At 47.9% G+C, this 57,671-nt stretch carries 53 protein-coding genes (2 of these 53 cut by a window edge); 51 read left to right on the forward strand and 2 right to left on the reverse strand.

Translation table 11 applies throughout. The features are described from left to right. From glf to LKD46_RS07895, 18 genes are all read left to right on the forward strand, one after another. Positions 1-618, forward strand: the 3' portion of a protein-coding gene (glf, locus tag LKD46_RS07810; protein WP_330577343.1) for a UDP-galactopyranose mutase. The gene continues 498 nt to the left of window position 1, outside the view; 618 of the gene's 1,116 nt are visible here — the last part of the coding sequence; its start codon lies off the left edge, out of view; the stop codon is at positions 616-618. Between the two features lie 132 nt (positions 619-750). Further along, complete coding sequence (gene glmS / locus LKD46_RS07815) at positions 751-2,619, forward strand: glutamine--fructose-6-phosphate transaminase (isomerizing) (RefSeq protein WP_227573992.1); 1,869 nt, start codon at positions 751-753, stop codon at positions 2,617-2,619. 190 nt (positions 2,620-2,809) lie between these two features. Then, on the forward strand, positions 2,810-3,193 hold the full coding sequence (gloA2, locus tag LKD46_RS07820; protein ID WP_227573993.1) for an SMU1112c/YaeR family gloxylase I-like metalloprotein: 384 nt from the start codon (positions 2,810-2,812) through the stop codon (positions 3,191-3,193). A gap of 15 nt (positions 3,194-3,208) precedes the next feature. Continuing rightward, entirely contained in the window at positions 3,209-3,724 is a 516-nt protein-coding gene (locus LKD46_RS07825) for a GNAT family N-acetyltransferase (protein WP_227573994.1), read from the forward strand. Positions 3,725-3,727: 3 nt separating this feature from the next. Then, positions 3,728-4,225: a hypothetical protein gene (locus LKD46_RS07830; RefSeq protein ID WP_227573995.1), complete on the forward strand. Its 498-nt coding sequence runs from the start codon at positions 3,728-3,730 to the stop codon at positions 4,223-4,225. A 177-nt stretch (positions 4,226-4,402) separates the two neighbouring features. After that, positions 4,403-5,992 (forward strand): AAA family ATPase, encoded by a 1,590-nt coding sequence (locus LKD46_RS07835; protein WP_227573996.1) that lies wholly within the window; start codon positions 4,403-4,405, stop codon positions 5,990-5,992. A gap of 217 nt (positions 5,993-6,209) precedes the next feature. Next, complete coding sequence (locus LKD46_RS07840) at positions 6,210-7,550, forward strand: MATE family efflux transporter (RefSeq protein WP_021651731.1); 1,341 nt, start codon at positions 6,210-6,212, stop codon at positions 7,548-7,550. Between the two features lie 19 nt (positions 7,551-7,569). Next, positions 7,570-8,799 (forward strand): cobalt-precorrin-5B (C(1))-methyltransferase CbiD, encoded by a 1,230-nt coding sequence (cbiD, locus tag LKD46_RS07845; RefSeq protein ID WP_227573997.1) that lies wholly within the window; start codon positions 7,570-7,572, stop codon positions 8,797-8,799. A 94-nt stretch (positions 8,800-8,893) separates the two neighbouring features. Beyond that, the gene (cobI, locus tag LKD46_RS07850) at positions 8,894-9,595 is read left to right on the forward strand and encodes a precorrin-2 C(20)-methyltransferase (protein ID WP_092069119.1); all 702 of its coding nucleotides are present in this window, start codon (positions 8,894-8,896) and stop codon (positions 9,593-9,595) included. A gap of 3 nt (positions 9,596-9,598) precedes the next feature. Next, complete coding sequence (cobM, locus tag LKD46_RS07855) at positions 9,599-10,357, forward strand: precorrin-4 C(11)-methyltransferase (protein ID WP_015524810.1); 759 nt, start codon at positions 9,599-9,601, stop codon at positions 10,355-10,357. 3 nt (positions 10,358-10,360) lie between these two features. After that, entirely contained in the window at positions 10,361-11,449 is a 1,089-nt protein-coding gene (locus tag LKD46_RS07860; protein WP_110102254.1) for a cobalt-precorrin 5A hydrolase, read from the forward strand. Then, on the forward strand, positions 11,442-12,173 hold the full coding sequence (cobJ, locus tag LKD46_RS07865) for a precorrin-3B C(17)-methyltransferase (RefSeq protein WP_021650567.1): 732 nt from the start codon (positions 11,442-11,444) through the stop codon (positions 12,171-12,173). Before LKD46_RS07860 ends, cobJ begins: the two co-directional genes overlap by 8 nt. Then, positions 12,166-14,139 carry a precorrin-6A reductase gene (gene cobK / locus LKD46_RS07870; RefSeq protein WP_110102256.1) on the forward strand — a complete coding sequence of 658 codons (1,974 nt, stop codon included), beginning with the start codon at positions 12,166-12,168 and terminating at the stop codon, positions 14,137-14,139. The genes cobJ and cobK overlap by 8 nt, the downstream gene beginning before the upstream one ends. Continuing rightward, positions 14,140-15,543, forward strand: coding sequence for a cobyrinic acid a,c-diamide synthase CobB (locus LKD46_RS07875; protein WP_110102257.1), 1,404 nt, complete (start codon positions 14,140-14,142; stop codon positions 15,541-15,543). It abuts the gene before it with no gap. After that, positions 15,530-16,507, forward strand: a complete 978-nt coding sequence (cbiB, locus tag LKD46_RS07880) for an adenosylcobinamide-phosphate synthase CbiB (protein ID WP_015524814.1) — start codon at positions 15,530-15,532, stop codon at positions 16,505-16,507. The genes LKD46_RS07875 and cbiB overlap by 14 nt, the downstream gene beginning before the upstream one ends. Before the next feature lie 27 nt (positions 16,508-16,534). Further along, positions 16,535-17,587 carry a threonine-phosphate decarboxylase CobD gene (cobD, locus tag LKD46_RS07885; RefSeq protein WP_110102259.1) on the forward strand — a complete coding sequence of 351 codons (1,053 nt, stop codon included), beginning with the start codon at positions 16,535-16,537 and terminating at the stop codon, positions 17,585-17,587. Next, positions 17,572-19,092 carry a cobyric acid synthase gene (locus LKD46_RS07890; protein WP_021650563.1) on the forward strand — a complete coding sequence of 507 codons (1,521 nt, stop codon included), beginning with the start codon at positions 17,572-17,574 and terminating at the stop codon, positions 19,090-19,092. The genes cobD and LKD46_RS07890 overlap by 16 nt, the downstream gene beginning before the upstream one ends. A 2-nt stretch (positions 19,093-19,094) precedes the next feature. Beyond that, positions 19,095-19,736, forward strand: a complete 642-nt coding sequence (locus LKD46_RS07895; RefSeq protein ID WP_015524817.1) for a precorrin-8X methylmutase — start codon at positions 19,095-19,097, stop codon at positions 19,734-19,736. Here LKD46_RS07895 and pdxR read toward each other — a convergent pair. After that, positions 19,733-21,049, reverse strand: coding sequence for a MocR-like pyridoxine biosynthesis transcription factor PdxR (pdxR, locus tag LKD46_RS07900; RefSeq protein ID WP_110102261.1), 1,317 nt, complete (start codon positions 21,047-21,049; stop codon positions 19,733-19,735). The genes LKD46_RS07895 and pdxR overlap by 4 nt on opposite strands. Positions 21,050-21,141: 92 nt before the next feature. Between pdxR and LKD46_RS07905 the strand changes: the two genes are divergently transcribed. Next, positions 21,142-22,008, forward strand: a complete 867-nt coding sequence (locus tag LKD46_RS07905) for a pyridoxamine kinase (protein ID WP_015524819.1) — start codon at positions 21,142-21,144, stop codon at positions 22,006-22,008. Positions 22,009-22,038: 30 nt separating this feature from the next. On the opposite strand, the gene abc-f is transcribed toward LKD46_RS07905, so the two are convergent. Then, positions 22,039-23,955, reverse strand: a complete 1,917-nt coding sequence (gene abc-f / locus LKD46_RS07910) for a ribosomal protection-like ABC-F family protein (protein WP_110102263.1) — start codon at positions 23,953-23,955, stop codon at positions 22,039-22,041. Between the two features lie 214 nt (positions 23,956-24,169). Between abc-f and LKD46_RS07915 the strand changes: the two genes are divergently transcribed. The 32 genes from LKD46_RS07915 to LKD46_RS08070 all read left to right on the forward strand — a co-directional run. Then, on the forward strand, positions 24,170-24,817 hold the full coding sequence (locus LKD46_RS07915; protein WP_021650558.1) for a redox-sensing transcriptional repressor Rex: 648 nt from the start codon (positions 24,170-24,172) through the stop codon (positions 24,815-24,817). Between the two features lie 61 nt (positions 24,818-24,878). Next, positions 24,879-26,396 carry a bifunctional ADP-dependent NAD(P)H-hydrate dehydratase/NAD(P)H-hydrate epimerase gene (locus tag LKD46_RS07920; RefSeq protein ID WP_021650557.1) on the forward strand — a complete coding sequence of 506 codons (1,518 nt, stop codon included), beginning with the start codon at positions 24,879-24,881 and terminating at the stop codon, positions 26,394-26,396. Next, on the forward strand, positions 26,393-27,562 hold the full coding sequence (gene alr / locus LKD46_RS07925; RefSeq protein WP_110102265.1) for an alanine racemase: 1,170 nt from the start codon (positions 26,393-26,395) through the stop codon (positions 27,560-27,562). Before LKD46_RS07920 ends, alr begins: the two co-directional genes overlap by 4 nt. A 156-nt stretch (positions 27,563-27,718) precedes the next feature. After that, positions 27,719-28,066 carry a type II toxin-antitoxin system PemK/MazF family toxin gene (locus LKD46_RS07930; RefSeq protein ID WP_021650556.1) on the forward strand — a complete coding sequence of 116 codons (348 nt, stop codon included), beginning with the start codon at positions 27,719-27,721 and terminating at the stop codon, positions 28,064-28,066. Positions 28,067-28,219: 153 nt separating this feature from the next. Next, positions 28,220-28,963: a YebC/PmpR family DNA-binding transcriptional regulator gene (locus LKD46_RS07935; protein ID WP_110102267.1), complete on the forward strand. Its 744-nt coding sequence runs from the start codon at positions 28,220-28,222 to the stop codon at positions 28,961-28,963. 68 nt (positions 28,964-29,031) lie between these two features. Further along, positions 29,032-29,745: a ClpP family protease gene (locus tag LKD46_RS07940; protein ID WP_022426789.1), complete on the forward strand. Its 714-nt coding sequence runs from the start codon at positions 29,032-29,034 to the stop codon at positions 29,743-29,745. Positions 29,746-29,910: 165 nt separating this feature from the next. Beyond that, positions 29,911-30,798, forward strand: coding sequence for a sulfide/dihydroorotate dehydrogenase-like FAD/NAD-binding protein (locus LKD46_RS07945; protein WP_015524825.1), 888 nt, complete (start codon positions 29,911-29,913; stop codon positions 30,796-30,798). Continuing rightward, positions 30,798-32,192, forward strand: a complete 1,395-nt coding sequence (gene gltA / locus LKD46_RS07950) for an NADPH-dependent glutamate synthase (protein WP_021650554.1) — start codon at positions 30,798-30,800, stop codon at positions 32,190-32,192. Before LKD46_RS07945 ends, gltA begins: the two co-directional genes overlap by 1 nt. 179 nt (positions 32,193-32,371) lie before the next feature. Continuing rightward, positions 32,372-33,247 carry an undecaprenyl-diphosphate phosphatase gene (locus LKD46_RS07955; protein WP_227573998.1) on the forward strand — a complete coding sequence of 292 codons (876 nt, stop codon included), beginning with the start codon at positions 32,372-32,374 and terminating at the stop codon, positions 33,245-33,247. Between the two features lie 23 nt (positions 33,248-33,270). Then, positions 33,271-36,018, forward strand: a complete 2,748-nt coding sequence (locus tag LKD46_RS07960; RefSeq protein ID WP_118513429.1) for an FtsK/SpoIIIE family DNA translocase — start codon at positions 33,271-33,273, stop codon at positions 36,016-36,018. Then, complete coding sequence (rlmH, locus tag LKD46_RS07965; protein ID WP_227573999.1) at positions 36,015-36,494, forward strand: 23S rRNA (pseudouridine(1915)-N(3))-methyltransferase RlmH; 480 nt, start codon at positions 36,015-36,017, stop codon at positions 36,492-36,494. Before LKD46_RS07960 ends, rlmH begins: the two co-directional genes overlap by 4 nt. Before the next feature lie 115 nt (positions 36,495-36,609). After that, complete coding sequence (gene groES / locus LKD46_RS07970) at positions 36,610-36,897, forward strand: co-chaperone GroES (RefSeq protein ID WP_118513433.1); 288 nt, start codon at positions 36,610-36,612, stop codon at positions 36,895-36,897. Then, positions 36,897-38,231, forward strand: coding sequence for an MATE family efflux transporter (locus LKD46_RS07975; RefSeq protein ID WP_227574000.1), 1,335 nt, complete (start codon positions 36,897-36,899; stop codon positions 38,229-38,231). Before groES ends, LKD46_RS07975 begins: the two co-directional genes overlap by 1 nt. Before the next feature lie 222 nt (positions 38,232-38,453). Next, the gene (locus tag LKD46_RS07980) at positions 38,454-40,025 is read left to right on the forward strand and encodes an ABC transporter substrate-binding protein (protein WP_118513437.1); all 1,572 of its coding nucleotides are present in this window, start codon (positions 38,454-38,456) and stop codon (positions 40,023-40,025) included. Positions 40,026-40,124: 99 nt separating this feature from the next. Next, positions 40,125-41,075, forward strand: a complete 951-nt coding sequence (locus tag LKD46_RS07985) for an ABC transporter permease (RefSeq protein ID WP_180214261.1) — start codon at positions 40,125-40,127, stop codon at positions 41,073-41,075. A 13-nt stretch (positions 41,076-41,088) separates the two neighbouring features. Next, on the forward strand, positions 41,089-41,922 hold the full coding sequence (locus tag LKD46_RS07990) for an ABC transporter permease (RefSeq protein ID WP_118513441.1): 834 nt from the start codon (positions 41,089-41,091) through the stop codon (positions 41,920-41,922). 15 nt (positions 41,923-41,937) lie between these two features. Further along, positions 41,938-42,897, forward strand: a complete 960-nt coding sequence (locus tag LKD46_RS07995) for an ABC transporter ATP-binding protein (RefSeq protein WP_118513443.1) — start codon at positions 41,938-41,940, stop codon at positions 42,895-42,897. Next, a complete protein-coding gene (locus LKD46_RS08000) occupies positions 42,894-43,871 on the forward strand; it encodes an ABC transporter ATP-binding protein (protein ID WP_021650544.1) in 978 nt (325 codons plus the stop codon). Before LKD46_RS07995 ends, LKD46_RS08000 begins: the two co-directional genes overlap by 4 nt. A gap of 77 nt (positions 43,872-43,948) precedes the next feature. After that, a complete protein-coding gene (locus LKD46_RS08005; protein WP_173758753.1) occupies positions 43,949-45,169 on the forward strand; it encodes an L-cysteine desulfidase family protein in 1,221 nt (406 codons plus the stop codon). 44 nt (positions 45,170-45,213) lie between these two features. After that, on the forward strand, positions 45,214-46,005 hold the full coding sequence (locus LKD46_RS08010) for an NYN domain-containing protein (protein ID WP_022426781.1): 792 nt from the start codon (positions 45,214-45,216) through the stop codon (positions 46,003-46,005). Beyond that, positions 46,002-46,964 (forward strand): tRNA dihydrouridine synthase, encoded by a 963-nt coding sequence (locus LKD46_RS08015; protein ID WP_227574001.1) that lies wholly within the window; start codon positions 46,002-46,004, stop codon positions 46,962-46,964. Before LKD46_RS08010 ends, LKD46_RS08015 begins: the two co-directional genes overlap by 4 nt. After that, positions 46,961-47,506, forward strand: a complete 546-nt coding sequence (locus LKD46_RS08020) for a DUF2284 domain-containing protein (RefSeq protein WP_015524841.1) — start codon at positions 46,961-46,963, stop codon at positions 47,504-47,506. The genes LKD46_RS08015 and LKD46_RS08020 overlap by 4 nt, the downstream gene beginning before the upstream one ends. Positions 47,507-47,590: 84 nt before the next feature. After that, entirely contained in the window at positions 47,591-47,854 is a 264-nt protein-coding gene (locus LKD46_RS08025; RefSeq protein ID WP_021650540.1) for a YabP/YqfC family sporulation protein, read from the forward strand. Beyond that, complete coding sequence (locus LKD46_RS08030) at positions 47,854-49,059, forward strand: sporulation protein YqfD (RefSeq protein ID WP_227574002.1); 1,206 nt, start codon at positions 47,854-47,856, stop codon at positions 49,057-49,059. The genes LKD46_RS08025 and LKD46_RS08030 overlap by 1 nt, the downstream gene beginning before the upstream one ends. Next, entirely contained in the window at positions 49,052-50,077 is a 1,026-nt protein-coding gene (locus LKD46_RS08035) for a PhoH family protein (protein WP_227574003.1), read from the forward strand. The genes LKD46_RS08030 and LKD46_RS08035 overlap by 8 nt, the downstream gene beginning before the upstream one ends. Further along, positions 50,074-50,568: an rRNA maturation RNase YbeY gene (gene ybeY, locus LKD46_RS08040; protein WP_015524845.1), complete on the forward strand. Its 495-nt coding sequence runs from the start codon at positions 50,074-50,076 to the stop codon at positions 50,566-50,568. The genes LKD46_RS08035 and ybeY overlap by 4 nt, the downstream gene beginning before the upstream one ends. A 63-nt stretch (positions 50,569-50,631) precedes the next feature. Continuing rightward, positions 50,632-51,681, forward strand: a complete 1,050-nt coding sequence (locus LKD46_RS08045) for a DUF3048 domain-containing protein (RefSeq protein ID WP_021650536.1) — start codon at positions 50,632-50,634, stop codon at positions 51,679-51,681. 34 nt (positions 51,682-51,715) lie between these two features. After that, on the forward strand, positions 51,716-52,579 hold the full coding sequence (proB, locus tag LKD46_RS08050; protein WP_044960851.1) for a glutamate 5-kinase: 864 nt from the start codon (positions 51,716-51,718) through the stop codon (positions 52,577-52,579). Positions 52,580-52,595: 16 nt separating this feature from the next. Further along, positions 52,596-52,817: a DUF896 domain-containing protein gene (locus tag LKD46_RS08055; RefSeq protein ID WP_044960849.1), complete on the forward strand. Its 222-nt coding sequence runs from the start codon at positions 52,596-52,598 to the stop codon at positions 52,815-52,817. Then, positions 52,795-53,355, forward strand: coding sequence for a 5-formyltetrahydrofolate cyclo-ligase (locus LKD46_RS08060; protein WP_022426775.1), 561 nt, complete (start codon positions 52,795-52,797; stop codon positions 53,353-53,355). Before LKD46_RS08055 ends, LKD46_RS08060 begins: the two co-directional genes overlap by 23 nt. Positions 53,356-53,398: 43 nt before the next feature. Beyond that, positions 53,399-54,649 (forward strand): glutamate-5-semialdehyde dehydrogenase, encoded by a 1,251-nt coding sequence (locus LKD46_RS08065; protein WP_092072715.1) that lies wholly within the window; start codon positions 53,399-53,401, stop codon positions 54,647-54,649. Positions 54,650-54,761: 112 nt separating this feature from the next. Further along, positions 54,762-57,671 carry the 5' portion of a hypothetical protein gene (locus LKD46_RS08070; protein ID WP_227574004.1) on the forward strand. Its footprint extends 132 nt past the window's final position, so the window shows 2,910 of its 3,042 coding nt (coding positions 1-2,910); the start codon lies at positions 54,762-54,764; the stop codon falls past the right edge of the window.

The raw sequence follows: 57,671 nt of genomic DNA on the forward strand, positions 1-57,671 counted from the left end.
ATTATCAAGCGCCTTCCAGTGCGCCTGACTTTTGATAATAATTATTTTAATGCACTGTATCAGGGAATTCCGGTAGGCGGCTATACAAAACTGGTAGCAAATCTTCTGGAAGGAATTGAAGTTCGCCTGAATACAGATTATCTGGAGGACAAAAAAGAACTGGATGCCATTGCAGATAAGGTGGTTTATACGGGCCCTATTGATGCGTATTTTGGTTATACACTGGGAACTCTGGAATATCGTTCTGTTCGTTTTGAAATAGAGACTTTGGACAAGCCGAATTTCCAGGGAAATGCAGCTGTGAATTATACAGACCGTGAAACTCCGTGGACCAGGATCATCGAACATAAATGGTTTGAGTTTGGAAAGGATGAGGAGGGTAATGACCTTCCGAAGACTGTGATCAGCCGTGAGTTCAGTTCTGAGTGGAAGCCAGGAGATGAACCTTATTATCCTGTAAATGATGAGAGGAATAGTGCTCTTTATGGAAAATATAAGGAACTGGCAGAAAAGGAAGAGAAGGTGATTTTTGGCGGCCGTCTGGGTGAGTATAAGTATTATGATATGGATCAAGTGATTGCGGCAGCATTGCAGTGCTGTGACCAGGAATTACATTAATTGATATTCCGTAAGTGCCTCAAACAATGATGCAGATATCATAACAGAAAATCTGTTATTTTACCCTGCGCCATGTTTTGAGGCACTTACGTATATTAGACGAGAGATTTAAATAACGGGAGGGATAAACCTATGTGTGGAATCGTTGGTTTTACAGGAAAACGGCCGGCAGCACCGATCCTGCTGGATGGTCTGTCGAAACTGGAATATAGAGGATATGACTCAGCTGGACTGGCTGTCCGTGATGGAGAGGCTTTGGCAGAGGTCGTGAAGGCAAGGGGCCGTCTGACGAATCTGGTCGAGAAAACAGATGCAGGCAAAGCGTTAAAAGGAGCCTGTGGTATTGGACATACACGCTGGGCTACCCATGGTGAGCCCAGCCAGATCAATGCACATCCTCATGTTTCCGGTAACTGCAGTAAATCAGGTTCCGGTGCAGTGGAGTCTGAGGTTGTTGGTGTACATAACGGCATCATTGAGAATTACACAGAATTGAAAGAGAAGTTGCTGAAGCACGGCTACACTTTTTACAGTCAGACAGATACAGAGGTGGTTATTAAGCTAGTTGATTACTATTATAAAAAGTACAACCTTGGTCCTATTGATGCCATTGCGAAGACAATGGTCCGTGTCCGCGGTTCTTATGCTCTTGAGCTGATGTTCCGTGATTATCCGGGCGAGATCTGGGTGGCGCGTAAGGATAGTCCGATGATCATTGGTATTGCAGATGGCGAGACCTATGTGGCTTCCGATGTCCCGGCAATCCTGAAATATACGAGAAATGTATATTATATCGGTAATCTTGAGTTTGCAAAGCTGACACCGGGCGAGGCTCATTTTTATGATCTGAACGGTGACGAGATTGAGAAGCAGACTACAGAAATCAAGTGGGATGCTGAGGCTGCTGAAAAGGGCGGCTTTGAACATTTCATGATGAAAGAAATCCACGAGCAGCCGAAGGCTGTCCAGGATACCCTTAATTCCGTGATCAGGAATGGTGCCATTGATCTGTCCAGCGTGGAGATCAATGAGGACGAGATTAAGAACTTTGAGCAGATTTATATTGTTGCCTGCGGTTCTGCATGGCATGTTGGTATGGCTGCTCAATATGTACTGGAAGATATGGCAGATATCCCGGTACGTGTGGAACTTGCGTCTGAGTTTCGCTATCGCAAAATGCCAGTTAATCAGAAAGCCCTGGTGATCGTTGTCAGCCAGTCTGGTGAAACAGCAGATACACTGGCAGCATTGCGGCTTGCAAAGGAAAAGGGTATCGCCACGATGGCGATCGTCAATGTGGTTGGCAGCAGTATTGCCCGTGAAGCAGATAAGGTGTTCTACACACTTGCTGGTCCGGAGATCTCTGTTGCTACGACCAAGGCATACAGCGCACAGCTTGTGGCTATGTACTGTCTGTCTGTTCAGTTTGCAAAAGTCAGAGGAAAGATCACAGATGAGCAGTATGGTTACTATATCTCTGAGCTGCAGACTATTCCGGAAAAGATGCAGAAGGTCCTGGAAGATAAAGAACGTATCCAGTGGTTTGCTGCAAAGTATGCCAATGCCCATGATGTATTCTTTGTAGGCCGTGGTATTGACTATGCAGTTTGTCTGGAGGGCAGTTTGAAGTTGAAGGAAATCAGCTATATCCATTCTGAAGCATACGCAGCAGGTGAGCTGAAACATGGTACGATCAGTCTGATCGAGCAGGGAACGTTGGTCATTGGTGTATTGACTCAGAGCGGACTGTATGAGAAGACTGTAAGCAATATGTTAGAGTGCAAGAGCCGCGGATCCTACCTGATGGGGCTGACTACATATGGTAAATACGAGATTGAGGATCAGGTGAACTTCACTGTGTATGTACCGAAGGTAGATGAGCACTTTGTGGGCAGTCTGGCAGTGATTCCTCTGCAGCTTCTGGGTTATTATGTTTCTGTTGCTAAGGGTCTGGATGTCGATAAGCCGAGAAATCTTGCAAAGAGTGTTACAGTGGAGTAAAAAATACGTGTACAAGGCTGGTTTATTTGCAGATTTATGATATACTAAAACATGTGTGAAAAACTGAAATAAAAATAATGCCGTGTGTGAAACACATGCTCCTTCAGAGCCAAAGCACACACGGTATATTTTAAATACCGCTATATAGTTTATAACGAAAATAAGACAAACTAAAAAGGAGTACAAAAAAATGAACCTATCAAAAATACACCACATCGCCATCATCGTATCCAACTACGAATCCGCAAAGGATTTCTACGTAAACAAGCTTGGCTTCTCCGTTATCAGAGAAAACTACCGTGCGGAGCGCAGGGACTGGAAGTTGGATCTGCGTGTGGATGAGCACACGGAGCTGGAGATTTTTGCAGAACCAAACCCACCGAAGCGGGTGAGCCGTCCGGAGGCTTGTGGCCTGCGTCATCTTGCTTTCTGCGTGGAGAGTGTGGAGCAGACGGTGAAAGAGCTGGCGGAGGTCGGGATCGAATGTGAGCCGATCCGTGTGGATGATTTTACCGGCAAGAAGATGACGTTTTTTCATGACCCGGACGGACTGCCGCTGGAGCTGCATGAGTAAGAGGAGATGGAGCAAATGATATTTCGTAAGGCAGTAAAAGATGATTTTGACAACATAAAATCTCTGTACTGGGAGCTGATCGATCAGGAGCAGGGTGATCCATCGTTTCCACATTGGAAGAAGGGTATCCATCCTTCTGATGAAATGCTGCGTAACAGTATTGGTAAGGAGGAACTGTATGTGCTGGCAGATGGCAGCGAGATTGCGGCCTGTGCGATAGTTAATGATGAAAAGGTGGATGGCTACGCAGATGTGCCGTGGCAGATCGATTCGGATGAGGTTATAATCGTTCATGTTCTGGCAGTGCATCCGGAGCAGCGTGGTAAGGGTCTGGCCCGGAATTTGATGGAGCACATTGTGGAATCGGAAAGAAAAGCCGGAAAGAAAGCGCTGAGGCTTGATGTGATCGAGAACAATACAGCAGCGGAAGGTCTGTATCAGAAACTGGGTTTTCGGTACATCCAGACAAAGACACTTTTTTATAAGGTGGTTGGTGAGATGACCTTCAAAATGTATGAGCTGGTTTTGTGATCTATGGGTGAGAAAAGAGCGTATAAACCAAGAAGGCCCGGAGGTGGCCGCAGGAAATCTAAGCCGGAGTATGATGCCGGGAAGATCCTTAAGGAACTGATGAATCCGTCTGTTGTGCTTTATGAAGAGGGGATGTCTTTGCAGGCCATTGCAGATGAGCTGGGGCTGAATCCAATCAAGATTCGGAAGCTGCTTATCACGGCCGGTGTGTATGTATCGGATATGGCGGAGAAGGTGCAGGTGACCTTTGATGATTTCAGAAAAACACAGGATCATAAAGCTGCTGTCCTTTCAACTGCAAATGCTCTTGGCCTGTCCAGGTCCTCTGTTACTTCATATCTTCCGTACAAAAAGGGTGTGTATTTTCCAGGTACAGCACCGGCAGATAAGATCAGTGTTGGAGCCGAGCGGCAGCGGAGGTACAGAGCGATGAAGCGGTGGAGGAATGCCACAACAGAAGAAGGATCAGCAGATGTTCGTATAACAGCGAGATCAAAATGAAATAATGGTTGACAGAACCGGGAAAGAGCGTACTGTTCGAGTGGGATTTGCATATGTTGCACAAAGTAAAACAGCCATCAACTTGTTATTTGCTCTATGAAATGATAAAATCAAAATAAAACAGGTGAGTTGTAACCTCGTGCTTGAGGAACAGCTTCAGAAAGGAGTCTGAAAAGCATGGGAAGATTTGTGAACCCGGACAACAGTGCATTTCAGGTTGCTCTTAACTCCAGAATATATGTGGATAAGACTGGCCTGATCGAGTACACAAACAGTGTTCTTGATACAACAAATGCTTATATCTGCAATAGTCGGCCGCGCCGGTTCGGAAAATCTTATGCAGCTAATATGTTGGCTGCGTATTATAGTAAAGGCGCAGATTCTGAGCAGATGTTTTCTGGATTGCAGATAAGCAGGGCGGCCGACTTTAAAAAGCATCTTAACAAGTATGATGTGATCCATATCGATATTCAGTGGTTTCTGGCAAACTGTGATGATGCGGATAATATAGTGAAGCATGTCACGGAGGCGGTTCTGGATGAATTGCGGGAAGTTTATCCGGATGTTCTGCCACTTGAAGTATCTGGCTTGCCGGATGCACTTTCAAGAATCAAAGATAAGGTGGGACAGAAGTTTATCGTCATCATTGATGAATGGGACGTACTGATTCGTGATGAGGCGGCCAATAAAAAAGCACAGGAAGATTATATAAATTTCCTGCGAGGAATGTTCAAAGGAATAGAACCTACAAAGTATATTCAACTGGCGTACCTTACAGGTATTCTTCCCATAAAGAAGGAAAAAACACAGTCAGCTCTGAATAACTTTGATGAGTTTTCTATGCTGAGCCCAGGCAGTCTCGCACCGTATGTCGGTTTTACTGAGAATGAAGTGCAGAAACTGGCAGAAGAATATCATCAGGATTTTGATGAGGTAAAGCGTTGGTATGATGGATATCTGCTGAATGGTCATCAGGTTTATAATCCTCGAGCAGTTGTTGGCGTGATGCTTCGGGGAGAATTCAAGAGCTATTGGTCAGAAACAGCTTCGTATGACGTGATTGTTCCGCTGATCAACATGAATTATGGTGGTTTGAAAACAGCTATTATTGAAATGATCTCTGGTGCAGAGGTTAAAGTAAACACAGCAACCTTTAAGAACGATACGGTAAGCATCAAAAGTAAGGATGATGTGTTAACATACATGATTCACCTGGGTTATTTTGGATATAACCCCAAATTAAAGACTGCCTTTGTGCCGAATGAAGAGATTCGACAAGAACTTACAGCTGCTGTTGAAAGTAAGCAGTGGAATGAGATGCTGGAATTCCAGAAAAATTCGGAACATTTACTTGATGCTACGTTGGACATGGATGGAGTAGAAGTTGCTGCACAGATTGAAAAAATCCACAACGAGTATGCGTCTTCCATTCAATATAACAATGAGAATTCACTGAGCAGTGTTTTGGCAATTGCATATTTAAGTGCAATGCAGTACTATTTTAAACCTGTCCGGGAACTGCCGACAGGCCGTGGATTTGCTGATTTTGTGTTTATCCCAAAGATAGAGTACTGTTCATCTTATCCGGCGTTGATCGTAGAGCTGAAGTGGAATCAAAATGCCCAGACTGCCGTGATGCAGATTAAAGATAAAAAATATCCTTCTTCAATTCTGGATTACACAGGTGAAATCCTGCTTGTTGGGATCAACTATGATAAAACCAGTAAGGAACATCAATGTTTGATCGAAAAATATGAAAAAGAGTGACTTTGGAACATAATTGTATAATAAAAAAACACAAAATAGAAAGACTGCCGCAGGTTTCGCGCCTGCGGCATTTTGCAGTTTGTACAAAAAACACAGAAAATATATTGGAAAAAGAGCGGGAAAAGGGTATAATGTCAGAGAAAGTGTGATTGATAAAATACAGACGTTTTTTTTCTGCTTTGTCAGGTCATAAATAAGTGAGGCGGGGGATGTAACAATGGAACAGCAGCATATGTTTACCAACCGGATGATCCGTAATCTTCTGGTGCCGGTAGTGCTGGAACAGATTTTGAATTCGATAATGGGAACCGCAGATACCATGATGGTCAGCAATGTGGGATCTGCGGCTCTTTCTGCGGTATCGCTGGTGGATTCCATCAATGTGCTTCTGATCCAGGCTTTTTCGGCGCTGGCAGCGGGAGGCGCCATTGTCTGTGCCCAGTATATCGGACAGAGGAATTATGAGAAGGCGAACATGTCTGCCAGGCAGGTGCTTTTTATCATCACAGCAATCTCTGTAGTGGTGTCTGCAGTCTGTCTGATCTTTCAGAAGCCGCTTTTGAGGCTGATCTTCGGTGCGGTGGATGCGGATGTTATGCGTGCATCGGAAACCTATTTCTTTTTCACGGCACTGTCATTCCCCTTTATTGCGGCTTATGATTCTGCGGCTTCGATCTTTCGTGCCCAGGAGAATACCAAGGGGCCTATGGCCATCTCCATGATCTCCAATATCATGAACATTGGCGGAAACGCGGTTCTGATTTGGGTTTTCCACCTTGGTGTTGCAGGAGCGGCGATCTCCACACTGGTTTCCCGTATTTTCTGTGCAGTGGTTGTTCTCTGGCAGCTGCGTAAGGATCGTCAGCCTGTCGTTGTGAAGGATTATCTGAAGATCCGACCGGACTGGAGCATGATCGGACGTATCCTGGGACTTGGGATCCCTTCGGGAATTGAGAACAGTATGTTTCAGCTTGGAAAGCTTGCCATCCAGTCTACGGTTTCCACACTGGGAACAGCAGCCATCGCAGCGCAGGCAATGACCAATATCCTTGAGAATCTGAATGGTATCGCGGCCATCGGAGTAGGTGTGGGCCTGATGACCATCGTAGGCCAGTGTCTTGGTGCCGGCCGCAAGGATGAGGCGGTCTATTACATAAAAAAACTCTGCGTCATTGCAGAGGCAGTTATTATCGTAAGCTGTCTGATCGTGTATATTTTGGTCAGACCGGTGACGATCCTTGGCGGAATGGAGAGTACCAGTGCAGAAATGTGCATCCACATGATCACATGGATCACCATCGTAAAGCCTGTGGTATGGACAATGGCGTTCGTGCCGGGGTATGGTCTTCGTGCAGCCGGTGATGTGAAGTTTTCCATGATCACCTCCTGCTGTACCATGTGGGCATGCAGGTTCTGTCTCTGTGTTTTCCTGATCCGTGTCCTGGGCTTCGGGCCTATGGGTGTCTGGATCGGAATGTTTGCAGACTGGACTGTTCGTGGGATCATTTTTACCTGGCGTTTCCACAGCCGCAAATGGCTGGAGCACAAGGTAATCTGAAAAGGAGGACATCGTATATATGAAGAATGGACTGGAAGACCAGTATGTCATAAAAAACAACAAGCGCCTCCGTTATGGCTACACAACAGGCTCCTGTGCAGCCGGGGCAGCCAGGGGTGCAGTCCGGATGCTGCTTTCGGGAGAGACTCTTTCCGAGGTAGAGCTTGATACCCCAAAGGGAATCACCCTTACATTACAGCTTCACGATATTACCCGGGGCGAAACCTATGTCTCCTGTGCGGTACAGAAGGATGCAGGGGATGATCCGGATACCACCAACGGGATCCTGGTCTATGTAAAAGCGGAGAAGTTTTCTATCTCAGCGGCAGAACAGGCCGGGCAGCAGCGGAAAACAGAGAAATCCCGGCCTCAGATCATCCTGGACGGTGGGATCGGGGTGGGGCGTGTCACCAAGCCGGGACTTTCCCAGAACGTGGGGGAAGCGGCAATCAATCCGGTTCCCAGAGCCATGATCCTGCGGGAAGCCGAAGAGGCGGCCCAGGAATATGACTATGAGGGCGGTCTGAAGCTTACCGTATCCGTCCCTCAGGGGGAGGAGATCGCGAAGAAAACCTTTAATCCCCGTCTTGGCATTCTTGGCGGGATCTCCATACTTGGAACCAGCGGGATCGTAGAGCCCATGAGTGAGAAGGCTCTGATCGAAAGCATCCATGTGGAGATGAAGCAGCATTTCTGCCAGGGAGAAAATTTTATCCTGGTGACACCGGGGAATTACGGCGCGGATTATCTCAGGGAGCATATGTCCATTCCCTTTGAGAACAATATCAAGTGCAGCAACTATGTAGGAGAGACCATTGACATGGCCATTGATATGGGCGTAAAGGGCATTCTTTTTGTGGCTCATATCGGTAAGTTTGTAAAGGTTGCCGCCGGGATCATGAATACCCATTCCCACTGTGCTGACGGAAGGATGGAGGTTCTCTGTGCAAGTGCCATCCGTGCAGGGGGCTCTCTGGAATGTGCCAGAGAGATCCTGGAGGCGGGGACTACCGACGAGGCGCTGGCTGTTCTTGACAGCTATGGTATCCTGAAAGAGACTATGGCTGTGGTCATGGAGAAGATCCAGTTTTATCTGGACCACAGGTCCTATGAGCAGATCCTTTTGGGCGCTGTGGTGTTTTCCAATGTATACGGATTGCTGGGGCAGACTCGGGATTCAGAAGAGCTGATCCATAAGATACAGGAGCAGGCAGTCGGGGTGGATGATATTTCATGCGTGAAACCCTGATCCGGATGGAGATTTTTGATCCGGGGACAAAATTTGATATAAATAACAGACAGGTTTTATCCTGTCTGGAAAATATAGTTAGGAGGAAAGAAATATGGCAGGTAAATTATATGGTGTAGGTGTAGGACCGGGAGATCCGGAGCTTCTTACCTTAAAAGCACTTCGTCTTGTAAAGGAGGCAGAGGTGATCGCACTTCCGGGACAGGTTCCGGAGGATACGGTAGCGTTTAAGATCGTGGAGGGGGCTTATCCGGAGCTTGGAAAGAAGGAGCTTCTTGCAGTTCCTTTTCCAATGTCCAAGGATCCTGAGGTGCTGAAGAGCTATCACGATGCAGGAGCAGAAAAAGTCAAGGCTGTCCTGGACCAGGGGAAAGATGTGGTATTTCTCACACTGGGAGATCCTACCGTGTATTCCACATATCTCTATATCCATCACAGACTTGTGGCTCAGGGCTATGAGACGGAGATCGTCTGTGGCATCACATCCTTCTGTGCAGTTTCCGCCCGTCTGAACACCGGACTTGTGGAGAAGGCAGAGCCTCTTCACGTGATCCCGGCTTCCTATCAGATCGAAGATGCGCTGAAGCTTTCCGGTACCAAGGTCCTTATGAAGGCCGGAAAGAAGATGAAGGATGTGAAGGCCGAGCTTCTTTCCCAGGGGGCAGAGGCCATGATGATCGAAAACTGCGGAATGCCGGATGAAAAGATCTACCGGACCGTGGAGGAGATCCCTGAGGATGCAGGATATTATTCCCTGATCATTATCAAAGAAAACAAAGACAGAAGAGAGGAATAGATTATGGTACATTTTGTAGGAGCAGGTCCGGGAGCACCGGATCTTATCACAGTAAGAGGTAAACAGTATCTGGAAGAGGCAGATGTGATCATCTATGCGGGATCTCTTGTAAATCCCCAGCTTCTGGAGTATTCCAAGGATGTGTGCACCATCCATAACAGTGCAAAGATGACCCTTGAGGAAGTGATCTCTGTTATGGAGAGAGCAGAGGCTGAGGGTAAGATGACCGTTCGTCTCCACACCGGCGATCCATGTATCTACGGTGCGATCCGTGAGCAGATGGATATCCTGGATGAAAAGGGAATCCCCTATGATTCCTGCCCGGGTGTCAGTGCCTTCTGCGGAGCTGCATCTGCACTGAACCTGGAGTATACACTTCCGGATATTTCCCAGAGTGTGATCATCACAAGAATGGAAGGAAGGACACCGGTGCCGGCAAAAGAGAGTATTCAGTCCTTTGCCGCTCATAATGCGACTATGGTTATTTTCCTCAGTACAGGTATGCTGGAGGAGCTGAGCCGCAGACTGGTGGAGGGCGGATACCGTGAGGATACACCGGCTGCCATCGTCTACAAGGCAACCTGGCCCGATGAGAAGAAGTTTATCTGTACAGTGGGTACTCTGGCCCAGACAGCAAAAGAGAACAAGATCACAAAAACAGCGCTTATGCTGGTAGGTGATGCGGTCAATGCTGCAAGCTATGACAGATCCAAGCTGTATGATCCGGGCTTTACCACAGAGTTCCGTGAGGCTACGAAATAAAATATGAACATTTCCATCATTTGCTTCAGTATGACAGGGCTGGAGACAGGGGAAAGGCTTCAGAGGGCTCTGGAAAAAGAGGGTGAGAGTGTCACCCTTGCAAAAAAGAGCCGGTACCTTCCGGATCCGATCTCTGTTTCCACCTCCCAGTGGGCAGGGGAACAGTTCCAGGCAGGAAAAGAGGGCGTGATCTTTGTTGGTGCCTGCGGGATCGCAGTGCGCAGTATCGCACCTTACATTGCCGGAAAAAAGACGGATCCGGCTGTGCTGGTGATTGATGAGTGCGGAAAATTTGTCATTGCTCTTCTTTCCGGACATCTGGGCGGAGCCAATGAGCTGGCTCTTCGCTGTGCCGGATATCTTAAGGCGGTGCCGGTTGTGACAACAGCCACAGATCTTCACAGCCGTTTTGCAGTGGATGTTTTTGCAAAAAAGAATGGCTGTGCTATTTTTCATATGAAGGCTGCAAAGGAGGCTTCTGCGGCCCTTCTTGCGGGAGAGAGCGTTGGCTTTTACAGTGAGTTTCCATGGGACGGGGAGCTGCCGGAGGGTCTGGTGCTTTGCGGGAAGGACGGAAGGCTCTCAGCTGCAGCGGATCCGGAGAAGGGTGAGATAGCCGGTGAGGCACCGGAAACAGGTATTGCGGTGACGATCCACAGAGGCTGCCTGCCCTTTAAAAATACAGTCCATGTGGTGCCGCCCGCTGCAGTTCTGGGAATGGGCTGCCGCAGGGGAAAGGATGCAGCCTCCATCCGGAAGGCGGCAGAGGAATGTCTGAAGGGATCAGATGTTTACAGAGAAGCACTGAGAGCCATTGCCAGTATCGATCTGAAGAAAGAAGAGGTGGGACTTCTTTCTCTGGCAGAAGCCTGGCAGCTTCCGTTTCTGACCTTTACAGAGGAAGAGCTGAAGGCAGTGCAGGGTGAATTTACCCCGTCACAATTTGTAAAAAAGATAACAGGTGTAGAGAATGTCTGTGAGAGAAGCGCGGTTCTGGGTTGCGGACAGGGTACACTGATCAGAAAAAAAACAGGCCGGGACGGTGTGACCACCGCCCTTGCAGCCGGAAATCGGAGGATACGTTTTGAGTAAGATTTATGTTGTAGGAATTGGCCCGGGTGCGTATGACCAGATGACTGGAAGAGCGATCCGTGCATTAAATGAAAGTGATGTGATCATCGGTTACACGGTGTATGTGGATCTTGTAAAGGAGTATTTTGCAGGCAAAGAGTTCATGACCACACCGATGAAAAAAGAGGTAGACCGCTGTGTACTTGCTTTTGACGAGGCAAAAAAAGGAAAAACCGTTTCCATGATCTGCAGTGGTGACGCCGGTGTCTATGGCATGGCAGGTCTGATGTATGAGGTGGGAGAAAACTATCCGGATGTGGAGCTGACCATTATCCCGGGTGTGACAGCAGCCACAGGCGGCGCCGCAGTGCTGGGTGCACCGCTGATCCATGATTTCTGCCTAATCAGCTTAAGTGATCTTCTGACTCCGTGGGAGAAGATCGAGGCAAGGCTTCTGGCAGCAGCACAGGCGGATTTTGTGGTATGCCTTTACAATCCGTCCAGCAGAAAACGTAAGGATTATCTTCAGAAGGCTTGTGATCTGATGATGAAATACAAGTCCCCGGATACTGTCTGCGGCACGGTTGCCCAGATCGCACGTGACGGCGAGACGGCACAGGTTATGACACTGAAGGAGCTCCGTGATACAGAAGTGGATATGTTTACTACCGTATTTGTGGGAAATTCACAGACTAAGAATGTAAACGGCAAGATGGTAACACCAAGGGGATATAAGAATGTATAAAGCCATTGTTTTTGCAGGGACCACCGAGGGCTATGCGCTCTGTGAGTTCCTTGCGGAAAATCATGTTCCGGTTTATGCCTGTGCAGCTACGGAATATGGCGGCTCCCTTCTGAAGGAAAATGAATTTCTCCATGTCAGCGCCGGAAGGCTGAAAACCGAAGATATGGAGGAGCTTTTCCGAAGGGAAGCGCCGGAGATCGTTCTGGACGCCACTCATCCCTATGCAGCAGAGGTGACAAAAAATATCCGGACTGCCTGTGAGAACGGAAGCATTCGCTATCAGCGTGTCCTTCGCCCGGAGGGGGAGAAGAACCGTGAAGCCATTTATGTGGAAAGCACGGAGAAGGCGGCAGAGCTTCTTTCCGGTACAGAGGGGAACATTTTTCTTACCACAGGAAGCAAGGAGCTGTCTAAATTTACAGTGATCCCGGATTACCAGGAGAGGCTTTTTGCCCGGGTGCTGTCCATCCCTTCCGTGATCAGCTCCTGCGCGGAGCTGGGGATCGAGGGAAAGCATCTCATCGGTATGCAGGGGCCATTTTCCACAGAGATCAACGAAGCCATGCTTCGACAGTTTCAGTGCAGCTATCTGGTCACCAAGGATACCGGTCTGGCAGGTGGATTCCCGGAAAAGATGGAGGCCTGTCAGCGCTGCGGCGTCACACCTGTGATCATCGGAAGACCTTTGCAGGAGGAGGGGCTGTCCCTGCCGGAAGCAAGGGTATTTCTGGCAAAGTTGTTCGGCCTTACCCTGTCACAGAGGGTTTCTCTTGTAGGCATCGGCATGGGTGCGGAAAAAACCCTGACTTTGGAAGGAAAGAAGGCCTTTGATGAGGCGGAGCTTCTGATCGGTGCAAAGCGTATGACAGATGCCGTACAGAGGCCGGGGCAGATGGTTCTCCATGAGTACCGCAGTGATAAGATCGTGGAGTATATCAAGACACATCCACAGTACCGTACCGTAGCCATTGCCCTTTCCGGCGATGTGGGCTTCTACAGCGGCGCAAGGAAGCTGATCGATCTTCTGGATGGTGATGTCCAGGTGATCTGCGGGATTTCTTCCGTTGTCTATTTTATGGCGAAGATCGGTCTTTCCTGGGATGATGCCAGGATCGTCAGCGCTCATGGAAGAGACTGCAATCTGATTGCCCTGATCCGGCATAACCCCAAGGTTTTTTCCATTCTGGGAACAGAGGATGGGGTAGCTCGTCTGGCTTCTCGTCTGGTTGCGTATGGAATGGGTGATGTGACCCTTTATGTGGGAGAAAATCTTTCCTACGAAAATGAAAAGATCTTTCATGCCAGTGCGGCAGAGCTTACAGAATACCGGGGAGATGCGTTAAGCGTGGTAACTGCGTGCAATGAAAAGGCACTACCTTTGCCTGCAGTTCACGGGATCTGTGATGAGGAATTTCTCCGTGGGAAGGCGCCTATGACAAAGGAAGAGGTGCGTACGGTTTCTCTGTCCAAGCTTCGTCTTCAGGAGGATTCTGTCTGCTATGATGTGGGAGCGGGCACAGGCTCGGTTTCTGTTGAGATGGCGCTTCGTGCCTGGAAGGGGCAGGTCTATGCCATCGAGAAAAAGGAAGATGCCCTTGCTCTTCTGAAGGAGAACAGGCGGAAATTTGCCACAGACAATCTGGAGATCGTGCCGGGTACTGCACCGGAAGCGATGGTGGAACTGCCTGTTCCGACACATGCCTTTATCGGCGGGTCTTCCGGAAATATGAATGAGATCATCCGGCTTCTTCTGGACAAAAATCCAAAAGTACGGATCGTGATCAACTGCATCACGCTGGAGACGGTGACGGAAGCCATGAATGCCATCCGAGATTTCAGCCTGACGGATGTGGATATCGTACAGCTGTCTGCGGCAAGATCCAAATCTATCGGAAGGTATCATATGATGATGGGTGAGAATCCGATCTATATCATTTCCTGCAGCGGAAGAGGGGAGGAGATTTAGGTGAAGATCCCGAGAATACTTCTTGCGGCAGGTGCCAGCGGAAGCGGAAAAACCCTGATCACCTGCGGGCTGCTTCAGGCGCTGGTGAACCGTGGCCTTAAGGTGGCTTCTTTTAAATGCGGCCCGGATTACATAGATCCTATGTTCCACAGCCGTGTGATCGGTACAAGATCCCGAAACCTGGATACGTTTTTTACAGATGGAGACAGAACCCGGTATCTTCTGGCAAAGAACGCATCGGACTGTGAGATCGCAGTGATGGAGGGAGTCATGGGGTATTATGACGGTGTAGGAGGAATCACCTCCAGAGCCAGCGCCTATGATCTGGCCTCCACCACAGATACACCGGCGATCCTGATCGTAAACAGCCGTGGCATGAGTGTTTCCCTGGCTGCCTATGTAAAGGGCTTTCTGGAATACAAAAAGGACAGTCATATCTGCGGCGTGATCTTTAACCAGATGTCTCCCATGCTGTATCCCAGGATGAAGAAGCTTCTGGAAGAGGAGCTTTCCGTAAAGGTGCTGGGATATGTTCCGAAGGTGGAGGACTGTGTGATCGAAAGCCGTCATCTGGGGCTGGTGCTTCCGGAGGAGATCCCGGAGCTGAAAAGCCGTCTGCAGAAGCTTTCCGAGGTACTGGAGAAAACCCTGGATATCGATGGGATCCTGGAGCTTGCAGGGGAAGCACCGGAGCTTGCGGCACCGGAGACGGAAATGCTGATACAGAAGGATACTGCCTTCGGATACCGTACAGAGGAAAAGGTGCGGATCGGTGTGGCGGATGATGAAGCCTTCTGCTTTTTCTATGCGGATAATTTAAATCTTCTGGAGCAGATGGGAGCGGAGCTAGTACGTTTTTCACCCATTCATGACAGAGAGCTTCCGGAGGATCTGGACGGGCTTCTTTTAAGCGGCGGTTACCCGGAATTAAACGGGGAGGCGCTGGAAGAAAATCAGGAAATGTGCACCCGGATCCGGGAAGTTATCCTGGACGGAATGCCCTGTCTGGCAGAATGTGGCGGATTCATGTATCTTCATCAGGAGATGGAGGATATGGAAGGAAAGCAGCGCAGAGTCTGCGGGGTGATCCCTGGAAGGGCTTACCGCACACCGAAGCTGAACCGGTTCGGCTATATCACCCTTACGGAAAAACAGGATACCGGACTTGGTGAGATCCCGGCTCATGAATTCCATTACTTTGATTCTACAGATTGCGGAGAGGATTTTCATGCGGCAAAGCCGGCATCTAAAAGAGGATGGGATTGTATCCATGACCGGGGCAGGCTGATGGCAGGATTTCCGCATCTTTATTATTACGGAAATCCCAGGGTTCCGGCACGCTTTCTGAAGAACGCACTGGAATATAAGAAAGAACGGAGGCAGAAAAAAGATGCTGAAATATAGTCTTCCTGCACTGGTCATAGGATTTGTGCTGGATCTTCTGATCGGAGATCCCAGATGGCTTTATCATCCGATCTGTGTCATCGGCAATCTGATTGCAGTGCTGGAAAAGGTGATCCGGAAGATTTTTCCGAAAAATCACGGCGGTGAGCTGACAGGAGGCTTTCTGATCGTAGTGCTTGTCTGTCTGTTCAGCGGCGGGGTGCCGCTTCTGGTGCTTTATTATCTTTACCGGTATCTGCCGGTGGCCGGATTTGTGCTGGAGGTTTTCTGGTGCTATCAGCTTCTTGCCACCCGTTCCCTGAAGGATGAGAGTATGAAGGTTTATGACCGGCTGAAAAACGGAACTCTGGACGAGGCACGCTATGCGGTGTCCATGATCGTAGGCCGTGATACCAGAGAGCTTACGGAAACCGGCGTGACAAAGGCTGCCGTGGAAACCGTTGCGGAAAATGCATCCGACGGCGTGATCGCCCCCATGCTATATATGGCTATCGGTGGGGTGCCGCTGATGTTTTTGTACAAGGGTATCAATACCATGGATTCTATGCTTGGATATAAAAATGACAAATATCTTTATTTCGGCCGTATTGCGGCAAAGCTGGATGATGTGGCCAATTATATCCCTGCCAGGATTTCCGGATGGCTGATGGTGGCAGGAACTGTTTTTACAGGAATGGATACAAAAAACGCGGCAAAGATCTACAAACGTGACCGGAGAAACCATGCAAGCCCCAACTCTGCTCAGACAGAGGCTGCCATGGCCGGAGCGCTGGATGTACAGCTTGCGGGAAATGCATATTATTTCGGGAAATTATATGAAAAACCTACGATCGGGGATCCGATTCGCCCGGTGGAGCCGGAGGATATCAAAAGGGCTAACCGACTGATGTACGCGGCATCTATACTGGGTGTGGTTGTATTTGGACTGCTCAGTGCGGGGATCCGGTTCGGGTTATTAAGGTAACAATAAATACAGACAGGAGAATGACCAATGACAAAACACATACATGGAGGAGACGTATATAAACATAAAGACTGCCTGGATTTTTCGGCAAATCTGAATCCTTTGGGAACACCGGAAAGTGTGAAGCAGGCCATTATCCACAGTCTGGATCATATTGCACAGTATCCCCAGGTGGGATGCGGCGTTCTCAGGGAAAGGATCGCAGAATCGGAAGGGGTAAAAGCGGAAGAGGTAATATGCGGTAACGGAGCGGCAGAAGTGATCTTTACGCTTTGTCATGCAGTAAAGCCAAAGCGGGCTCTGATCCCGGCGCCTACTTTTGCGGAATACGGACAGGCTCTGGCCAGCACAGGCTGTGAGCTAGAATATTACATGCTGACGGAAAATGACGGTTTTGTGCTCAGTGAAGCATATCTGGATATCCTCCATAAGGGACTGGATATGGCTTTCTTATGTAACCCCAACAATCCTACCGGCATGCTGATCCCCCACAGGCTTCTGAAAAGGATCCTGGAAAAATGCAGAAAGCTGGATATCCTGCTGGTGGTAGATGAATGTTTCCTCGATTTTGTAAAGGAACCGGAAGAGTATTCTCTGAAGCGTTCTCTTTCCGGGTTCAATAATCTTTTTATCCTGAAGGCATTTACAAAAAGATATGCCATGGCCGGTGTGCGGCTAGGCTATGGCCTCTGTTCTGACAGAAAGCTGATGGAAAGGATGGAGCTCTGCGTTCAGCCATGGAATGTTTCCACCATGGCCCAGGCAGCCGGGCTCCAGGCACTTACAGAGACGGAATATGTAGAGGAGGGAAGACAGCTTGTTTTTCGGGAGGCACAGTGGCTGAAGGATGAGCTGGTCCGCATTGGGTATAAAGTATTTCCGTCGGAAGCAAATTATATTTTCTTTAAAGGACCGGAGGAGCTCTTTGACTTCTGTCTGCGTAAGCGGATCTTGATCCGTGACTGCAGCAATTATCCGGGTCTTACAAAGGGGTATTACCGGATCGCGGTAAAGCGCCATGAAGAAAATGTAAAACTGATCGAAGTACTTGAGGGAGGTATATTATGGCAAAAGCAATAATGGTACAGGGAACCATGTCCAATGCCGGAAAAAGCCTACTGGCTGCGGGACTTTGCAGGATCTTTAAGCAGGATGGATATCGTGTGGCTCCTTTTAAATCACAAAATATGGCACTGAATTCCTTTATCACAGAGGATGGTCTTGAGATGGGACGGGCCCAGGTCATGCAGGCAGAGGCAGCCGGGATCCGGCCGTCTGTCCTGATGAATCCCATCCTTCTGAAGCCTACCAATGATGTAGGCTCCCAGGTGATCGTAAACGGAGAGGTTCTTGGAACCATGAGTGCCAGGGATTATTTCAAATATAAGAAGACCCTGGTTCCGGATGTGATGAAGGCATACAACGCTCTTGCAGCGGAAAACGATATCATTGTCATCGAAGGTGCGGGAAGTCCTGCCGAGATCAATCTCAAGGATGAGGATATTGTAAATATGGGTATGGCAAAGATGGCCAAGGCACCGGTCCTTCTTGTGGGAGATATTGACCGTGGAGGTGTTTTTGCCCAGCTGATCGGTACGGTAGAGCTTCTGGAGGACGATGAGAAGGCTATGGTAAAGGGGCTGATCATCAACAAATTCCGCGGAGATAAGACTATTCTGGACCCTGGTGTTGTCATGCTTGAGGAAAGAAGCGGGATCCCGGTGGTGGGTGTGGCGCCTTATCTGGATATCCAGGTGGAGGATGAGGACAGCCTGACGGAGCGTTTTGACCGGAAGCAGGAAGCCGGTGTCATTGATATCGCAGTGGTCCGTACACCAAGGATCTCCAACTTTACGGATTTTAATCCTTTTGAGAGCATTCCCGGAGTTTCTCTCCGCTATGTAAAACACCCGAGAGATCTTCACTCTCCGGACATGATCATCCTTCCTGGAACCAAGAACACCATGGGTGATCTGATCTGGATGCGGGAAAGCGGAATGGAGGCAGCAGTTCTTAAGGAAGCCTCCAGAGGCAAGCTGATCTTTGGTGTCTGCGGTGGCTATCAGATGCTGGGTGAAACCTTAAGCGACCCTCATGGAGTTGAAAATGGCGGTTCTATGAAAGGAATGGGACTTCTTCCTATGGAAACGGTATTTGCCGAAAAGAAAACCAGGACCAGGGTGCAGGGGCATTTCGGTCAGCTGTCCGGTGTGTTTGCTCCTCTTTCCGGTGCGGAGATCGAGGGCTATGAGATCCATATGGGCGAAAGCATCCTGAAGGACAATGCAGGAACAGCCACGAAGATCACAGACAGCGTCAGCGGTAAGAAAAAAGAAGAGGGTGCTTTTGCGGGAAATGTGTGCGGAACCTATATCCACGGCGTTTTCGATAAGGAAGCATCTGCAGAGGCGATCATCCGCGTGATCGGCGAGAAAAAAGGTATTGATGTGGAAAATATGACAGGCGTGGATTTTGCGGCATTTAAGGAACAGCAGTATGATATCCTGGCTGCAGAGCTGCGGAAGCATCTGGATATGAAAAAAATCTATGAGATACTGGAAAACGGGATTACGGAGGAAGAATAGAAATGAAAGTTGAGCTTGAAAATGTAAAACCCATGGAGATCGAAAAAAGAAGCTTTGAGATCATCACAGAAGAGCTGGGGGATACTCCCCTGATCCCGGGAACAGAGCTGATCGTAAAACGCTGCATCCACACAAGCGCAGATTTTGATTATGCAAAAAATCTCTGCTTCTCGGAGGGGGCAGTGGAGATGGCCATGGACGCCATCCGCAACGGCGCCTGCATCGTCACAGATACCCAGATGGCAAAGGCTGGGATCAACAAGCGTGCACTTGCCCGCTACGGCGGTGAGGCTTACTGCTTCATGTCCGATGAGGATGTGGCAGCCCTTGCAAAAAAGAACGGGACTACCAGAGCCACAGCCAGCATGGACAAGGCAGCAGAGATGGATAAAAAGCTGATCTTTGCCATTGGAAACGCACCTACCGCACTGGTACGTCTTTATGAGCTTATTGAGAACGGAAAGCTTTCTCCTGAGCTGATCATCGGTGTGCCGGTAGGCTTTGTGAATGTTGTGCAGTCCAAGGAGCTGATTATGCACGCAGATGTGCCTTATATTGTGGCAAAAGGACGCAAGGGTGGAAGCAATATTGCTGCGTGCATTGTAAATGCCCTGCTCTACATGATCGATAACCGGAGAGATTAGGAGCCGGTAACATCCTTCAGAAGCTGACAGGCAGGCAGAAAATCCTTGGATGGAATGGAGGAGCAGGAGAGGACCAGGGTGACCTCGGCTCCGTTTTCTCTGAGAACCTCCAGTCCCAGACCACGGTTCCGGGCTCTGTCTGTCAGTTCACTGCCTGTGAGAGAACAGGGAAGAGTAAGGGCAAGGCTGGTTCCTGCGGCTCCTGTTTGGATCTGGCAGTCCTGGCCGAAGGTTTCCCGGACAGCCTGGGAAAGAGCCTTCAGCTTCTGGGAATAAAGGCGGCGGAGCTTTCTTGTCTGGGAAGCCAGATGCCCGTCGCGGATAAACTGGCAGAGTGCAATCTGTTCTGCCTTGGAAGCAGTCTGATTATAAAAGGCTGCTTTTTTTGTATATTTTTCCCGGAGAGAGCGCGGCAGTACCATGAAGCTGACACGGATGGAGGGCAGCAGCAGCCTGGAAAAGGAACCGATATAGACAACGTTTTCACCACCTGCAAGGCCGAAAAGTGAAGGCGTCGGTTTCTGGAAATAAACAAATTCGTTTTCGAAATCATCCTCAATGATCAGATGGTCATTGATCTCCGCATGACGGATCAGCTCCAGGCGTCGTTTTACCGGCATGATCTCGCCCCATTTCGTCATGTGAGCAGGAGAAACATAGATCACATCGCAGCTTTTGTCCCGGTAATGGACATCAAAGCCGTAATCCTGAAAGATGGTGCTGCATGTGGTGAAGGATGGTGTGGGGAACGAAACGGTTTTCCGTTCATGGATCAGAGGGCAGAGGATCTGGAGAAGGGGCTGGAGACCGGCCCCTACTACAATGTCATCCGGGGAGCAGATCACATTTCTGCGTTCCCGGATATAGTCTGCGAGAACCTCCCGGAAATCGCTTTCGCCCTGGGGTTCGCCATAAGAAAGCATACGGTCGCCCTGGCGGAGGGCACTTTTGATGTAACGCTGCCACAGATCAAAACGGAAGCTTTCCCGGTCAACACCGGAAGAAGCAAAATCATAAAGGCAGGGCGTGATATCCTTATCCTGTTTTTCGGGGGTAAGCAGATGCTGCTTGGAAGCAATGCCGGTGACATAATAGCCGCTCTGTGCCCTGGCGATGATATAGCCGTCTGCTGCCAGCAGAAGATAGGCATTTTCGATGGTGGTACGGCTCAGCTTCAGCTCCTGGGCGCATTTGCGGAGGGAGGGCATTTTGCTTCCGGGAAGGAGACGGCCTTCCAGGATCAGTTTCCGGTAATAGTGATAAACCTCCAGATAAAGGTGTTCTTTTTTGTGTTCTGCAGATATATTTAACATAAGTATGATGATTTCCTTCCAAAAATGATTGCGTAAACCTGACAGTTCATTCTATAATATTACAGAAAAAAACTCAAGACTGGAGAATTACCATGAAAAAAATAGCAGTGATCAATGATCTTTCCGGGCTGGGGAAATGTTCACTGACAGCAGCGATCCCGGTGATCTCGGTGATGGGAGTCCAGGCGTGTCCACTTCCCACCGCTGTTTTAAGCAACCAGACCGGTTATGAAAGTTATTTCTGTGAGGATTTCACAGAGCATATGGAACCATATATGGAGCAGTGGAAAAAAAGAGGATTTTTCCCGGATGGGATCTATACAGGATTTCTTTCTGACGATAAGCAGGCAGACAGGATCCTGAAATTTATGGATGCGTTTGCAGGGAAGGATACTCTGATCCTTACAGATCCGGTGATGGGGGATGACGGCGCGGTTTATCCGATCTATACAGAAGAGCTTCGTAGCCGGTTCTGCGAACTGACACGTCGTTCCTATGTGATCACACCGAACCTTACGGAAGCCCTCCTTCTTCTCTACGGAAAAGAAAAAATGGAGGAGATCTGGAAGGAACTGCAAAAGGCATCAGAGGCCCGGCGGATGGAAGAAATCCGGGAGATCGGGTGCGGACTTGCCCGGAAATTTTCACTTCCTGCCGTTGTGATCACCGGAGTGGATCACAGGGAGGAGGGGCAGCCTCTGAAAATGGGGAATCTTGTCCTGGAAAACGGAAACAGCTCCTGGGTATTTGCAGAGAAATCCGGCGGAAGCTATTCCGGGACAGGAGATCTTTTTGCATCCGTGCTCAGTGCAGGGCTGGTAAAAAGATATTCCATGAAAACCTGTGCAGAGCTGGCCGTGGATTTTATCTCGGCATCGATCCGGGATGCGGTGGAGGAAGGAACAGACCGTAACGATGGTGTATGCTTTGAACAGCATCTCGGCATGCTGCTTCCATAAAAACATAAGGGGATAAAAAAGAGCTGACCGTCAGGCCAGCTCTTCCCATTTTTCATAAAGTTCTTCCAGTTCTTCAGCGATGGATGCTTTTTCGCGGCTCAGCTTTGTACATTCCGCTACATTGGTGCAGACATCCGGAAGGACCATGGTTTCGTCGATCTCGCTGTCTCTTGTTTCCAGCTCTTCGATACGGGCTTCGACTTTTTTTAGCTCGGCTTCCCGTTTTCGTTTCTTTGCCTGTTCTTCCTTCATCTGCTGCCAGGAAAGCTTGTTCTCGGAAACCGCTTTTTCTTCTGCAGGTGCCTCCGGAGAAGTGCTTCCCGGTGCATAGGTACTGGTCAGCTCCTCCTTCTTTTCCAGATAGTAATCATAATCACCGATGTAATTTACCACTGCCTGGTTTGTCAGCTCCATGATCCTGGTCGCAGTCTGATTGATAAAGTAACGGTCATGGGATACATAAAGGACTGTACCGGTGTAGCTGACCAGTGCTTCCTCCAGGATCTCCTTGGAGGCAATATCCAGATGGTTGGTAGGCTCGTCAAGGATCAGGAAGTTGGCTTCGGAAAGCATCAGCTTTGCAAGGGAAACACGGCCTCTTTCTCCACCGGAAAGTGCGGAGATCTCCTTGAAAACATCATCTCCGGTAAAGAGAAATGCGGCAAGCATATTTCGGATCTCGGTCTCTGTGAGAGTCGGATAAGTATCGGAGATCTCCTGGAAAATCGTTTTGTCCATATGCAGAACATGATGTTCCTGATCGTAATAACCGATCTGCACCTTGGAACCAAGGGAAAATTTGCCGGCATCTGCCTCAATAAGACCGTTGATGATCTTCAGCATGGTGGTCTTTCCGGTTCCGTTGTTTCCGATCAGTGCCACACGCTCGCCGCGTTTGATATCAAAGGAGATATCGGAGAACAGGGTCTGTCCCGGAAAGGCCTTGGAAAGCGCTTCCACGTGGAGCACATCGTTTCCGCTTAACACCCGTGGTTCCAGCGAGATACGCATCCGGTCCTGGAGCTCAAGAGGTTTTTCAATTCTCTGTACACGGTCCAGCATTTTTTCACGGCTTTCCGCACGTTTGATGGATTTTTCACGGTTAAAGGATTTCAGCTTGGCGATAACGGCTTCCTGATGCTTGATATCCCGCTGCTGATTTAAGTATGCCTTGTACTGTGCGTCACGAAGCTGAGCCTTCTTGAGAGCATAGGCAGAGTAGTTGCCGCTGTATACGCGGGTCTGTCCGGCTTCGATCTCAATGACCTTGGTGACCACCTTATCCAGAAAATAACGGTCATGGGAGACGATAAAAACAGCTCCCGGATAATTCAGAAGATAAGTTTCCAGCCAGGATATGCTTTCCATATCCAGGTGATTGGTTGGCTCATCCAGAAGCAGGATATCCGGCTTGGAAAGAAGCATCTTGCCCAGCGCCACGCGGGTTTTCTGACCGCCGGAAAGAGTTTCAATCTGCTTGTCATAATCTTCCTCCGTGAAGCCGAGACCCTTTAAGACACCGGTCAGCTCACTTTTGTAAGCGTATCCGTTCTCCAGCTCAAACTGATGGGTCAGGCGGGTATAGGTTTCCATCAGACGGTTCAGCTCATCACCGGTCACCGTGTTCATTTCCTGTTCCATATTGCGGATACGGCGTTCCATATCGATGATGTGCTGCTTGGTGGTAAGAAGCTCTTCGTAGATGGTATGATGTCCGTGGATATCCTGGTACTGGGCAAGATAGCCGATATTTTTATCCCGGGCAAGCACCACGGTACCGGAATCAGCAGAAAGCTCCTGCATGATGATACGCAGCAGTGTGGTCTTTCCTGCACCGTTGCAGCCGATCAGAGCAGCCTTTTCACGGTCTTCAATGTGAAAGGATGCATCATTTAAAATTACTTTTTCGCCAAAGGCCTTGCATATATTCTGACATGATAAAATCATAAAAACTGTCCTCCTGTATAAAGAATCACCCCTGTTTATGTCTGAACAGGGAAAAATCCTCCACCTATTATAACGGAAACTGCCGGGATTTCAAAGAAAAAATCAATTATTAGAAAAAATATAAAGAAATTTGTACAGAATAGACAACTTTAATTGACAGGAAAATGTCAATTCGTTATAATTAACCTAGTGTAAGGTAAGGAGGAAAACTATCGTGGAGACAAAACAAATCTCGAAAGCGGTGATTAAGCGTCTGCCACGCTATTACCGCTACTTAGGAGAGCTGATGGAAGATAATGTAGAACGTATTTCTTCCAATGAATTAAGTAAGAAGATGCATACCACAGCTTCTCAGATCCGTCAGGATCTTAATAATTTTGGCGGTTTTGGGCAGCAGGGGTATGGCTATAATGTACACTATCTTTATACAGAGATCGGTAAGATCCTGGGACTGGATACCGTTCATCCGATGATCATCCTGGGTGCCGGTAATCTGGGACAGGCACTTGCCAATTATGTGGATTTTGAGAAGCGCGGGTTCAGGCTGGTTGGTATCTTTGACGTAAATCCTGTGCTTGAGGGCATCGCAGTCCGTGGACTTGAGATCCAAATGCTCAGTGAGCTTCCGTTTTTCCTGAGAGAGAATAACGTGGAGATCGCGATTCTGACACTTCCCAAGAATAAAGCCAAGGAAATGGCGGATATCCTGGTGGAGAACGGGATCAAGGCAATCTGGAATTTTGCACATCTCGATCTTGAGACACCGGATGATGTGATCGTAGAGAACGTTCATCTTTCCGAGAGTCTGATGACACTGTCTTATAATCTCAGTAAATACAGGCAGGAACATGTGGATAAGTAAGAATTGTTAAGCTGCCGGAAACGGCAGCTTTCTCTATGACAGAGGGGAGGCAGAAGACAGAATGAAGAAGCTTGTTACCTGCAAAGAAATGAAGGATCTGGACTCCACAACGATCCGTGAGATCGGAGTTCCCTCCGAGGTTCTGATGGAGCGGGCAGCACTGAAGGTGGTAGAGGAAACAGAAAAGTATCTCCAGAAGGACGAAAGGATCCTGGTAGTCTGCGGAAGCGGAAATAATGGCGGTGACGGTATCGCTGTTGCCAGATTGTTCCATCTGAAGGGGATCCGGGTAGAGTTTTATATGGTCGGAAACAAAGATAAAATGACCAGAGAGACTGCTCTTCAGTATAAGATCGCTTCCGGTTATCGTGTCCCGGAGGTGAATAACCCGCAGTGGAGTGAATATACTACTATAGTAGATGCCGTGTTTGGGGTAGGCCTGACGCGTCCGATCGAGGGGCATTATGCTGATATCATCCATGAGATGAACAGTGCGAGGGCCAAAAAGATCGCAGTTGACATCCCGTCAGGAGTGAACGGAGATACTGGCCTGGAAATGGGAATTGCCTTCAGCGCCGATCTGACTGTCACATTTGCCTACCGGAAAAGAGGTCTTTGCTTTTATCCGGGAAGACTGTATGCAGGAAGGATCGTTACCGCCGATATCGGGATCTATGAGCAAGAAGCTGTGACTGCATCTGCCGCCTGTCTGGAAAATAAAGATCTGAAGCTGTTTCCGGAACGTGATCCCGGCGGAAACAAGGGTACCTTCGGAAAAGTGCTCTTTGTGACCGGAAGTGAGGGAATGTGCGGAGCCGCTTATTTAAGCGCCAGTGCAGCACTTCGTGCCGGTGCGGGAATGGTAAAGATCCAGACTGTGGAAGCCAACAGGATCCCACTGCAGATACTCCTTCCGGAGGCTATGGTCTGCAGCCGCTTTGATCAGGAATCCAATGAACAGCTTCTATCCTGGTGTGATGTGATCGTGATCGGACCGGGACTTGGAACATCAGTGGCCAGCCGTGAGAGAGAACAGTGGTTTCTCACGGCGGCTGCCCGGGAGAAAAAGCCGCTGATCCTGGATGCGGACGGCCTGAACCTTCTGGCTGCACATCCACAGTGGTATCAGTATCTGGGAGAGCATGTAGTCCTGACACCGCATATCGGAGAAATGAGCCGGCTCAGTGGCAGAACGATCCAGGAGATCCAGCATGAGATCGCAGATATTGCACTGAAATGTGCTGCGGAAACAGGCTCTGTGTGCGTATTGAAGGATGCATGTACGGTGATCGCAGATGAGAAAAGCCAGATGTATCTGAATCTTTCCGGTAATTCCGGAATGGCAACTGCAGGAAGCGGAGATGTGCTTTCCGGGATCCTGGCAGCAGTGTTATGTATGTATCTGAAAACGGAGGAACAGCCTCCCATGGTTTTAAAGGCCGCGTTAGGTGTTTATCTTCACGGACTTTGCGGTGATCTTGCAGCCGCTGAAAAAGGAAAGCGCAGTATGCTGGCAGGAGATATCATAGAATATCTGCCCAAGGCATTAGCTATAGGTGAAGAGGAGTCGGAATTATGAAAAAATACGAGAGAGTAAAAGCACTGGTATCACTGGATGCCATTGCCCACAATTTTGAGGAAATGCATAAAAATGTCAAAGAAGGGACAAAGATCATCGCTGTGATCAAGGCGGACGGTTATGGCCATGGTGCCAGAGCTATTGCCCGTCTGATCCAGGACTATGACTATATCTGGGGATTTGCAACAGCTACTGCAGAGGAGGCACTGGAACTTCGGCATGCAGGGATCACCAAGCCTGTCCTGATCCTTGGCCTTGTATTTGAGGAATATTATGAGGAACTTGCAGCCAATGATATCCGAATCACCATATCGGATCTTAATACAGCGGCAGAATATGCAAAAGCAGGTGCACGCATTGGAAAAAATGTACATATTCATCTGGCTCTGGATACGGGAATGACAAGGATCGGATATGCGGATATTCCGGAAAATGCGATAAAGATCGAAAAAATCTCAAAAATCCCGAATCTGGTGATCGAGGGAATGTTTACCCATTTTGCCAGGGCGGATGAGACCGACCGTTCTCCTGCACTGGTGCAGCTGGACCGTTATCTCCGTTTTGCAGAGCTTCTGGAAAAAAGAGGTGTTCATATTCCGGTACGTCACTGCTCCAACAGTGCAGGTATCATCCGTGTTCCGGAAGCAAATCTCAATGTCGTTCGTGCTGGCATCACCATTTACGGTATTTATCCGTCAGAGGAGGTAGAACGTGATATTGTGAAGCTGACACCTGCAATGGAGCTGAAAAGTCATGTATCCTATGTGAAAAATGTGGAACGTGGAACAGCGGTAAGCTATGGAGGAACGTTTGTTACAGAACGCTTTACCAGAATGGCAACGATCCCCGTAGGTTATGCAGATGGCTATCCGAGACAGCTTTCCAATAAGGGCTGGGTCCTGATCCGGGGCAAAAAAGCTCCGATCCTCGGACGGGTCTGCATGGATCAGTTTATGGTTGATGTCACAGATATCCCGGAGGTGAAGGCCGGGGACGAGGTCACCCTGATGGGAAGAGATGGAGAGGAATTTATCAGTGTGGAGACACTGGGAGATCTTTCCGGAAGATTTTCCTATGAATTTGTCTGTGGGATCAGTAAACGTGTTCCGCGGGTTTATATCAAAGACGGTAAGGAATGCGGAGAAGAGGAGAGCTTTTTCCAGTAGATCCGTAAATACCCGGATCCGGAAAACGCCGGGTCAGACATAAGGCCGGTAAAAAAGTACCACGCATGGTATACACAAAGAAATTGTGGAAATACTTATCTGTAAAAAGGAATACGGCTTGCAAATAAGCCGGACCAGAATCGGAGTGTGAATTGTGTGGTTATAAAAAGAGGGGATATTTTTTACGCGGACTTAAGACCTGTAGTGGGCAGTGAACAGGGCGGCATCCGTCCGGTGCTGATCATCCAGAACGATGTGGGCAACCGTCACAGTCCCACAGTGATCTGTGCGGCAATTACATCAAAAATGAATAAGGCAAAGCTGCCGACACATATTGAGATCGATGCATCCGCCTACGGGATCGAAAAGGATTCCGTGATCCTTCTGGAACAGCTCCGCACCATCGACAAGCGGCGTCTGAAGGATAAGGTGTGTCATCTGGACAGTGCTATGCTTGATAAGGTGAATCATGCGCTTGAGATCAGTCTGGAACTGACTTTTTAGGGGAACATGAGGAATTTTGACCGGTTTGTTTTCTGATTCTTGACGAAATCTTTCATAAGTGCTATATTAAACCGAGTTGCAATTATGTAAAACGGTACCCAAAATGAGCAGGGCACGAAAGAAAATATACGGTAACAAGGAGAGGAAGATACCATGTCAGGACATTCAAAATTTGCCAACATCAAACATAAGAAAGAGAAAAATGATGCCAAGAAGGGTAAGATCTTCACAGTCATCGGCCGTGAGATCGTTATGGCAGTAAAGGCCGGCGGCCCGGATCCTGCAAACAACAGCAAGCTTCGTGATGTCATCGCAAAAGCAAAAGCGAACAACATGCCGAACGATACGATTGATCGTGGAATCAAGAAGGCAGCAGGTGCGGATTCTGCAGACAGCTACGAGAAGGCTGTATATGAGGGATATGGTCCGAACGGTGTTGCTATTATCGTAGAGACTCTTACAGATAACAAGAACCGTACGGCAGGTAATGTACGTAACGCGTTTACCAAGGGTAACGGAAGCATCGGAACACAGGGATGCGTATCCTTTATGTTCGACCAGAAGGGCCAGATCATCATCGATAAGGAAGAGCTTGAGGATGAGTGCGGCGAGATGGATGCGGACGAGCTGATGATGACAGCTCTGGATGCAGGTGCTGAGGACTTCAACGAGGAAGAGGACAGCTTTGAGATCATCACAGCACCGGACGATTTCAGTGCTGTACGTGAGGCTCTTGAGAAAGCCGGGATCCCGTTTGTAGAAGCACAGATCGCCATGATCCCGCAGACCTATGTGGAGCTGACGGATGATCAGGCTATCAAAGATCTTCACAGAACACTGGATCTTCTTGATGATGACGACGACGTTACTGACGTATGGACAAACTGGGACGAATGATCTCTGAATAGAAAGTAATATTTTGCATATAATACCTCCAGAATTTCAGATTCCGGAGGTATTTTTTTATGGAAAAACAGAGCGAAGAGGGAAAACAGAAGGAACTGGACCGGGAAGCGAGCCAGAACGAACAGATCCGGGAAACCGGGCAGGCAGTGCTCGATGGAAATTCCCGGAAGCATAAAGTGGAGCTTCTGACGGTGATCGGGGAAATCGAAGGTCATGAATCCGCGCCGTCTCACAGCAAAACAACCAAGTATGAGCATGTACTGCCAAAGCTGGCTCTCATTGAGGACGATGAGGAGATCGAGGGGCTTCTGATCCTTTTAAATACGGTAGGAGGAGATGTGGAGGCAGGGCTTGCCATTGCGGAGATGATCGCGTCTCTGAGTATCCCTACGGTTTCCCTGGTGCTGGGCGGGGGACATTCCATAGGTGTACCCATGGCGGTATCAGCAGATTATTCCTTTATCGTGCCAAGTGCTACCATGGTGGTCCATCCGGTGCGCCAGAACGGAATGTTCATCGGCGTGGCGCAGTCCTACCGCAATATGGAAAAGATCCAGGACCGGATCATTGCCTTTGTATCCGGACATTCACATATCACGGCAGAACGGATGGAGGAGCTGATGCTGGATACCTCCCAGCTTGTAAAAGATGTGGGGACTATGCTGGAGGGTGAGGAAGCGGTAAAGGAAGGACTCATCGATGAAGTAGGAGGGATCCGGGAGGCACTGGACCGATTGTATACCCTTATCGAAAGGAAAAAAACACAGAAATAACCAGTTTTGTATGTGGCTTTTGATGATACTAGTTGCATAAGGCTAACATGGTTGCGCTGTGCTGTGGTAAAGAAATTTGACAGAAATTGTAAATCTACTCTTGTCATATGCTGATTTTTAGCGTATTATTAATAAAGGTTTATAATTTGCGCGAGGAGGAAGACCATGTATAAGGTTTTAAAAGCTGAAACGCTGGCAGCTAAGATCCATCTTATGGTTGTGCATGCACCACGTGTGGCAAGCCACTGTCTGCCAGGACAATTTATCATTGTGAAACTTGACGAAAAGGGAGAAAGGATCCCGCTTACCATCTGCGATTACGATCGCGAGGCCGGTACAGTTACCATCGTATTCCAGGAGATCGGAGCATCTACCATTAAGATGTCCGCACTGAAGGCGGGAGATTCATTCCGTGATTTCGTAGGACCTCTGGGATGTCCGTCTGAGTTCGTCCATGAGGATATCGAAGAACTTAAGAAGAAAAAAATGGTATTCGTAGCCGGTGGTGTCGGTACCGCACCTGTTTATCCGCAGGTTAAATGGCTCCATGAGCACGGCATCACAGCGGATGTTATCCTTGGTTCCAAGACTAAGGATATGGTTATCCTTGAGAAAGAGCTTGGCGCTGTTTCCAATCTTTATGTTACAACAGATGACGGTTCCTATGGCCGTTCCGGTATGGTAACAAAGACTCTTGAGGATCTTGTGACAAACGAGGGCAAGCATTATGACGTCTGTGTAGCGATCGGACCGATGATCATGATGAAATTTGTCTGTCTTCTTACCAAGAAGCTTGGTATCCACACAATTGTCAGCATGAACCCGATCATGGTTGACGGAACCGGTATGTGCGGCGCTTGTCGTCTCCAGGTCGGTGATGAGATCAAATTTGCCTGCGTAGACGGACCGGAGTTCGACGGACATCTCGTTGATTTCGATCAGGCTATGAAGAGAAGCCAGATGTATAAGACCCAGGAGGGCCGTGCATTACTGAAGCTTCAGGAAGGCGATACCCACCACGGTGGATGCGGACATTGCGGAGGTGACAACTAATGGCAGATGCAAAAATGTTAAAAAAAGTTCCTGTAAGAGAGCAGGATCCGAAGGTACGTGCGACAAACTTCGAGGAAGTATGTCTTGGATATAATCAGGAAGAAGCAATGGAAGAGGCACAGAGATGCCTTGGCTGTAAGAAACCGAAATGTGTAGAGGGATGTCCGGTATCCATCAATATTCCGGGATTTATCGAGCACATCAAAGAAGGCAACATGGAAGAGGCTTACAAGGTGATCGGTTTATCTTCCGCACTTCCGGCTATCTGTGGTCGTGTATGTCCGCAGGAATCCCAGTGTGAGGGACAGTGTATCCGCGGTAAGAAGGGTGAGGCTGTTTCTATCGGTAAGCTGGAGAGATTCGTTGCAGACTATGCTCTGGAGCATGATATCAAACCTGCAGGAGCAGAGGTTAAGAACGGACATAAGGTTGCAGTGATCGGTTCCGGTCCATCCGGACTTACCTGTGCAGGTGACCTTGCAAAGGCAGGATACGATGTAACTGTGTTCGAGGCTCTTCATGAGCTTGGCGGTGTTCTTGTTTACGGTATTCCGGAGTTCCGTCTTCCGAAGCAGAAGGTTGTTAAGAAAGAGATTGAGAAGGTCAAAGAGCTTGGCGTTAAATTCGAGACAAACGTTGTCATCGGTAAATCCACTACCATCGATCAGCTGATCGAGGATGAGGGATTTGAGGCTGTATTCATCGGTTCTGGTGCAGGACTTCCGATGTTCATGGGTATCCCGGGTGAGAATGCAAGCGGTGTATTCTCCGCAAACGAGTACCTGACAAGAAGCAACCTTATGAAAGCATTCGATGATTCCTATGATACACCGATCGCAGCAGGCAAAAAGGTTGCAGTTGTCGGCGGTGGTAACGTTGCCATGGATGCTGCAAGAACAGCGCTGAGACTTGGCGCTGAGGTACATATCGTATACAGAAGAAGTGAGGCAGAGCTTCCTGCACGAGCAGAGGAAGTTCATCACGCTAAGGAAGAGGGCATCATCTTTGATCTTCTTACAAATCCGAAGGAGATCCTCGTTGATGAGAACGGCCACGTAAACGGTATGAAGGTTGTCAAGATGGAGCTTGGTGAGCCGGATGCATCCGGAAGAAGACGTCCGGTAGAGATTCCTGGTTCCGAGTATGATATGGATGTAGATACTGTCATCATGTCTCTTGGTACTTCACCGAACCCTCTGATCTCTTCCACAACCAAGGGCCTTGACATCAACAAGAGAAGATGTATCGTTGCCGAGGAAGAAACCGGTAAGACATCCAAGGACGGCGTATATGCCGGTGGTGATGCCGTTACAGGTGCAGCTACCGTAATCCTTGCCATGGGTGCAGGTAAAGCTGGTGCAAAAGGTATCGACGAATATCTGAAAAATAAATAAGCAGAAAGTCTGTTTATAAACAGATCCTCCGACTGTGTTTTCTGATGCAGCCGGAGGATTTTTTTTCTTGCAGATCAAAAAAGAACATTTGTTTGAAACTTTTGCCAAGTGAAGATTGTAAGTTTTACTCAGTTATGCTATAATGTGTTGGAAAAAATTTAAGAAAAGGAAATATCATTATGTCAGTGATACATGCGATTATATTGGGAATCATTCAGGGAATCACCGAATTTCTGCCGGTGAGCAGCTTCGGACATCTCTGTGGAGTGCAGGATCTTTTGGGCGGTACCAGAGGCTCCGGTGTGCTTTTTGAAGTGATGCTCCATCTGGGAACTATGATAGCTCTGATCCTTGTTTTTCTGAAGGACATCAAGAAGATCGGGATCGAGCTGATCGGAATGATACTGGATCTGATCGGAAATGCCAATATTTTTCTCTATAACCGTAGGACTGGGAAAGAGCTTACCTACGCAAAGATCATAAGCGGAACTTACCGGAAGCTTACTGCCCTGATCATGGTATCTACTATTCCTACAGTCCTGATCGGATATCAGTGCAAACGACTTGTTGTGCGAAGCGCATCCTCACACATGTTTTCCGGGATCGGAATCCTTCTTACAGGTGTGATCCTCCTTGTTGTGGACTACAGTAATGTCAATGGCAGCAAGGGAACAAAAGAAACCAGCTTCGGAGATGCTATGTGGATGGGTATCTGCCAGGGCCTTTCTGTGTTTCCGGGCCTTTCCAGGCTTGGACTTACCATGAGTGCAGGACTTTTCTGCGGTCTCGGACGGAAGTTTGCAGTGAAATATTCGCTGCTGATGAGCATTCCGGCTGTGGTGGGAGCTTTTTTTATGGAGATGGGAGAGTTCACTTCTGTTCATATGACTGTTGGCCAGGGATTTATTTATGTTCTTGGAATGATCGTGGCCGGGATCACCGGCTATCTGGTGATCCGTTTTATGCTTAAGCTTTCGAATCAGGTCAGACTGCGTTATTTTGCATTTTATTCTTTTGCAGCCGGAATCCTTATTCTGGCAGCGAATTATATTTGATATCAACTGGGAGGAGTCTGACAATGGCAGCTTCAAAAACGACAAAAAAAAGAAAAAGAAAACCTGCGGCGAAGCAGCAGCCTGTCGGTAACCGCTTTCAGACAGAGATCCTGATCCTTGTGATGTTTGCGGCCTGTCTGATCCTGATGATCAGTGCATTTGGTATGGGAGGGATCGTAGGAAATGCCATCAGTGCCGTATGTTTTGGCATCATGGGACTTTGTGCATATATTTTCCCGATCCTGCTTTTTGCCGGAGTTACGTTCCTGATCGTGAACAATACCAACCGCCTTGCCTACAAAAAGGTACTGGCAGGCGTGGTATTTTTTGTGTTCCTCTGCGGCTTTCTTCAGCTGATCACAGAGGGCTATACGCCAAGTACCACGTTTTCGGATTATTATTCACTGAGTTCGGAATACCGTACCGGCGGTGGAGTATTCGGTGGTGCGGTATGTATTTCCACAGCATCCGCTTTTGGTGTTGTGGGCGGAACTGTGATCATCGTTCTGGTGCTTCTTGTATCTCTCATCATCATAACACAGAGATCCTTCTTCGGATTTATGAATAAGATCCTGGACTTTTTTACAGATGCAGCACGAGAGGGCAAAGAAGCTTATCTTGAGGGACAGCCGGACAGAGAAAAGCAGAAGGAGCTTCGCAGAAAGATCCGTGCGGAAAAAAGAGCGGAGAAGATCCGCCGGCTGGAAGAAGAGCTGGAGGAAGAAGAACTTGCCCTTACAGAGGAAGATCCGGAAAATATCTCAAAAAAACAAAAGAAAAAAGCCAGAAGATCGCAGAAGGAAAGACAGGCTGCGGTGAAGGCGAACCGGGAAGGAGAATTTAATCTTCCTTCTTTTCTTGATGAACAAAAGGCTGTACTTCCGGCAGATACAGAGCTGACAGAAGAGGATCCAGGGCTTGAGGAGAAACCGGAGGAGCATGCCCGGCCGCTGGAATTCCAGATCCACCGTTCACAGCCGCAGCCGGCCCGGGAAGAGTCGGAGGAGCCGGATTTCGAAAGAGAAATGCAGGAAGCCGAAGAGGAGGATGCCTATGACGGCTACGAGGATGTGGATATTCCCGAGATGCAGCAGATCCTGCCGGCAAAGACAGATGCAACAGCAAAAGCTTCCCGGGAAACAGGAAAGGCAGCCGTTCTCGCTGAGATAAAGGAGGATCCTCAGCCGGAAGCTGGACAGAAGGCATCCCATCAGCCCTCCAGAAACCCGAAGTCATCTCAGACAGAGATCGAGCATGGGATCAGAAATATCCAGCATGAGATCAGCCAGGGGGGAGCTCCGGAGAAGAAACCATATCAGTATCCGCCGCTGAAGCTTCTGAAGCGCGGAGATGGCAGATCTCAGGGGGATTCCGATGCACATCTGCGTAAAACAGCACAGAAGCTTCAGGAAACCCTGCATAATTTCGGCGTTAATGTAACCGTTACCAATGTGAGCTGCGGACCTACCGTTACCCGCTATGAACTGCAGCCGGAAATGGGTGTGAAGGTCAGCAAGATCGTTGGTCTTTCCGATGATATCAAGCTGAATCTTGCTACACCGGATATCCGTATCGAAGCACCGATACCGGGAAAGGCAGCCGTGGGGATCGAGGTCCCGAACAAGGAGAACAGCCCGGTCATGCTGCGGGATCTCCTTCAGTCAGAGGAGTTTAAAAATGCAAAATCCAAGCTGTCCTTTGCAGCAGGTAAGGATATTGCCGGAAAACCGGTAGTGGCAGATATTGCCAAGATGCCTCATCTTCTTATCGCCGGAGCAACCGGCTCCGGAAAATCCGTCTGCATCAATACGCTGATCATAAGCATCCTTTATAAGGCTACACCGGATGAGGTGCGTCTGATCATGATCGATCCGAAGGTGGTGGAACTCAGTGTATATAACGGGATCCCGCACCTGTTCATTCCGGTAGTCACAGATCCGAAGAAAGCGGCCGGTGCGCTGAACTGGGCTGTTTCCGAGATGACAAGCCGTTACAATGCTTTTGCGGAATATGGGGTACGTAATCTTGGAGAATATAACAAAAAAGTTGCCAATATGCGGGTCCCGGAGGGAGAAAAGGCACCTGAGAAGATGCCGCAGATCGTGATCATCGTGGATGAGCTTGCGGATCTTATGATGGTTGCGCCGGGAGAAGTTGAGGATGCAATCTGCCGCCTGGCCCAGCTGGCACGTGCAGCAGGTATCCATCTGATCATTGCTACCCAGAGGCCATCTGTCAATGTCATCACAGGTCTGATCAAGGCCAATATGCCGTCCAGGATCGCATTTTCCGTATCTTCCGGTGTGGATTCCAGGACGATCCTGGATATGAACGGTGCCGAGAAGCTTCTTGGCAAGGGCGATATGCTGTTTTATCCTCAGGGGTATCAGAAGCCGGCCAGACTGCAGGGTGCTTTTGTTTCGGATGAGGAGGTCAGTGCAGTTGTAGAATATGTTTCTGACAAAAATCAGGGTGCTGTTTATGATACTTCCATCGAGAAGCAGGTCAATACAGCCGGTGTCCCGGGAGGAGCCGGCGGCGGTGACAGAGATGTCTATTTTACAGAAGCCGGTAAATTTATCATTGAGAAGGAAAAGGCCTCCATCGGTATGCTCCAGCGTATGTTCAAGATCGGATTTAACCGTGCGGCAAGGATCATGGATCAGCTTTGTGACGCAGGAGTGGTAGGTCCGGAGGAAGGAACCAAGCCAAGGAAGGTTTTGATGTCAGCAGAAGAATTTGAGAATTATCTGGAGGAGAACGGCGGATGAAAATAAGTATCCTGACAGTAGGGAAGATCAAGGAAAAATACCTTCGGGATGCCATTGCGGAGTATTCCAAGCGCCTCGGGCGTTACTGCAAGTTGGAGATCATAGAAGTGTCGGACGAAAAAACACCGGATAATGCCAGCGAAACAGTAGAAGATGCCATTCGGAACAAGGAAGGGGAGCGTCTTCTCAAATATATCCGGGATGATACGTTTGTGATTACTCTGGAGATCGGAGGCGAACAGCTGACCTCTGAGAACTTCGCACGGAAGATCAACGAGCTGGGAATACGTGGGACCAGCCATATCCAGTTTGTGATCGGCGGCTCTATCGGCCTTGGAAAAGAAGTACTGAAGAGATCAGACTATGCTTTAAGCTTTTCGAAGATGACATTTCCTCATCAGCTGATGCGTGTGATCCTTCTGGAACAGATCTACCGCAGTTATCGTATCATCAGCGGAGAGCCCTATCATAAATAATATCACATTACATATCCGCAAATATCTTGACAATTTCCGGATATGTAGTATGATAAGAAAAGAGTAGCACTCGGAGCTTAAGAGTGCTAATAATTACAGAAAGAAGGAAATGAACATGGCATTAAAACCAGTTGCAGACAGAGTTATCGTAAAATATTTTGAGACAGAAGACAAGACCGCATCCGGCATCGTGCTTCCGGACAGCTCCAGGGAGAAAACCCAGCAGGCAGAGGTTATCGCAGTAGGTGGCGGTAAGGTCGTAGACGGTAAAGAAGTACCGGTACAGGTAAAGCCAGGTGACCGTGTGATCTACGGAAAATACACAGGAACTGAGATCAAATATGAGGGTGAGAAATATCTGGTGATCAACGCAGATGATATCATTGCCATCGTAAAAGACTGATGAAGAATTTTTATCGTAATTTTCTGAAATTATGCTCCATGTTGGTGTTGCAGAATGTAGTGACCTTAAGTGTCAATCTTGCTGACAACATTATGCTTGGAGCCTTCAGCGAAACTGCATTATCCGGTGTGACCACCGTAAACCAGGTACAGTTCGTCTTTCAGCAGCTGCTTATGGCGCTGGGAGACGGACTTGTCATATTCGGAAGTCAGTACTGGGGAAAGAAAGAGACAGAGCCGGTAAGAAAGATCAGTGCCTGGGCCATGCGCACAGGCCTTTTTATTGCCCTTGTGCTGTTTATCCTAGCCAGCCTTTTTCCAACACAGCTGCTGGGGCTTTTTACAACAGACCAGACGATCATCGAAGCCGGCTGTTCCTATCTGGCGATCATCCGGTTTACTTACTTTTTCTTTGCGGTGACGCAGATCCTGCTTGCTACACTGCGTTGTGTGGAAATTGCAGGGGTTGCCTTCGGGCTTTCGGTAATGACTCTTGTGATCAACTGCAGCATAAACTGGATCCTGATCTACGGACATTTTGGTGCACCAAGGATGGGAGCCGCAGGAGCTGCTGTGGGAACACTGACTGCCCGTATTGCGGAGATCTGTGTTCTGATCATCTATATCCGTAAAAAACAGAGTTGGATCGGCATTTGTATCCGGGATTATCTGCATTCAGACCTAAGGTTCGGAAGGAAATATTATAAGGTAGTATGTCCATTGCTGGTTCTCCAGGGACTCTGGGGCGTGAATACGGCTCTTCAGACAGCAATCCTGGGACATATGACAGCAGCAGCCATTGCTGCCAACAGTGCAGCCTCCAATCTGTTTTTGATGGTGAAATCCGCTGCTGTGGGAGCCGCTTCCGCTGCATCAGTTACCATGGGAAAAACCATCGGTTCCGGGAACCTGGAACTCGCGAAGGTTTATTCCAAAAAGCTCCAGAAATTATTTGTAGTCATGGGACTCACCTGTGGTATCCTTCTTTTCTTTATCCGGATCCCGGTGCTGAGCCTGTATCAGCTTTCGCCGGAAACGAGAGAGATGGCCAATACCTTTCTTATCATTTTAAGTGTGGTAATGGTAGGGATGTCCTATCAGATGCCGACAAACGGTGGTATTATCCGGGGAAGCGGAAGCATCGCCTATTCCATGAAGGTGGATCTGATCAGTACCTGGGGGATCGTGATTCCCCTGTCCATGTTTATGGCATTTGTGGTCAATGCATCCCCGGCAATAGTGGTATGCTGCCTGAATGCAGATCAGATCTTTAAATGCGTGCCTGCATTTTTGAAGTGCAATTACGGACATTGGATCAAAAATATGACGAATTAAGGAAATATATATAGATCAGAGGCAAGATACAGAAAATTTATCTTGACGCCTGTGTGATCTGTATGTAGAATAAATACAAGCTTTAGCGAAATGCAGTAAAAAAATCTCTGAAGAGCCAGGGACAGCTTGACAAAGGTAATATGGTATAGTATTATCTTGCATATATCATATTAAACTGGTAGGAAAAGAGGAATACTCACTGAAACACAGGAGGAACAGGAAATGAGAAAAAAAGTACTGGCAGCGCTTCTGGCAGCTGCAGTGGCAGGAACAACTGTTATGTCAGGAATGACTGTTTTTGCAGCAGAAACAGAAGGAACCAAGGCGGAAGGTGGAAATATTACCATTGCAGAAACAGCAGATCCGCAGAACATCAATCCGCTTTATGTTGTGGATCAGACAAGCTTCGATATGATGCAGGCACTGTACAGCCCGTTTTTTGAGATCGTGAACGGAGAGATGTATTACGGAAACGGACTTTGCGAAAGTGTAACAGCCAATGATGATGCCAGCGAATTCACACTGAAGCTGAAAGACGGACTGAAATGGCATGACGGTCAGCCGATCACAGCCGATGATGTGGTATTTACCATGCAGGTGCTGGTAGATGAGAAGCAGAATGTTCCGTACTCTTCTTACGGATACGTTAATGATAAGGCGGTAGAGGCAGAGAAGGTTGATGACCTTACAGTCAAGCTTTCCCTTGGATCATCTTCCGCAGGCTTTCTTGGCGGACTGAGCCAGGTTTACTGTATTCCGAAGCATATTTATGACGGCGTGGAGAATATCGGAGAAAGTGATCTCAACAATGAACCGGTGGGAAATGGTCCTTTTAAGTTCGAGGAATACAAATCCGGAGAGTATTATAAAGTAACAAAATTCGACGACTATTTTGATGATGTAAATCTGGATTCCATCACCTTCAAGATCGTAAAGGATTCCAGTTCCGCCAATGCGGCACTTGCAAGCGGAGATCTGGATGCACGTCTGATCAGTGCAGATGATTACGATACCGTCAGTGCTTACGATAACGTAAACATCAATACCTATAATTCCGGACGTGTCAACGCCATGTTCATGAATGAGCTGAACAAAGATCTTCAGGATGTAAAGGTACGTCAGGCAATCGCATACGCACTGAATAAAGAGGAGTTCTGCCAGTTTGCTTTCATTTCCGAGGACTATGCAGAGCCTGCGGATTCTATTTTTACACCGGATACACTCTACTATACAAAACCGGACAACACCTACGACAATGATCCGGCTAAAGCACAGGAGCTCCTTTCCGAAGCAGGAAAGACAAATCTTTCTCTGAACCTGATGTATATCTCCACAGATAAGACAATGGAGAGTGAGGCTCTGTATGTACAGTCTGCCCTTGCAAATGTAGGAATCACCATCAATCTTCTTCCTACAGATGAGTCTACCTTCAAGAATAAGACAAAGGATCCGGAGTGCACAGATTATGATCTGGTACTGAGCTTCTATACTCTGGGAGAAGAGCCGAGCCTTTACGCAGACATGAGTTCTTCCGACAGCCGTTCCAACTATTCCAGGATCAAGGATACAGATCTGGATGCATTGTGGGAAGATGGCAACAGCACTGCAGATGAGACAAAACGTGGTGAGATTTATAAAGAGATCCAGAATACGATCAATGATAACATGTATATCTATCCGATCGCTTATTCCAATGGTTTCTATGCGGTAAGTAAAGATTTCGGGGGCTTTGATGAATGTCTGTTAAAAACTATTTATTATGATTATTCCAAGATCTACACATTGGAGAAATAAATAATTTTATAGCGGATGAATACCGGAAACAGAAAGAGGCTGACGCGTTTTTTGCGCCAGCCGATTTCCTGTTTTCGGGGAAAATAAAGGAGGTACATTTTGAAGAAGATCGTAAACCGACTGATACAGTGTATTCTGACACTGTTTATTGTCTCTGTTCTCTGCTTTGCACTGACAAAAGCAGCGCCCGGAGATCCTGTTCTGACTTATGTGGAACCAAATATGAGTGAAGAATATATCCAGAACCTGAGAGAAAGCCTGGGACTTACAAAGCCTCTCTATGAGCAGTACTTTCTGTGGCTGGGAAGGATCCTTCACGGGAATTTCGGAAATTCTCTGATGAATAACCGTCCGGTCCTGACACAGATGCTGGAGAGGCTTCCCGCAACCGTGATCCTCATGGGAACCAGCATGCTGCTTGGTTTTCTCATTGCCATTGTACTGGGCCTGTATTCCGGAAAGAATAAGAATGGTGTTCTGGATAAGATTACCAGTATGTTTTGTTATGTAGGTATCTCCATTCCTACTTTCTGGTTCGGTATCATGCTGATCTATCTCCTCAGTGTGCATTTACATATCCTGCCAAGTATCGGTATGCATTCAGACGGAAACCGTTCCTTTGGAGATCTGATCCTGCATATGGTCATGCCCTGTGCAGTTCTGACCTTTGCAAATGCGTCACAGTACATCCGGTATTTAAGAAGCAGTACCATTACGGAAATGTCCTCCGATTATGTTATGGTGCAGAGGGCTTACGGAATGAAAGAGTCTGGAATCCTTTTCCGGCATGTACTGAAAAATGCCATGCTTCCTATGATCACAGTTCTCGGAATGAGCCTGCAGTCCCTGGTATCCGGTGCCATTATCACCGAGCAGGTTTTTGCATGGCCGGGAATCGGTCAGCTGGCAGTTACTGCCGTCATGCAGTATGATTATCCCCTGATCATGGGAATTACCATGTTCACCGCGCTTCTTGTGGTGCTCGGAAATCTTCTGGCAGATATTCTGTATGCTGTCTTTGATCCGAGGATCCGGAAAGCAGGATGTTAGGAGGTGAAGGAACATGAGAGAAAATATCTGGAAAAATATCAAACTTGGTTTTAAGACAAATAAACTTGCAGTGGTAGGTGCAGCAGCTATCATCCTGCTGGCACTGATCTCCATTTTTGCCTTTCTGTACCCGGTAGATCCTAATGCCATCAGCGCCACAGAGAGACTGAATGCTCCTTCCATGGCGCATCTTTTCGGTACGGATGATATGGGACGGGATTATCTGGCTCGCTGTATTTACGGAGGAAGAGCATCCCTTCTGGTGGGCTTCCTTTCCATGGTGCTTTCTACAGCCCTTGGCGTGGTCATCGGTTCCATCAGCGGTTTTGTGGGAGGAACGGTGGATGCGGTGCTGATGCGTCTGGTGGATGCATTGATGAGCCTTCCGACATTCCTGATCATGATCGTTATGAATGCCTTCCTGAAACCGGGACTTCAGAACATTGTCCTGATCATCGGCTTTCTGACCTGGATGAACATTGCCAGGATCGTCCGTGGCGAGACTATTTCCCTGAACGAGAGAGAGTATGTCATCTATGCAAAGATCTCCGGACAGAAGAAATTCTCCACCATTGTACACCATATCCTGCCTAACATCATGCCTACCATTATCGTGGCTGCAACCATGAACATTGCCAATGCCATCCTGATGGAATCTGCACTGAGCTTTTTCGGCCTGGGTATCCAACCGCCTACGGCTTCCTGGGGAAGTATGCTGAGCAATGCACAGCGCTATATCCAGCAGGCACCGTATCTGGCTATTTTCCCCGGAATCCTGATCCTGATCACTGTCGTCAGCTTCAATTATCTGGGAGAAGTATTAAGAAAAGTATTCGAGCCCAAGTAAGGAGGACATTTACATATGGAAAAATTACTGGAAGTAAAAGATCTGAAGGTGTCTTTCTTTACAGACCTTGGAGAGACACAGGCAGTAAAAGGTGCTGGCTTTGCCATCGGTGAGGGGGATTTTTTCGGGATCGTAGGAGAGTCCGGAAGCGGAAAAAGTGTGACCACCAAATCCATTCTCCGTCTCGGACCATCCAACTGTAAGATCATGGGCGGTGAGATCCTGTTCCGGGGAGAAGATATCCTGAAGAAAAATGAAGCAGAGCTCCGTGAGATCCGCGGTGGTGAGATCGCCATGATCTTTCAGGATTCGCTTTCCGCACTGAATCCGGTTTACACTGTTGGCAATAAGATGGTAGAGCTGATCCGACGCCATACCAATATGAACAAAAAAGAAGCAAAGGCCCGGGTGCTGGAGCTTCTCACAGCCGTAGGCATCACAGACCCGGAAAAGGCTATGAACAGCTATCCCCACGAGCTTTCCGGCGGTATGCGCCAGCGTGTGATGATCGCCATGGCCATGAGCAGTGATCCGAAGGTCCTGATCGCCGATGAGCCGACCACAGCTCTGGACGTTACGATCCAGGCGCAGATCCTTCATCTTCTTCTGGAGCTTCAAAAAAAGAACAATATGAGCATCATCCTGATCACCCACGATCTGGGCGTCGTGGCGCAGACCTGTAAGCGGGTAGCTGTTATGTGTGGTGGCTACGTGGTGGAAGAGGGAACCGTAGAGGAAATTTTTCTTCATCCGGGACATCCCTATACACAGGCACTGATCGCAAGCATGCCGCGGGTGGGAGGTACTTTTGAACAGTTTCTGGAGAGAGATCTTTCGGATGGAAACGGTGATCTGTGTCCCTTCCTCAATCGCTGTAAATATGCGGACAAAACGTGTGAAGCCTGTCTTCCGAAATATTATGAGGCTTCAGAGGGACACAGGATATTCTGTCACAGAAGGGAGGAGAAGAGATGAGCAAGCCCTTAATTGAAGTAAAAGATCTGAAAGTATATTTTAAACAGAAATCTCCGAAGCTTCTGTCCTTTAAGCCGGGCATACTGAAGGCTGTGGATCAGGTAAGCTTTTCTATTGAAAAGGGAAAAACCTTCGGTCTGGTAGGAGAATCCGGAAGCGGAAAATCTACCATCGGAAAGGCAATTCTACGTTATCATAAACCCACAGGCGGTGAGATTTTTTATGAAGGAACAGAGATCGGAGCCATGGGGGAAAAAGAACTGCTTCCATACCGCAAAAAAATGCAGTCCGTTTTTCAGGATCCCTATTCCTCTCTGGACCCAAGCCATACAGTGCAGGATATCATCTGCGAGCCTATGGCGATCCATAAAATGTACACGCAGAAAGAACGCAAAGAGCGTGCAAAAGAACTGATCCGCGTGGTTGGCCTCAAAGAGCAGGATCTTCTGAAGTATCCTCATGAGTTCTCCGGCGGACAGCGTCAGAGGATTTCCATTGCAAGAGCACTTTCCGTACAGCCGGAATTTGTAGTCTGCGATGAGCCCATTTCTGCGCTGGATGTTTCCCTGCAGGCCCAGATCGTTCAGATGCTTCAGGATCTTCAGGAAAAGTACGGGCTGACCTATCTGTTCATCAGCCATCAGCTGCAGGTGGTCCAAAAGATCTGTGATGAGATCGGGGTGCTTTATCTTGGAAATCTCATGGAGATCGCAGATGCAGATAAGCTCTATTCCAATCCGCTGCATCCTTATACAAAAATGCTGATCTCCTCGATTCCGGTTCCGGACCCAAGAGTCAAAACTCTGGATCAGATCGTTACGGATACCGGAGTACAGTCCAGATCTATCGGGGGCTGCCGCTTCCATAACCGCTGTCCGTGGTGTGAGGAACGCTGCAGACAGGAAACCCCGGCACTTCGTCAGGTGGAGCCGGGACATATGGTAGCATGTCATAAATATCAGGAAAAGAAATAATCATAAAATACGGGAAGGTAAATAAAAAAGTGGACAAAAATATATATAAAAACTATCTGGCGATCCTCCGTGAGGAGATGATCCCGGCTATGGGATGTACAGAACCGATCGCTCTGGCCTATGGTGCGGCAAGAGCAAGAGAGATCCTTGGGAAAGAGCCGGAGCGTATCGTAGCAAAATGTTCCGGAAATATCATCAAAAATGTGCGTTGTGTGATCATTCCCAATTCAGGAGGCTTAAAGGGGATTCCTGCAGGTGTGATCCTTGGGGCGGTGGCAGGAGATGCCTCACTGAATATGGAAGTTCTTTCCAAAGTCGATGAAAAGGGCAGGGCACGCTGCCGGGAACTTCTGGAGGCAGATATCTGTAAGGTAGAGCTTCTGGATACGCCGGTGGTCCTTCACATTATCATCGAAATGTATGCTGGTGAAGATACCGTCAGCCTGGAGATCAAATACGACCATATCAACGTGACCAGGATCAGCAAAAACGGGGAAATCCTCCTTGATGCAGATAAAGCAGTGGAAGAAAAGGAAGAGACGGACCGCGGCCTGTTAAATCTGGAGGATATTCGGGAATTTGCAGATACCGTAGAGCTTTCCGATGTAAAGGAGCTTCTGGATGCGCAGATCAGAAGCAATATGGCCATTGCTCATGAGGGAATGACCGGAAAATACGGCCTGGGTATCGGGCGCGTGATCCGTGAAAATTATTCTCACGATATGCTCACCAGAATGAGAAGTCTTACTGCAGCGGCTTCTGAGGCACGTATGGGTGGCTGTGATATGCCGGTTGTCATCAATTCCGGAAGCGGAAATCAGGGAATTGCATGCTCTGTTCCGCTGATCGTCTATGCAAGAGAGATGGAGCTGCCGGATTACAGCCTCTACAGGGCTCTGGTGTTTTCCAATCTCCTCACAGTTTATCAGAAGCAATATATAGGGAAGCTGTCTGCCTTCTGCGGTGCGGTATCGGCCTCCTGTGCAGCCGGAGCTGCCATTACCTATATGGTAGGCGGAGATATTTCCCTGATCAAAAAAACGATCGAGAATACCCTCGCCAATATTCCGGGAATCATCTGTGATGGGGCCAAGATCTCCTGTGCTGCCAAGATCGCAGCCTGTCTTGACGCAGCCTTTCTGGCGCATCATCTTGCCATGAACGGGCAGTCTTATGCACCTTATACAGGAATTCTCCAGGAAGAAACCGCAGAGACCATCAGCTGTGTGGGACAGATCGGAAAAGACGGTATGAAGGAAACAGACAGAGAGATCCTCAAGATCATGCTGGAGCATTGATCCGTAGCGGAGAGGGCACAGATTAAACAGAAAAGGTTGGATTTATGGACAACGAATTAAGAATTGCAATACTGATCGATGCAGATAATGTATCAGACAAATACATCAAGATCATCGTGGATGAAGTGGCAAACATCGGCATAGCCACCTACAAACGGATCTATGGAGACTGGACCAGTGCACGGCTTTCCTCCTGGAAAAAGGTTCTTCTGGAGGATTCCATCATTCCTATCCAGCAGTACAGCTATACCACCGGAAAAAACGCCACCGATTCGGCGATGATCATTGATGCCATGGATATTCTGTATTCCGGAAATGTGGATGGATATTGTATTGTTTCTTCGGACAGTGATTTCACCCGTCTGGCAGCAAGACTCCGGGAATCCGGAATGCTGGTCCTGGGTATGGGAGAGGAGAAGACGCCGAAGCCGTTTATTTCCGCATGCAACCAGTTTAAATATCTGGATCTTCTCTATCGCAACCAACAGGAGGAAGAGAAGAAGGAAGATCTGGCTACTGCAGCAGAAGCTAAAAAATCTGGAAACAGCAGTAAACAGAGCAGCTCCGGCTCCAGGAAGAACAAAGATCTCAAGCGGGTGCGCAAGGCCATTAATGCCATCATCGAGAAATTTTCTGATGAAGAGGGATGGCTTTCCTCCGGACAGCTGGGCGACCAGCTTGGGAAACGACTTCCGGATTTTGATGTGCGTAATTACGGATATTCCAAGCTGACCCCCTTTATCAAATCTTTGGGAAATTATGAGACAGGCAGGATCCCCACAGGAAGCGGAGGGAGAAAGCAGATCTATTTCCGGATGAAGGAGGATAAACAATGAAGAATTATCTGGCACCTATGGAGGGCGTAACCAACTGGGTTTACCGGAATGCATATCATGACTGTTTTTATCCCATGGATAAATACTTTACTCCCTTCATCACTGCCAAACCCAATAAACGTCTCAGTAGCAAGGAGATCAAAGAGGTATCACCGGAAACCAACGGAGATCTTCCGGTGATCCCTCAGGTCCTGACCAACAATGCGGAGGATTTTGTGAAAACAGCTCATATCTTCCGGGATGAATACGGACACAGGGAAGTGAATCTCAATCTGGGATGCCCCTCGGGAACTGTCACAGCCAAGGGAAAGGGTGCCGGTTTCCTGGGCGAGCCGGATAAGCTGGAACGTTTTCTGGATGAGATCTTCGAAAAGACCGGGATGGAGATCTCCATAAAAACAAGAGTGGGAACGGATTACGAGGAAGACTGGGAACGGCTTCTTGAGATCTACGGCAGATATCCGCTGAAGGAGCTGATCATCCATCCACGCCTTCTGAAGGATCATTATAAGGGAGTTCCCAGATATGGACTGTATGAGGAGGCAAGGGAAAAGCTGAAGGTTCCCCTAGGATATAACGGGGATATTTTTTCAGTGGAGGCTTATCAGGAAATCCGGGAGAAATTTCCGGATGCAGACAGCGTCATGTACGGAAGAGGCCTGATCGCAAGGCCCTATCTTCTGGATGCCATTATGCAAAAAGAAGACGGAGAGGATCACCGGGAAGAATACCGAAAAAAGCTACGGCAGTTCCATGACCGTCTTTACCGGGATTATCAGGAATATCTTTCAGGAGAACGAAATGTACTTTTCCGCATGAAGGAATTGTGGAGTTATATGGCACTGGGCTTTACCAATTATGCCAGATATCTGAAAAAGATCAAAAAATCCCAGCATTTTGGTGACTATGAGGCAGCAGTTATGAGCCTTTTTGGAGAACAGGAGATCTTAAAGGTATGAACAGTATAAAAGAAAAATTTGATGAGTTTATTTCCCAGTATCCCATTTTTGAGTATCGTGTGCTGGATACCGGGGATATTAAAGTACAGTCACGTGTGCGTACGATCTGTAAACAGGAATGTGAACGTTATGGGAGCACATGGGCCTGTCCTCCGGCAGTGGGAGAGCTGTCAGAATGCGAAAAGAAGATCCGGAGCTATCCGAAAGCAGTTTTCTTTTCCAGCGTTGCGGAGGTATCGGATATCATGAACATGAAGGAGATGCTTTCCACAAGAATGGAACACGAAGCGCTTACAGAGAAGGTACGTGATTTTCTGGAGGGAGAGGGCTATGAGACCTTTACGCTTTCCACGGAATCCTGTGACTTCTGTGAACGCTGTGCCTATCTGGACGGAAAACCATGCCGTTTTCCGGAGCATATGCATCCATGTCTGGAAAGCTATGGCGTGGTAGTCAGTGAGATCGTAGAAAAGGAAGCTATGGAATACAATCTGGGTGGAAATACCATTCTCTGGTTTTCTATGGTGCTGATCCGCAGATAAAAGACAAAAAGCAGATACAGCGAAAGATACATAAGAAGAAATCCTCCGGCATAGATTAATGATAAAAGCCGGAGGATTTTTTTAATGAGAAAAATGTCAGCTTTTCTGGAGCTTCCCGGGGAACCGGCATTTCGGGAGGTGCAGGTGATACTTACGGGAAAACGCCGGGCAGTGATCGAAAATTACCGGAATATCCAGAGCTATACAAGGGAGGAGATCCTGATACTGACACCTTCCGGCAGACTTGTGATCCGTGGGAAAAACCTTGTGATCCCCTGCTACACAACCCTTGAACTATGTATCCGCGGGCAGATCGAAAGCATTACGCTGGAGGAGGGAAATAAGTAATGATCCCAGGTTTTGTGCGGGTTTCTGTTAAGGGGCAGCAGTGCCAGCGGTTTGTGAATCTGTGCAGAGGCAGGGAAATGGATCTGAAAAGGATCATCCGTACCGGTGAGACGGAGCTTCAGCTGACTATGAAGGTAGCGGATTTTCTGCAGATCTCGCCACTGCGGAGAAAAACAGGGGTACATATCCACATCCTGAAAAAAAGAGGGCCTTTGTTTTTTCTGCTTTTCTGTAAAAGAAGAAAAATGATCCCTGCAGGGTTTCTGGCAGTTTTCTGCCTCCTTTTTTTTCTGTCAGGCAGAGTGTGGAACGTTGAGATCCGGGGAAATATTTTAAATCCCACTCCCCAGCTGATGAGCTTTCTGAAAGAGCAGGGGGTCTGTTTCGGAGTATCCAGAAAGAAGATCAGCTGCAGTGCACTTGCAGCTTCCCTGCGAAGAGAATTTCCGGAGATCACCTGGGTGTCTGCCGGATTTTCGGGAACGGGCCTGCGTTTTGAGATCCGGGAGGGAACTGCCGGAGAAAAAGCAGAGCCGGAAGATAAATCCTGCAGTCTGTTTTCGACTCTGGACGGAGTGATCGATTCCATGGTCACACGGCAGGGAACTCCTCTTGTCAGGGCTGGGGATGAAATAAAAAAAGGCCAGGAACTGGTTTCCGGGATCGTGGATATCACAGATGACAGCCAGGAGGTCATCCGCTATGAGTATGTTCAGGCAGATGCGGATATTTACGTCTGTCATTCCATTGCCTATTACGATACCTTTCCGTTGGACATAGAGAAAAAGGTATGGCCCGGTAAAAATAAAACAACGTTTTTTTTTCAGCTTGGAAGCAGTTTCCTGGACCTTTCTTCTCCTCTGCAGCAAAATGAAGATCGTCTTATCTGTCGGGAATCTCTTTTCAGTACCGGGATCTTTCAGGTTCCTTTTTCCCTGGGAATCATCACTACCAGCAGGTTTGAGCTCCGAAAAGAAAGACTGACAGAGGATGCCGCCAAAAAACAGGCCATACAGAGGCTTTATGATTATGAAGAAAAATTAATAGAAAAAGGGGTTCAAATATCTGAAAATAATGTTAAAATAGAAATAAATCACCAGGACTGCGTCAGCAGAGGCACTCTTACCGTCATTGAAGGGACCGGAAGAGAAGCCCCCACAGAAAAAAAGACGCAGCCAAAAGAAAGGACACCAGAGGATGGCTAGCAGCATTATCGAATTATATGTGGATGTGCCGGCAGACCGCCAGGCGAATATTTTCGGACAGTTTGACGAGCATCTGAAGCTGATCGAACGTACTCTGAACGTAACCATGATCTTCCGTGACGGTTCTCTTAAGATTCTGGGAAGCCAGGAGGGAGCCACACAGGCCAGGGCAATCGTGGAGGAACTGAACACACTTGCGGGCAGAGGCAATACCATCACACAGCAGAATGTGAATTACGCACTTTCCCTTGCCATGGAGAAGATCGGCTCCGTGATGGAGGAGATCGACAAGGATTTTATCTGTAATACCATACAGGGCAGGCCGATCAAACCCAAGACCCTCGGACAGAAGGACTATGTGGAACAGATCCGTAAGAAGATGATCGTATTCGGTGTGGGACCTGCCGGAACCGGCAAAACCTATCTTGCCATGGCTATGGCAGTAACTGCTTTTCGCAATGAGGAGGTTTCCAGGATCATTCTTACCAGACCGGCAATTGAGGCAGGAGAGAAGCTGGGATTCCTTCCCGGCGATCTCCAGAGCAAGGTCGATCCCTATCTGCGTCCTCTTTATGACGCACTGTATCAGATCATGGGGGCAGACAGCTTTGCCAAAAACATGGGGAAGGGGCTCATCGAGGTTGCCCCTCTTGCCTATATGAGAGGACGTACACTGGATAATGCCTTTATCATCCTGGATGAGGCGCAGAATACCACACCTGCCCAGATGAAGATGTTCCTGACCAGGATCGGCTTCGGTTCCAAGGTGATCATCACAGGCGATGCATCCCAGAAGGACCTTCCCAGGGACGCCACGTCCGGTTTGGATGTGGCGATGAAGGTGCTGAAGAAGATCGATGACATCGGATTCTGTCAGCTGACCAGCAAGGATGTTGTACGTCATCCACTTGTACAGCAGATCGTGCAGGCCTATGACGATTATGAAAAAAAACAGAAGCCTGCCAAATCCAGGAAGGATGACAGGTATGCTGTGAAAAATAAGGAGTACAGAAGATGACCATAAATATCGAATATGAGACAGATCAGGAGTTAGGCATTGACTATGCTGCCCTTGCATCCCAGGTTGCGGACAAGGTTCTTGAAATGGAGAAATGCCCCTATGACGGACAGGTCAATCTTGTCCTGACAGACAACGAGGAGATTAAGAGGGTAAATACGGAATTCCGGAATATCCAGGCTCCTACGGATGTGCTGTCATTTCCTATGATCCCCTTTGAGACACCGGCGGATTATTCCGTTGTGGAAGAGGATGAGTCCTATTTTGATCTGGACAGTGATGAACTCCTTCTTGGAGATATCATGATCTCCGTGCCTAAGGTTTTTGCCCAGGCAGAGGAATACGGACATAGTGTGACAAGGGAATTCTGTTTCCTGGTGGCACACAGTATGCTGCATCTTCTGGGTTATGATCATATGACAGAGGATGAGGCGAAGGTCATGGAAGCCAAGCAGGCAGCGGCACTGAAGGAGCTGGGGATCAACCGCTAGACGGGCTGTCCCACGGAAAAGCTAAGCGGAAAACTCTTCCGCTTTAAGAAAAGGAGGTAATATATGAGAATGAAAAAGACAGGTATCCTGGCAGGTATCACAGCTGCATGCATCTGCATTGCCCAGACTGTTCCCGCTTTTGGAGCAGGGCAGGATCTGGTAGGCTTTGTCCCCAATGAGGAAAAGCAGGAAGAAACCCAGGTAAAGAGCTATCTTACCGGCGAAAATGTTCCGGAGAGCATTGGACGGAGAAGACCGGTTGCCGTGATGATGGGCAACAACAGTGTCGGAGCTCCGCAGAGTGGGATCGGACATGCCGGTGTTGTCTACGAAGCGCCGGTGGAAGGTAATATTACCCGTCTTATGGGCATTCTCGAAGATTACGATGAGCTGGAACGGATCGGTTCCGTTCGCAGCTGCCGTGACTATTATCTCTTTTATGCCAACGAATTTAATGCGATCTATGCCCACTACGGACAGGCTGCCTATGCACTGCCTTATCTGGAGCAGCATGTGATCGATAACCTCAACGGGATCCAGATCGGCAAGCTGGCTTTTTTCCGCACAACAGACAGGAAGGCACCTCACAATGCCTATACAGATGCCAGCCACCTTCAGGCAGGCATAGATGCTATGGGATACAGCCAGGAATATAAAGAAGAATATACCGGACATTATCTTTTTGCAGAAGATGGTACAGAGACTGTACCGGATGGGATCACAGCCAGCCTTGTGAAGCTGGATAATTTTACTGACAATCATCCGTGGTATGAATACGATGAAGAGACAAAGGAATATAAGAGATTCCAGTTTGGCAAGGAACATGTGGATCAGCTGGATAATGAACCGCTTACCTGCGACAATATCATCCTTCAGTATTCATCCTGCCCGGCCTACGATGGAAACGGCTATCTGAATATTGATGCCATTTCCGGCGGAGAGGGCAAGTTTATTACCAGAGGCAAAGCTATTGATATCCGCTGGGAGAAGGATTCTCCATGGGGGATCACGCATTATTACGACGGAAATGAACAGGAGATCCGCCTGAATCCGGGTACTACCTGGGTGGAGATCGTACAAAATGACAGGATTGATTCCGTTACTTATCAGTAAGACTAATATACAGGTATCAGGAGAAACAAAAAACATGAACGCAAATTACAGGGAACGACTGAAAGACAAGAAACGCATTGTTATCAAGATCGGATCATCATCACTGATCCACGCAGAAACAGGAAGACTGGATTTCCGTAAGCTGGAGATCCTGGCCAGAGAGCTCAGCGACCTTCACAATCAGGGGAAAGACGTAGTGCTGGTATCCTCCGGAGCTATTGCGGTAGGTGCAGCTGCACTGGGTATGAAGGGAAAGCCGGCAGAGCTTGAGAAAAAGCAGGCCTGTGCAGCTGTGGGTCAGGCCAGGCTAATGACCATTTATCAGAAGCTTTTCGGGGAATACAATCAGATGGTGGCACAGATCCTGATGACCAAGAATACCATGGTTAACAATACCAACCGCAGGAATGCCCAGAATACCTTCCAGCAGCTTCTGGCAGAAAAGGTGATCCCTATTGTAAATGAGAACGACTCGGTATCCTCCTACGAATTCCAGAACCTGGTAAAATTCGGAGACAACGATACCCTTTCCTCTGTGGTTGCTGCACTGATCGATGCGGATCTTCTGATCCTCATGTCCGATATTGACGGTCTTTTTACAGACGATCCCAATTCCAATCCGGATGCACAGTTTATCGACATTGTAGAAAACATGGATGACAATATGCGTAAGCTTGGCAAATCCTCCACAGGAAGCAATGTAGGCACCGGCGGAATGGCGACCAAGCTTACCGCTGCGATCATCGCCACTGCGGCAGGAGCGGACATGGTCATTGCCAACGGAAATGACTTCCACAACATCCACAGGATCGTGGAAGGCAGGAGCTGCGGAACATTATTTGTAGGAAACAAGAAGGAAGAATTCTTCCTCATTGATTATATCGAAAAACTGCTTTAAGGAGAATAACATTATGATGGACAATATCAAGATCGACAGGATCAACGCACTGGCACATAAACAGAAAAGTGTAGGTCTTACCGAGGAAGAAAAGGTGGAACAGGCGAAGCTTCGGAGAGAATATCTGGATGCAGTGAAAGGAAATCTCCGTGCGCATCTGAATAATATCGATATCAAAGAAAAGGATGGCAGCATCACCAATCTTGGAGAAAAATATGGAAGAAAAAAAGGAAATTAGAAAAAAGATCTTCAAAGCCAGAAAAGAACATACCGATGCCTGGATCCGGGAAAACAGTCTCCGGATCACAGAGGCCCTGACACAGCTTCCGGAATACCGGAATGCAGAACGGATCATGGCATACGCAGATTATAACCATGAAGTGATCACACGCTATATCATCGAGCAAGCCTGGAAAGACGGCAAGGAAGTGGCAGTGCCAAAGGTTTTCGGAAAGGATATGGTATTTTACAGACTGACCGATTTCAGTCAGCTGGAATCCGGCTACTTCGGGATCCCTGAGCCAAAGGAAGACGGAGAAACGGTTTCCTGGGAAGAAGCCATGATGGTCATGCCCGGGGTGGCTTTTGACGTGAATTGCAACCGGGTAGGCTATGGCGGCGGTTTTTATGACCGCTTTCTGGAAAAACATCCGGAGGTCTGCCGCGTTGCAGTAGGATTTTCCTTCCAGATTCTTCCGGAAGTTCCCACAGAGCCTACGGATATCCGTCCGCAGGTCATTGTGACGGAAGAGAATATATACCGCGATGCACAGTAAGATATTGCTGTAAAGACAGAAAGAAAGGTAGGAATATTTGGAAATGAATGAAATGCTTGAAAAATTGGGACAGAATGCGAAAGATGCGGAGACAGTCCTTCGAAATCTTTCCACAAATGACAAAAATAAAACCCTAGAAGCTGTGGCAAAGGCTCTTGTCGCTCATACCGATGAGATCCTGAAGGCCAATGCCCTGGATGTGGAAAACGGCAAAAAGAATCAGATGCCGGAAGGACTGATCGACCGTCTGATGCTGACACCGGAGAGGATCGAAGGAATGGCAGACGGACTTCGTCAGCTTACCGGTCTTGAAGATCCCATCGGGGAAGTTACCGGTATGAAAAAACGTCCCAACGGACTTCTGATCGGACAGAAACGTGTTCCATTAGGTGTGATCGGCATCATTTACGAAGCGCGTCCCAATGTTACCTCAGATGCATTCGGTCTTTGTTTCAAAACCGGAAATGTCGTGATCCTGAAGGGGGGAAGCGACGCAATTCATTCCAATACTGCCATTGTCAACTGTATCCGTGAGGCATTGAAGGCCTGCGGCATTATCGAGGATGCTATCCAGCTGATCCAGGATACCTCCAGAGAAACGGCTGCGGAATTTATGAAGCTGAACCGGTATGTGGATGTACTGATCCCACGTGGCGGAAGAGGACTGATCAAAGCAGTGGTAAACCAGAGTACGATCCCTGTCATCGAGACCGGAACCGGAAACTGCCATATCTATGTGGACGAAACTGCAGATCTTCAGATGGCAGCGGATATTGTGATCAATGCAAAGACCCAGCGTGTGGGCGTATGCAATGCATGCGAGTCCCTTCTTGTAAACCGTAAGGTGAAGGACGATTTCCTGCCGGTGCTGGCCGGACGCCTTAAGGAGAAGCATGTGGAGGTCCGTGCAGATGAAGCGGCAAAGGCTCTGATGCCGGGAGCAGTTCCTGCAACAGAAGAAGACTGGGGAACCGAATATCTTGACTATATTCTTTCTGTAAAGGTAGTGGATTCCGTGGAGGAAGCCATTGCACATATCAATAAATATAATACAAAGCATTCGGAGGCCATCATTACCAATGATTATACCCATGCCCAGAAATTCCTGGATGAGGTAGATGCAGCGGCAGTTTATGTGAACGCTTCTACCAGATTCACCGATGGAAACGAATTTGGATTCGGTGCGGAGATCGGGATCAGCACCCAGAAGCTCCATGCCAGAGGCCCAATGGGACTCCTTGCACTGACCACCACCAAGTATATCATTTATGGTAATGGACAGGTACGTCCGTAAGACAGATAAAGTAAAGCGGATTCTTTGGTCCGCTTTACTTTTTTGAAGTGTTGTGCTATACTTTTTTGTAATTGGATTTAAACAGACTAACTCATAACAGGAGGACTTATAAATGAAAAAAAAGCAGCTTTTTGCAGTCCTGCTTGCAGGTTCCATGACTGTTGGAATGGCACCTGCCACAGCGTTTGCCGCTGAAGATACCGGAGCGGTAACAGAGGCAGAAGCACCGACTGCAGACGAGAATACAGAAACACCAGATGACGGAGCGGCTGTGGATGACCAGTCACAGAGTGAAGCCGACGCCCAGGCAGAGGCAGAAGCCCAGGCAGCGGCTCAGGCTCAGGCGGAAGCAGAAGCCCAGGCAGCAGCCCAGGCCCAGGCAGAGGCAGAAGCCCAGGCAGCAGCCCAGGCCCAGGCGGAAGCAGAGGCACAGGCAGCAGCTCAGGCTCAGGCGGAAGAGGCGCAGCAGGAGCAGACGGAAACTGTAACAGGAACAACAGTAACCGATGAAGCTGGATTAGCAGCAGCTATTGCGGCAGCTCCTGTCATTGACATTAATAATGTTAATAAAGACAATCTTACGACGATCGTTATCAGTGGAACAGTTCAGATTACGACACCAGTAACGATTCCGAAAGATAAAGGTATTTTGATCGTTGGAAAAGATAATACATCCATGATACAGCGTGCAGCCAGCTTTACTGGTAATCTGTTTGACGTAAGCGGTGCACTTTATATGCTTGATAATAGCGATAGCACACTTGTTGTTGATGGTGGCTCTGTTAATGGTGTACCGGCAGCAGGATCTTTGATCCATGTAGCCAGTGGCGCAAAATTTTCAATGTCAACAGGTATCACGCTTACTAACAATAAGGTCGTAGCAGATGCAACAACAGCAGATACAACAGCTGCAGCTATTTTTAACGAAGGTGGAATCGTTCATATTTCAGGTGGTAAGATTGAGAATAACAGTTCAGATAAAGGTGCTGTCTATAGTACAGGAAAAGTTTTTATTGAGAAAATTAAAAATACAGCAGAAACAGAACCGGTTATTACTAATAACACAAAAGCGGATGGAACAACACCTGCCAATATCATTCTTGCTGGAGAAGGCCAGCTTGCTGTAAACAGTGCTATAGCAGATCCTCAGATTGGATTTTCTGTAGAAAATGCTGAAGAGAGGGTGCTGAATTCATCTGCGGTAATTGTAAAGGGTGAGGACTGTCCTGATAGTGATTATCCACAGGCACTTAGTGTACTGGCTGGAAAATATGAAGATGTTAATTATAAAGTTAATCCAGAGAATGGTCAGCTTGTTTCTAACAAACCAACAGTTAATATTGATATCCCTACAAGTGAAGAAGCAAATACTGTTTCTGTAACCTTCACATCTGATAAAGCAGGTACATATTTCTATAAATATGTTGCAAAAGGTGCGGAAGCTCCGACCATCGAGAAAGCTACAGAAGGTGGAACGGTTAAGGCAGGAGAAACCACTTCCCTGAAACTTACCAAGGTCACAGACAAGACTATTGACCTTTATATATGGGTAAAAGAAAGTGAAAGTGGTAACGACATTGTTGGTGAAGGTGTAAAGAAGGATATTGCAGTAACACAGGCACAGAAGCCAGTTGACCCGAAACCGGCAGCACCAAAGGTTAAAAAAATCAGTGCAGAAAGTAAAACTGCAACAACTGCAGAAGTAGTTCTTCAGTCCGATAAGAGTGGTACATGCTATTATAAATGGGTGGCAAAGGGAGCGGATAAACCTTCCATTAGCACCAAGAGCAGCAAGGTTGCTATCACCGCGAATGAAAAATGCAAGATTAATTTGAAAAATCTGAAAGGTGATGCGATTGATCTCTATGTACAGGTAGTAGCGAAAGATGGATCAAAGACAGCAGTGACCAAGATTGCAACTGTTACTTTGAAAAAAGAAACAGCTAAAACACCTGCGAAGATTTCCAATATAAGTTATAGGTGGAAAACTCATACATCCGCAAACGTAACTATGCGTTCAAATAAAGCTGGTCAGTATTATTATGCCTGGGTTATAAAGGGATCCGCAACTCCTAAAATTAATACTAAGGGAGATGGCACAAAGGTTTCTGCAAATAAAGATTTTACAATTAACCTGCAGAATTTGAATGCAGATAATGCAATTGATGTTTATGTAAGTATCAAAGGAACCGATGGAACCGTGAGCACACCAAAAAAAATAGCATTAGATGAAGCTAAACGTCCGGCGAATGTCAGGGGGCTTTGCTTCAAATGGACCAGTCATACATCTGCGACAGCAGAGTTTTTAACCAGTAAATCAGGTAAATTGTATTATGCATGGACAATTCGGGATAAAGATGGAAATTCAGATATACCGGACATCTATAATTCCGGGAATTCTATAGAAACTGGTGCAGATAGTAAAATTTCAATTTATCTTAATAATCTTGATCCGGATAATGCAATTGACCTTTATGTTCGTTTTAAAGAGGATAATGGAATAGAGACAATTCCGTTGAAGGTAAGTCTTAAAGAAGAGAACCGTCCTGTAGAAGGACATGATCCTAAACTTTATAAAGCTTCTGAAAGTAAGGTATATGACTTAGAAAATCCTCTAGAATTTTATCCAAATACATTTTATAAATTTAGGGTAGTTGGTGCAGGAACAGATAATGATAATCCGGGAGAACAGGATGTTAAATGGGTTCCTCTCTATTGGAGTACATCTGCTAATCCTAGTGATAGTCAGAAACATAGTGCATGGAAGATTGGTTCCGGCAAGGGAATCAACAAAGACGCTACATACAACCTGTACGTATTCTTCCAGAAATACATCTACACCGGTGGTCAGTGGCAGGAGACAGACACCATTGAATCCGCAGTATATCAGTTTAGATCTGCAAAACTAACACCTACCGGAACTCCGGGAGCAGACGGTACATATGGTACCGGCGGCCAGACAGGTTCTGATCCGGATGCAACCATAACAGGAGAGGCATCTGCAACATCCTCCAATGGAGGC

The sequence above is a fragment of the Blautia fusiformis genome (assembly GCF_020686995.1).
Taxonomy (GTDB): Bacteria; Bacillota; Clostridia; order Lachnospirales; family Lachnospiraceae; genus Blautia_A; species Blautia_A fusiformis.

Coding starts and splice junctions, on each gene's coding strand:
- glmS (WP_227573992.1), top strand. CDS start 751: ATGTGTGGAATCGTTGGTTTTACAGGAAAACGGCCGGCAGCACCGATC.
- gloA2 (WP_227573993.1), top strand. CDS start 2,810: ATGAACCTATCAAAAATACACCACATCGCCATCATCGTATCCAACTAC.
- LKD46_RS07825 (WP_227573994.1), top strand. CDS start 3,209: ATGATATTTCGTAAGGCAGTAAAAGATGATTTTGACAACATAAAATCT.
- LKD46_RS07830 (WP_227573995.1), top strand. CDS start 3,728: ATGGGTGAGAAAAGAGCGTATAAACCAAGAAGGCCCGGAGGTGGCCGC.
- LKD46_RS07835 (WP_227573996.1), top strand. CDS start 4,403: ATGGGAAGATTTGTGAACCCGGACAACAGTGCATTTCAGGTTGCTCTT.
- LKD46_RS07840 (WP_021651731.1), top strand. CDS start 6,210: ATGGAACAGCAGCATATGTTTACCAACCGGATGATCCGTAATCTTCTG.
- cbiD (WP_227573997.1), top strand. CDS start 7,570: ATGAAGAATGGACTGGAAGACCAGTATGTCATAAAAAACAACAAGCGC.
- cobI (WP_092069119.1), top strand. CDS start 8,894: ATGGCAGGTAAATTATATGGTGTAGGTGTAGGACCGGGAGATCCGGAG.
- cobM (WP_015524810.1), top strand. CDS start 9,599: ATGGTACATTTTGTAGGAGCAGGTCCGGGAGCACCGGATCTTATCACA.
- LKD46_RS07860 (WP_110102254.1), top strand. CDS start 10,361: ATGAACATTTCCATCATTTGCTTCAGTATGACAGGGCTGGAGACAGGG.
- cobK (WP_110102256.1), top strand. CDS start 12,166: ATGTATAAAGCCATTGTTTTTGCAGGGACCACCGAGGGCTATGCGCTC.
- cbiB (WP_015524814.1), top strand. CDS start 15,530: ATGCTGAAATATAGTCTTCCTGCACTGGTCATAGGATTTGTGCTGGAT.
- cobD (WP_110102259.1), top strand. CDS start 16,535: ATGACAAAACACATACATGGAGGAGACGTATATAAACATAAAGACTGC.
- LKD46_RS07890 (WP_021650563.1), top strand. CDS start 17,572: ATGGCAAAAGCAATAATGGTACAGGGAACCATGTCCAATGCCGGAAAA.
- LKD46_RS07895 (WP_015524817.1), top strand. CDS start 19,095: ATGAAAGTTGAGCTTGAAAATGTAAAACCCATGGAGATCGAAAAAAGA.
- pdxR (WP_110102261.1), bottom strand. CDS start 21,049: ATGTTAAATATATCTGCAGAACACAAAAAAGAACACCTTTATCTGGAG.
- LKD46_RS07905 (WP_015524819.1), top strand. CDS start 21,142: ATGAAAAAAATAGCAGTGATCAATGATCTTTCCGGGCTGGGGAAATGT.
- abc-f (WP_110102263.1), bottom strand. CDS start 23,955: ATGATTTTATCATGTCAGAATATATGCAAGGCCTTTGGCGAAAAAGTA.
- LKD46_RS07920 (WP_021650557.1), top strand. CDS start 24,879: ATGAAGAAGCTTGTTACCTGCAAAGAAATGAAGGATCTGGACTCCACA.
- alr (WP_110102265.1), top strand. CDS start 26,393: ATGAAAAAATACGAGAGAGTAAAAGCACTGGTATCACTGGATGCCATT.
- LKD46_RS07935 (WP_110102267.1), top strand. CDS start 28,220: ATGTCAGGACATTCAAAATTTGCCAACATCAAACATAAGAAAGAGAAA.
- LKD46_RS07940 (WP_022426789.1), top strand. CDS start 29,032: ATGGAAAAACAGAGCGAAGAGGGAAAACAGAAGGAACTGGACCGGGAA.
- LKD46_RS07945 (WP_015524825.1), top strand. CDS start 29,911: ATGTATAAGGTTTTAAAAGCTGAAACGCTGGCAGCTAAGATCCATCTT.
- gltA (WP_021650554.1), top strand. CDS start 30,798: ATGGCAGATGCAAAAATGTTAAAAAAAGTTCCTGTAAGAGAGCAGGAT.
- LKD46_RS07955 (WP_227573998.1), top strand. CDS start 32,372: ATGTCAGTGATACATGCGATTATATTGGGAATCATTCAGGGAATCACC.
- LKD46_RS07960 (WP_118513429.1), top strand. CDS start 33,271: ATGGCAGCTTCAAAAACGACAAAAAAAAGAAAAAGAAAACCTGCGGCG.
- rlmH (WP_227573999.1), top strand. CDS start 36,015: ATGAAAATAAGTATCCTGACAGTAGGGAAGATCAAGGAAAAATACCTT.
- groES (WP_118513433.1), top strand. CDS start 36,610: ATGGCATTAAAACCAGTTGCAGACAGAGTTATCGTAAAATATTTTGAG.
- LKD46_RS07975 (WP_227574000.1), top strand. CDS start 36,897: ATGAAGAATTTTTATCGTAATTTTCTGAAATTATGCTCCATGTTGGTG.
- LKD46_RS07980 (WP_118513437.1), top strand. CDS start 38,454: ATGAGAAAAAAAGTACTGGCAGCGCTTCTGGCAGCTGCAGTGGCAGGA.
- LKD46_RS07990 (WP_118513441.1), top strand. CDS start 41,089: ATGAGAGAAAATATCTGGAAAAATATCAAACTTGGTTTTAAGACAAAT.
- LKD46_RS07995 (WP_118513443.1), top strand. CDS start 41,938: ATGGAAAAATTACTGGAAGTAAAAGATCTGAAGGTGTCTTTCTTTACA.
- LKD46_RS08000 (WP_021650544.1), top strand. CDS start 42,894: ATGAGCAAGCCCTTAATTGAAGTAAAAGATCTGAAAGTATATTTTAAA.
- LKD46_RS08005 (WP_173758753.1), top strand. CDS start 43,949: ATGATCCCGGCTATGGGATGTACAGAACCGATCGCTCTGGCCTATGGT.
- LKD46_RS08010 (WP_022426781.1), top strand. CDS start 45,214: ATGGACAACGAATTAAGAATTGCAATACTGATCGATGCAGATAATGTA.
- LKD46_RS08015 (WP_227574001.1), top strand. CDS start 46,002: ATGAAGAATTATCTGGCACCTATGGAGGGCGTAACCAACTGGGTTTAC.
- LKD46_RS08020 (WP_015524841.1), top strand. CDS start 46,961: ATGAACAGTATAAAAGAAAAATTTGATGAGTTTATTTCCCAGTATCCC.
- LKD46_RS08025 (WP_021650540.1), top strand. CDS start 47,591: ATGAGAAAAATGTCAGCTTTTCTGGAGCTTCCCGGGGAACCGGCATTT.
- LKD46_RS08030 (WP_227574002.1), top strand. CDS start 47,854: ATGATCCCAGGTTTTGTGCGGGTTTCTGTTAAGGGGCAGCAGTGCCAG.
- LKD46_RS08035 (WP_227574003.1), top strand. CDS start 49,052: ATGGCTAGCAGCATTATCGAATTATATGTGGATGTGCCGGCAGACCGC.
- ybeY (WP_015524845.1), top strand. CDS start 50,074: ATGACCATAAATATCGAATATGAGACAGATCAGGAGTTAGGCATTGAC.
- LKD46_RS08045 (WP_021650536.1), top strand. CDS start 50,632: ATGAGAATGAAAAAGACAGGTATCCTGGCAGGTATCACAGCTGCATGC.
- proB (WP_044960851.1), top strand. CDS start 51,716: ATGAACGCAAATTACAGGGAACGACTGAAAGACAAGAAACGCATTGTT.
- LKD46_RS08055 (WP_044960849.1), top strand. CDS start 52,596: ATGGACAATATCAAGATCGACAGGATCAACGCACTGGCACATAAACAG.
- LKD46_RS08060 (WP_022426775.1), top strand. CDS start 52,795: ATGGAAGAAAAAAAGGAAATTAGAAAAAAGATCTTCAAAGCCAGAAAA.
- LKD46_RS08065 (WP_092072715.1), top strand. CDS start 53,399: ATGAATGAAATGCTTGAAAAATTGGGACAGAATGCGAAAGATGCGGAG.